The 53,943-nt window shown below is 68.7% G+C and carries 65 protein-coding genes (2 of these 65 running past the window's edge); 35 read left to right on the top strand and 30 right to left on the bottom strand.

Annotated elements, in window-relative coordinates; translation table 11 throughout:
• The 4 genes from trpD to Rhe02_RS11170 form a co-directional block, all read left to right on the top strand.
• Positions 1–104: the final stretch of an anthranilate phosphoribosyltransferase gene (gene trpD / locus Rhe02_RS11185; RefSeq protein ID WP_203908073.1), read on the top strand. The gene continues 886 nt to the left of window position 1, outside the view; the window shows 104 of its 990 coding nt (coding positions 887–990); its start codon lies beyond the left edge, outside the window; it ends in the stop codon at positions 102–104.
• A 158-nt stretch (positions 105–262) separates the two neighbouring features.
• On the top strand, positions 263–1,801 hold the full coding sequence (locus Rhe02_RS11180) for an alkaline phosphatase D family protein (protein WP_203908072.1): 1,539 nt from the start codon (positions 263–265) through the stop codon (positions 1,799–1,801).
• A gap of 10 nt (positions 1,802–1,811) precedes the next feature.
• The gene (locus Rhe02_RS11175) at positions 1,812–3,032 is read left to right on the top strand and encodes a hypothetical protein (RefSeq protein WP_239123663.1); all 1,221 of its coding nucleotides are present in this window, start codon (positions 1,812–1,814) and stop codon (positions 3,030–3,032) included.
• Positions 3,033–3,154: 122 nt separating this feature from the next.
• Complete coding sequence (locus Rhe02_RS11170) at positions 3,155–4,441, top strand: esterase/lipase family protein (RefSeq protein ID WP_203908071.1); 1,287 nt, start codon at positions 3,155–3,157, stop codon at positions 4,439–4,441.
• On the opposite strand, the gene Rhe02_RS11165 is transcribed toward Rhe02_RS11170, so the two are convergent.
• A complete protein-coding gene (locus tag Rhe02_RS11165) occupies positions 4,438–5,595 on the bottom strand; it encodes a hypothetical protein (RefSeq protein WP_203908070.1) in 1,158 nt (385 codons plus the stop codon). The two genes, Rhe02_RS11170 and Rhe02_RS11165, sit on opposite strands and share 4 nt — an antisense overlap.
• Complete coding sequence (locus tag Rhe02_RS11160) at positions 5,592–6,113, bottom strand: SigE family RNA polymerase sigma factor (protein ID WP_308441990.1); 522 nt, start codon at positions 6,111–6,113, stop codon at positions 5,592–5,594. Before Rhe02_RS11160 ends, Rhe02_RS11165 begins: the two co-directional genes overlap by 4 nt.
• A 110-nt stretch (positions 6,114–6,223) precedes the next feature.
• Here Rhe02_RS11160 and Rhe02_RS49780 point away from each other — a divergent pair, with 110 nt between their 5' ends.
• Together Rhe02_RS49780 and Rhe02_RS11155 are read left to right on the top strand one after the other, a co-directional pair.
• Positions 6,224–6,691 (top strand): hypothetical protein, encoded by a 468-nt coding sequence (locus Rhe02_RS49780; protein WP_239123662.1) that lies wholly within the window; start codon positions 6,224–6,226, stop codon positions 6,689–6,691.
• Positions 6,692–6,759: 68 nt separating this feature from the next.
• A complete protein-coding gene (locus Rhe02_RS11155; protein WP_239123661.1) occupies positions 6,760–7,821 on the top strand; it encodes a cation diffusion facilitator family transporter in 1,062 nt (353 codons plus the stop codon).
• On the opposite strand, the gene Rhe02_RS11150 is transcribed toward Rhe02_RS11155, so the two are convergent.
• Both Rhe02_RS11150 and Rhe02_RS11145 read right to left on the bottom strand, forming a co-directional pair.
• Entirely contained in the window at positions 7,812–8,126 is a 315-nt protein-coding gene (locus tag Rhe02_RS11150; RefSeq protein ID WP_203908068.1) for a hypothetical protein, read from the bottom strand. The genes Rhe02_RS11155 and Rhe02_RS11150 overlap by 10 nt on opposite strands.
• Positions 8,127–8,135: 9 nt before the next feature.
• Positions 8,136–8,948 carry an alpha/beta hydrolase gene (locus Rhe02_RS11145; RefSeq protein WP_239123660.1) on the bottom strand — a complete coding sequence of 271 codons (813 nt, stop codon included), beginning with the start codon at positions 8,946–8,948 and terminating at the stop codon, positions 8,136–8,138.
• 60 nt (positions 8,949–9,008) lie between these two features.
• Between Rhe02_RS11145 and Rhe02_RS11140 the strand changes: the two genes are divergently transcribed.
• Positions 9,009–10,226 (top strand): outer membrane protein assembly factor BamB family protein, encoded by a 1,218-nt coding sequence (locus Rhe02_RS11140; protein WP_203908067.1) that lies wholly within the window; start codon positions 9,009–9,011, stop codon positions 10,224–10,226.
• A 37-nt stretch (positions 10,227–10,263) separates the two neighbouring features.
• Here the strand turns inward: Rhe02_RS11140 and Rhe02_RS11135 are convergent, their stop codons facing one another.
• Genes Rhe02_RS11135 through Rhe02_RS11120 form a run of 4 tightly spaced genes read right to left on the bottom strand, consistent with a single transcriptional unit; the run spans position 10,264 to position 14,157 of the window.
• Entirely contained in the window at positions 10,264–11,508 is a 1,245-nt protein-coding gene (locus Rhe02_RS11135; protein ID WP_275412607.1) for an adenylosuccinate synthetase, read from the bottom strand.
• Positions 11,505–12,479, bottom strand: coding sequence for a hypothetical protein (locus tag Rhe02_RS11130; protein WP_203908066.1), 975 nt, complete (start codon positions 12,477–12,479; stop codon positions 11,505–11,507). Before Rhe02_RS11130 ends, Rhe02_RS11135 begins: the two co-directional genes overlap by 4 nt.
• Before the next feature lie 8 nt (positions 12,480–12,487).
• Positions 12,488–13,429: a protein kinase family protein gene (locus Rhe02_RS11125; RefSeq protein ID WP_203908065.1), complete on the bottom strand. Its 942-nt coding sequence runs from the start codon at positions 13,427–13,429 to the stop codon at positions 12,488–12,490.
• Positions 13,426–14,157, bottom strand: a complete 732-nt coding sequence (locus Rhe02_RS11120) for an NUDIX hydrolase (RefSeq protein ID WP_203908064.1) — start codon at positions 14,155–14,157, stop codon at positions 13,426–13,428. The genes Rhe02_RS11125 and Rhe02_RS11120 overlap by 4 nt, the downstream gene beginning before the upstream one ends.
• A 77-nt stretch (positions 14,158–14,234) precedes the next feature.
• On the opposite strand from Rhe02_RS11120, the gene yaaA reads away from it, so the two are divergent.
• The 3 genes from yaaA (at position 14,235) to Rhe02_RS11105 (ending at position 16,013) form a co-directional block, all read left to right on the top strand.
• Positions 14,235–15,002 carry a peroxide stress protein YaaA gene (gene yaaA / locus Rhe02_RS11115; RefSeq protein WP_203908063.1) on the top strand — a complete coding sequence of 256 codons (768 nt, stop codon included), beginning with the start codon at positions 14,235–14,237 and terminating at the stop codon, positions 15,000–15,002.
• 115 nt (positions 15,003–15,117) lie between these two features.
• Positions 15,118–15,318 (top strand): cold-shock protein, encoded by a 201-nt coding sequence (locus Rhe02_RS11110; protein ID WP_203908062.1) that lies wholly within the window; start codon positions 15,118–15,120, stop codon positions 15,316–15,318.
• 8 nt (positions 15,319–15,326) lie between these two features.
• Positions 15,327–16,013 (top strand): carbonic anhydrase, encoded by a 687-nt coding sequence (locus Rhe02_RS11105; protein ID WP_203908061.1) that lies wholly within the window; start codon positions 15,327–15,329, stop codon positions 16,011–16,013.
• Here the strand turns inward: Rhe02_RS11105 and Rhe02_RS11100 are convergent.
• Positions 16,010–16,507, bottom strand: coding sequence for a GNAT family N-acetyltransferase (locus Rhe02_RS11100; protein ID WP_373320620.1), 498 nt, complete (start codon positions 16,505–16,507; stop codon positions 16,010–16,012). The genes Rhe02_RS11105 and Rhe02_RS11100 overlap by 4 nt on opposite strands.
• 30 nt (positions 16,508–16,537) lie before the next feature.
• A complete protein-coding gene (locus tag Rhe02_RS11095; protein ID WP_203908060.1) occupies positions 16,538–17,629 on the bottom strand; it encodes a LysR family transcriptional regulator in 1,092 nt (363 codons plus the stop codon).
• A gap of 29 nt (positions 17,630–17,658) precedes the next feature.
• Here Rhe02_RS11095 and Rhe02_RS11090 point away from each other — a divergent pair, with 29 nt between their 5' ends.
• The 5 genes from Rhe02_RS11090 to Rhe02_RS11070 all read left to right on the top strand — a co-directional run bounded on the left by Rhe02_RS11090 (position 17,659) and on the right by Rhe02_RS11070 (position 22,276).
• Positions 17,659–18,351, top strand: coding sequence for a succinate dehydrogenase cytochrome b subunit (locus Rhe02_RS11090; protein WP_203908059.1), 693 nt, complete (start codon positions 17,659–17,661; stop codon positions 18,349–18,351).
• On the top strand, positions 18,352–18,495 hold the full coding sequence (locus Rhe02_RS11085) for a hypothetical protein (protein ID WP_203908058.1): 144 nt from the start codon (positions 18,352–18,354) through the stop codon (positions 18,493–18,495).
• A 2-nt stretch (positions 18,496–18,497) separates the two neighbouring features.
• A complete protein-coding gene (locus tag Rhe02_RS11080) occupies positions 18,498–20,420 on the top strand; it encodes a fumarate reductase/succinate dehydrogenase flavoprotein subunit (RefSeq protein ID WP_203908057.1) in 1,923 nt (640 codons plus the stop codon).
• Positions 20,421–21,167, top strand: a complete 747-nt coding sequence (locus tag Rhe02_RS11075; RefSeq protein WP_203908056.1) for a succinate dehydrogenase/fumarate reductase iron-sulfur subunit — start codon at positions 20,421–20,423, stop codon at positions 21,165–21,167.
• 68 nt (positions 21,168–21,235) lie between these two features.
• On the top strand, positions 21,236–22,276 hold the full coding sequence (locus Rhe02_RS11070) for a helix-turn-helix domain-containing protein (RefSeq protein WP_203908055.1): 1,041 nt from the start codon (positions 21,236–21,238) through the stop codon (positions 22,274–22,276).
• A gap of 27 nt (positions 22,277–22,303) precedes the next feature.
• On the opposite strand, the gene Rhe02_RS11065 is transcribed toward Rhe02_RS11070, so the two are convergent.
• Positions 22,304–23,155: a phosphotransferase gene (locus Rhe02_RS11065; RefSeq protein ID WP_203908054.1), complete on the bottom strand. Its 852-nt coding sequence runs from the start codon at positions 23,153–23,155 to the stop codon at positions 22,304–22,306.
• 68 nt (positions 23,156–23,223) lie between these two features.
• On the opposite strand from Rhe02_RS11065, the gene Rhe02_RS11060 reads away from it, so the two are divergent.
• Positions 23,224–24,120 (top strand): hypothetical protein, encoded by an 897-nt coding sequence (locus tag Rhe02_RS11060; RefSeq protein WP_203908053.1) that lies wholly within the window; start codon positions 23,224–23,226, stop codon positions 24,118–24,120.
• Here the strand turns inward: Rhe02_RS11060 and Rhe02_RS11055 are convergent.
• A complete protein-coding gene (locus tag Rhe02_RS11055; protein WP_203908052.1) occupies positions 24,102–24,710 on the bottom strand; it encodes an alpha/beta fold hydrolase in 609 nt (202 codons plus the stop codon). The two genes, Rhe02_RS11060 and Rhe02_RS11055, sit on opposite strands and share 19 nt — an antisense overlap.
• Before the next feature lie 23 nt (positions 24,711–24,733).
• Between Rhe02_RS11055 and Rhe02_RS11050 the strand changes: the two genes are divergently transcribed.
• Entirely contained in the window at positions 24,734–25,138 is a 405-nt protein-coding gene (locus tag Rhe02_RS11050; protein ID WP_203908051.1) for an HIT family protein, read from the top strand.
• A 22-nt stretch (positions 25,139–25,160) separates the two neighbouring features.
• Positions 25,161–26,717 (top strand): acyl-CoA dehydrogenase family protein, encoded by a 1,557-nt coding sequence (locus tag Rhe02_RS11045; protein ID WP_203908050.1) that lies wholly within the window; start codon positions 25,161–25,163, stop codon positions 26,715–26,717.
• 4 nt (positions 26,718–26,721) lie between these two features.
• Here the strand turns inward: Rhe02_RS11045 and Rhe02_RS11040 are convergent, their stop codons facing one another.
• A complete protein-coding gene (locus Rhe02_RS11040; protein WP_203908049.1) occupies positions 26,722–27,381 on the bottom strand; it encodes an O-methyltransferase in 660 nt (219 codons plus the stop codon).
• Between the two features lie 2 nt (positions 27,382–27,383).
• On the bottom strand, positions 27,384–28,274 hold the full coding sequence (locus tag Rhe02_RS11035; protein WP_203908048.1) for a DUF2785 domain-containing protein: 891 nt from the start codon (positions 28,272–28,274) through the stop codon (positions 27,384–27,386).
• 129 nt (positions 28,275–28,403) lie between these two features.
• Between Rhe02_RS11035 and Rhe02_RS11030 the strand changes: the two genes are divergently transcribed.
• The 5 genes from Rhe02_RS11030 (at position 28,404) to Rhe02_RS11010 (ending at position 31,543) form a co-directional block, all read left to right on the top strand.
• Positions 28,404–28,823, top strand: a complete 420-nt coding sequence (locus Rhe02_RS11030) for a helix-turn-helix transcriptional regulator (RefSeq protein WP_203908047.1) — start codon at positions 28,404–28,406, stop codon at positions 28,821–28,823.
• A 10-nt stretch (positions 28,824–28,833) separates the two neighbouring features.
• Complete coding sequence (locus Rhe02_RS11025; RefSeq protein WP_203908046.1) at positions 28,834–29,244, top strand: VOC family protein; 411 nt, start codon at positions 28,834–28,836, stop codon at positions 29,242–29,244.
• 40 nt (positions 29,245–29,284) lie between these two features.
• Positions 29,285–29,830: a hypothetical protein gene (locus Rhe02_RS11020; protein ID WP_203908045.1), complete on the top strand. Its 546-nt coding sequence runs from the start codon at positions 29,285–29,287 to the stop codon at positions 29,828–29,830.
• A 151-nt stretch (positions 29,831–29,981) separates the two neighbouring features.
• Positions 29,982–30,317, top strand: coding sequence for a YciI family protein (locus Rhe02_RS11015; RefSeq protein ID WP_203908044.1), 336 nt, complete (start codon positions 29,982–29,984; stop codon positions 30,315–30,317).
• Entirely contained in the window at positions 30,314–31,543 is a 1,230-nt protein-coding gene (locus tag Rhe02_RS11010; RefSeq protein ID WP_203908043.1) for an RNA polymerase sigma factor, read from the top strand. The genes Rhe02_RS11015 and Rhe02_RS11010 overlap by 4 nt, the downstream gene beginning before the upstream one ends.
• On the opposite strand, the gene Rhe02_RS11005 is transcribed toward Rhe02_RS11010, so the two are convergent.
• The 5 genes from Rhe02_RS11005 to Rhe02_RS10985 are packed head-to-tail and all read right to left on the bottom strand — an operon-like array spanning position 31,500 to position 36,086.
• Positions 31,500–32,120 carry a hypothetical protein gene (locus Rhe02_RS11005; RefSeq protein ID WP_203908042.1) on the bottom strand — a complete coding sequence of 207 codons (621 nt, stop codon included), beginning with the start codon at positions 32,118–32,120 and terminating at the stop codon, positions 31,500–31,502. The genes Rhe02_RS11010 and Rhe02_RS11005 overlap by 44 nt on opposite strands.
• A gap of 15 nt (positions 32,121–32,135) precedes the next feature.
• The gene (locus tag Rhe02_RS11000; protein WP_203908140.1) at positions 32,136–32,771 is read right to left on the bottom strand and encodes a LuxR C-terminal-related transcriptional regulator; all 636 of its coding nucleotides are present in this window, start codon (positions 32,769–32,771) and stop codon (positions 32,136–32,138) included.
• Positions 32,768–34,000 carry a sensor histidine kinase gene (locus Rhe02_RS10995; RefSeq protein ID WP_239123658.1) on the bottom strand — a complete coding sequence of 411 codons (1,233 nt, stop codon included), beginning with the start codon at positions 33,998–34,000 and terminating at the stop codon, positions 32,768–32,770. The genes Rhe02_RS11000 and Rhe02_RS10995 overlap by 4 nt, the downstream gene beginning before the upstream one ends.
• Positions 34,001–34,014: 14 nt before the next feature.
• Positions 34,015–35,337 (bottom strand): FtsX-like permease family protein, encoded by a 1,323-nt coding sequence (locus Rhe02_RS10990; RefSeq protein WP_203908040.1) that lies wholly within the window; start codon positions 35,335–35,337, stop codon positions 34,015–34,017.
• Positions 35,334–36,086: an ABC transporter ATP-binding protein gene (locus Rhe02_RS10985; protein ID WP_203908039.1), complete on the bottom strand. Its 753-nt coding sequence runs from the start codon at positions 36,084–36,086 to the stop codon at positions 35,334–35,336. The genes Rhe02_RS10990 and Rhe02_RS10985 overlap by 4 nt, the downstream gene beginning before the upstream one ends.
• 108 nt (positions 36,087–36,194) lie before the next feature.
• Here Rhe02_RS10985 and Rhe02_RS10980 point away from each other — a divergent pair, with 108 nt between their 5' ends.
• A complete protein-coding gene (locus Rhe02_RS10980; protein ID WP_203908038.1) occupies positions 36,195–36,749 on the top strand; it encodes a histidine phosphatase family protein in 555 nt (184 codons plus the stop codon).
• 10 nt (positions 36,750–36,759) lie between these two features.
• Positions 36,760–37,368, top strand: a complete 609-nt coding sequence (locus tag Rhe02_RS10975) for a hypothetical protein (RefSeq protein WP_203908037.1) — start codon at positions 36,760–36,762, stop codon at positions 37,366–37,368.
• A gap of 9 nt (positions 37,369–37,377) precedes the next feature.
• Here the strand turns inward: Rhe02_RS10975 and Rhe02_RS10970 are convergent, their stop codons facing one another.
• From Rhe02_RS10970 to Rhe02_RS10960, 3 genes are read right to left on the bottom strand one after another with little or no spacing between them, the layout of a single operon-like run.
• Positions 37,378–37,698, bottom strand: a complete 321-nt coding sequence (locus Rhe02_RS10970; protein ID WP_203908036.1) for a DUF1048 domain-containing protein — start codon at positions 37,696–37,698, stop codon at positions 37,378–37,380.
• Position 37,699: 1 nt separating this feature from the next.
• Positions 37,700–38,056, bottom strand: coding sequence for a DUF1048 domain-containing protein (locus tag Rhe02_RS10965; RefSeq protein ID WP_203908035.1), 357 nt, complete (start codon positions 38,054–38,056; stop codon positions 37,700–37,702).
• On the bottom strand, positions 38,053–38,379 hold the full coding sequence (locus tag Rhe02_RS10960) for a PadR family transcriptional regulator (protein ID WP_203908034.1): 327 nt from the start codon (positions 38,377–38,379) through the stop codon (positions 38,053–38,055). Before Rhe02_RS10960 ends, Rhe02_RS10965 begins: the two co-directional genes overlap by 4 nt.
• Positions 38,380–38,988: 609 nt before the next feature.
• Here Rhe02_RS10960 and Rhe02_RS10955 point away from each other — a divergent pair.
• Positions 38,989–40,008, top strand: a complete 1,020-nt coding sequence (locus tag Rhe02_RS10955) for a site-specific integrase (protein ID WP_203908033.1) — start codon at positions 38,989–38,991, stop codon at positions 40,006–40,008.
• A gap of 149 nt (positions 40,009–40,157) precedes the next feature.
• Positions 40,158–40,904 (top strand): SAM-dependent methyltransferase, encoded by a 747-nt coding sequence (locus Rhe02_RS10950; protein ID WP_203908032.1) that lies wholly within the window; start codon positions 40,158–40,160, stop codon positions 40,902–40,904.
• Between the two features lie 16 nt (positions 40,905–40,920).
• On the opposite strand, the gene Rhe02_RS10945 is transcribed toward Rhe02_RS10950, so the two are convergent.
• A complete protein-coding gene (locus tag Rhe02_RS10945; RefSeq protein ID WP_203908031.1) occupies positions 40,921–41,787 on the bottom strand; it encodes a GNAT family N-acetyltransferase in 867 nt (288 codons plus the stop codon).
• A gap of 29 nt (positions 41,788–41,816) precedes the next feature.
• On the opposite strand from Rhe02_RS10945, the gene Rhe02_RS10940 reads away from it, so the two are divergent.
• Positions 41,817–42,119 (top strand): GNAT family N-acetyltransferase, encoded by a 303-nt coding sequence (locus tag Rhe02_RS10940; RefSeq protein WP_203908030.1) that lies wholly within the window; start codon positions 41,817–41,819, stop codon positions 42,117–42,119.
• A complete protein-coding gene (locus Rhe02_RS10935; RefSeq protein WP_203908029.1) occupies positions 42,116–42,559 on the top strand; it encodes a protein-tyrosine phosphatase family protein in 444 nt (147 codons plus the stop codon). Before Rhe02_RS10940 ends, Rhe02_RS10935 begins: the two co-directional genes overlap by 4 nt.
• Here Rhe02_RS10935 and Rhe02_RS10930 read toward each other — a convergent pair.
• From Rhe02_RS10930 to Rhe02_RS10915, 4 genes are read right to left on the bottom strand one after another with little or no spacing between them, the layout of a single operon-like run.
• Positions 42,544–43,665, bottom strand: coding sequence for an ATP-grasp domain-containing protein (locus Rhe02_RS10930; protein WP_239123656.1), 1,122 nt, complete (start codon positions 43,663–43,665; stop codon positions 42,544–42,546). The genes Rhe02_RS10935 and Rhe02_RS10930 overlap by 16 nt on opposite strands.
• Before the next feature lie 22 nt (positions 43,666–43,687).
• The gene (locus tag Rhe02_RS10925; protein WP_203908028.1) at positions 43,688–44,242 is read right to left on the bottom strand and encodes a DUF5701 family protein; all 555 of its coding nucleotides are present in this window, start codon (positions 44,240–44,242) and stop codon (positions 43,688–43,690) included.
• Positions 44,235–45,014 (bottom strand): ABC transporter permease, encoded by a 780-nt coding sequence (locus Rhe02_RS10920; protein ID WP_203908027.1) that lies wholly within the window; start codon positions 45,012–45,014, stop codon positions 44,235–44,237. The genes Rhe02_RS10925 and Rhe02_RS10920 overlap by 8 nt, the downstream gene beginning before the upstream one ends.
• Positions 45,011–45,961 (bottom strand): ATP-binding cassette domain-containing protein, encoded by a 951-nt coding sequence (locus Rhe02_RS10915; RefSeq protein WP_239123655.1) that lies wholly within the window; start codon positions 45,959–45,961, stop codon positions 45,011–45,013. The genes Rhe02_RS10920 and Rhe02_RS10915 overlap by 4 nt, the downstream gene beginning before the upstream one ends.
• A 100-nt stretch (positions 45,962–46,061) precedes the next feature.
• Between Rhe02_RS10915 and Rhe02_RS10910 the strand changes: the two genes are divergently transcribed.
• Both Rhe02_RS10910 and Rhe02_RS10905 read left to right on the top strand, forming a co-directional pair.
• Positions 46,062–47,795 (top strand): ABC transporter ATP-binding protein, encoded by a 1,734-nt coding sequence (locus Rhe02_RS10910; RefSeq protein WP_239123653.1) that lies wholly within the window; start codon positions 46,062–46,064, stop codon positions 47,793–47,795.
• Between the two features lie 36 nt (positions 47,796–47,831).
• On the top strand, positions 47,832–48,515 hold the full coding sequence (locus tag Rhe02_RS10905) for a YqeB family protein (RefSeq protein WP_239123652.1): 684 nt from the start codon (positions 47,832–47,834) through the stop codon (positions 48,513–48,515).
• Here the strand turns inward: Rhe02_RS10905 and Rhe02_RS10900 are convergent.
• The gene (locus tag Rhe02_RS10900; RefSeq protein ID WP_203908024.1) at positions 48,505–49,128 is read right to left on the bottom strand and encodes an MBL fold metallo-hydrolase; all 624 of its coding nucleotides are present in this window, start codon (positions 49,126–49,128) and stop codon (positions 48,505–48,507) included. The two genes, Rhe02_RS10905 and Rhe02_RS10900, sit on opposite strands and share 11 nt — an antisense overlap.
• Before the next feature lie 4 nt (positions 49,129–49,132).
• Complete coding sequence (locus Rhe02_RS10895) at positions 49,133–49,903, bottom strand: alpha/beta fold hydrolase (protein ID WP_203908023.1); 771 nt, start codon at positions 49,901–49,903, stop codon at positions 49,133–49,135.
• 36 nt (positions 49,904–49,939) lie between these two features.
• On the opposite strand from Rhe02_RS10895, the gene Rhe02_RS10890 reads away from it, so the two are divergent.
• Positions 49,940–51,040 carry a winged helix DNA-binding domain-containing protein gene (locus tag Rhe02_RS10890; RefSeq protein ID WP_203908022.1) on the top strand — a complete coding sequence of 367 codons (1,101 nt, stop codon included), beginning with the start codon at positions 49,940–49,942 and terminating at the stop codon, positions 51,038–51,040.
• Between the two features lie 7 nt (positions 51,041–51,047).
• On the opposite strand, the gene Rhe02_RS10885 is transcribed toward Rhe02_RS10890, so the two are convergent.
• Positions 51,048–51,977, bottom strand: a complete 930-nt coding sequence (locus Rhe02_RS10885) for an endonuclease/exonuclease/phosphatase family protein (RefSeq protein WP_203908021.1) — start codon at positions 51,975–51,977, stop codon at positions 51,048–51,050.
• Positions 51,978–52,031: 54 nt separating this feature from the next.
• On the opposite strand from Rhe02_RS10885, the gene Rhe02_RS10880 reads away from it, so the two are divergent.
• The 3 genes in view from Rhe02_RS10880 to Rhe02_RS10870 are tightly spaced (at most 34 nt apart) and all read left to right on the top strand, a layout consistent with a single transcriptional unit that may run on beyond the window.
• Positions 52,032–52,472, top strand: a complete 441-nt coding sequence (locus tag Rhe02_RS10880; RefSeq protein WP_203908020.1) for a YdeI/OmpD-associated family protein — start codon at positions 52,032–52,034, stop codon at positions 52,470–52,472.
• 34 nt (positions 52,473–52,506) lie between these two features.
• Complete coding sequence (locus Rhe02_RS10875) at positions 52,507–53,556, top strand: aldo/keto reductase (RefSeq protein WP_203908019.1); 1,050 nt, start codon at positions 52,507–52,509, stop codon at positions 53,554–53,556.
• A 24-nt stretch (positions 53,557–53,580) separates the two neighbouring features.
• A protein-coding gene (locus Rhe02_RS10870) for a pyridoxamine 5'-phosphate oxidase family protein (protein ID WP_203908018.1) crosses the window boundary here: on the top strand, positions 53,581–53,943 show its 5' portion. 90 nt of this gene lie beyond the right edge of the window; only the first 363 of its 453 coding nucleotides appear in the window; it begins with the start codon at positions 53,581–53,583; its stop codon lies beyond the right edge, outside the window.

The raw sequence follows: 53,943 nt of genomic DNA, 5'->3' as shown, positions 1-53,943 counted from the left end.
ATCTGCGCACCGCGTGGCAGGCCGCACAGGCGTTGCTGGACAAGGGAATCCGCGACTGGTTCACCACCACGGTGGCTGCCCATCAGCGGATCGCGGGCGCTTGACTTCCCGCCCCTGGCCCTAAATTGCCCGCCGGTGTATCCGGCGGGCATTTCTTTTCGCTGATGATGAGGCAGGTGTAGAAAAGCTGCAGTGACGATGGTAACTTGAGCGTCGCTCGCTACACCATTGCTGTTCATCTATCACCGGAAAGGTGTGTGCCATGAGCAGGTTTAGTCGCCGTATCTTCGTCCTGGGCGGGCTCAGCGCCGCTTCGCTGGCCGGCACCGCAGGCGCATTGTCAGCCGCGCCAAGCATTCTGGCGGTCATACCCTACCCCTTCAAGCTTGGCATCGCCTCCGGTGAACCCACCTCCGACGGGGTGGTGCTGTGGACCCGGCTGGCGCCGTCTCCGCTGAACGCCGACGGTCTTGGCGGCATGCCGGCCAGCAACATCGCCGTGGACTGGCAAGTGTCCACAAACGACAGATTCACCACCCTGGCCGCGTCGGGGACGGTCACCGCGCTGCCCGGCGACGCCCACGCCGTGCACGTCGAGGTGGCCGGGTTGGCCCCCGACGCCGACTACTTCTACCGCTTCCGGGCTCAGGGCCACATCTCCCCGGTCGGGCGCACCCGCACCGCCCCGGCCGTGGGCACCTTCGGCCGCGACCTGCTGATGGCGTTCTGCTCGTGCTCGCACTACGAGAACGGCTACTTCACCGCCTACCGCCGCCTGGCCGAGGACAACCCAGGGCTGGTGCTGCATCTGGGCGACTACATCTACGAGGGCGCCACCGGCACAGGTGTGCGCACCCACGCGGGCGCGGAAATCGTCAGCCTTGCCGATTACCGGCGGCGCTACGCCCAGTACAAGACCGACCCCGATCTGCAAGCCGCACACGCCGCCGCGCCGTGGCTTGTCGTACCCGACGACCATGAGGTCGAGAACAACTACGCCGGAACGTCGCGCAGCGGCAACACCCCCGCGCTGACCGCCGCGCAGTGGACGGCAAGGCGCACCGCCGCCTACCGCGCCTACTGGGAGAACATGCCGCTACGCGCGGCGCAGAAGTACAGCGGCAATTCCATTCCGCTGTACCGGCGGGTGCGCTGGGGCAACCTGGCCACCTTCCACATGCTCGACACCCGCCAGTACCGCAACGACCAGGCCTGCGACGACGGGTGGAAGGTGTGCTCGGACGCCGACCTGGCCTCACGATCGCTGCCGGGCAACGCCCAGGAGACGTGGCTGCTCGACGGACTGGGCCAGCACCTGGGCACCTGGGACATCCTGGGCCAGCAGGTCTTCTTCGCCCGCCGCTTCGACGCCGCCGGAGCCTCCAGCATGGACGCGTGGGACGGCTACCGCGCCGCCCGCGCCCGCATCCAATCCGGCTGGGTCGCCCGCAGCGTGCGCAACCCGGTGGTGCTCACCGGCGACGTGCACCGCTCGTGGGGCAACGACCTCAAGGCCGACTACGCCAACGCCGGCTCGGCCACCATCGGCTCGGAGCTGGTCACCACGTCCATCACCAGCGGCGGCAACGGTTCCGGCGCGACCGCCATCCCGGATGTGGCGACCAACCCGCACCTGAAGTTCTACTCCGACCATCGCGGCTACGTGCGCACCACGATCAGCCAGACCCAGATCCGCGCCGACTTCCGGGCCGTGACCAACGTGACCGAACACGGCGCGCCCGCCAGCACCCTGCGTTCCTTCGTCATCCAAGAGGGCCTGCCCGGCCTTCAGGCAGTTTAGGGGGTACCAGATGAAAGCCCTTCTGTCCGTGATGCTCGGCGGCGCGCTGTTCTTCTCCGCCGCCGCCTCAGGCCCGGTCATCGCGGCCGCGCAATGGCAGGCCGGCAACTCCGACTCCACCGGCGACCAGGACAACGTCGCCATCGCCGCCAACCGCAACGGCCACGTCGCCATCGTCTGGGAAGACGACCGCGACACCGCCACCCCCGGCGACAACGCGCACAGCGACATCTGGGTGCGCCTGTTCAAGGACGGCACCTCGGTCTACGAGAAGAAGCTGTCCGCAGGCGGCACCGCCGGAGTCAACTGGCGGCACCTGCAGCCAGATGTGGGCCTGGACGACAACGGCAACGCCGTCATCGTGTGGGCCGACGACCCCGACGGCAACGGCTTCTACAACATCCCGATCCGCGTGCTCGGCCCCACCGGCACCCAGCTGTATTCGGCCACCGCCAACACCAGCGCCGACGGCCAGCAGATCGACCCGTCCGTCGGCGTCGACCCCGACGGGTCGGCAGGCGCCATCTCCTACACCGTGGCCTGGACCGACCAGCAGGGCACCGCCGCCACGACGGTGAAAGCGGCCGCGTTCAAAAACGCCACCCGCACCTACGAAAAGCAGATCCACGCCACCGGCGGCACCCACAAACGCCCCGACGTCGCCGTCAACGCCGCAAGCGAAGCCACCATCGTCTGGGACGAAGACGGCGACGCCAACGCCTCCTTCAACGTGGGCCTGATCAAACTCAACGCGGCCGGAACGGTCACCCTGACCCAGCGGGCCGCCAACGTCGGCACCGGCGGGCAGCAGCAGAACCCGTCGGTCGCCGCGAACTTCAACGGCGACTTCGCCGTCGCCTGGGAAAGCGACGCGACCGCCATGTGGCGCGGCTTCACCCGAACAGGAACACCGCTTCACGGCGACATCGCGCTCACCACCACGGCCGGCGCCACCAACCCGTCCATAGGCCTGGACGACCAGGGCAACGTCACCGCCGTATGGACCCAGAGCGGCGCCGACACCTGGACCCACGGCTTCGGCCCCGACGGCTCCGACACCGCACGCCTTGCCGCGCAACAACTCAGCCAGGTCCCCGCCGGACTGCAGACCGGCATCGCCGTGGCGGTGTCGCCCTGGGGCGAAGTGTGCGCCGCCTACACCGACGACAACGACGGCAACGGATTCGACCAGATCATCATCGGGTTCGGCCTGGCCAACACCAACTGGTGAGGTTGAACCGATCCGGATCGGCCGTGGCTGCCCGCCACGGCCGATCCGGCTGGCAACAAGTCGGCAAGGCGCATCCCTGAGTCTGCTTTGGACTATCCAAACGTGACTCAGAAAGGATCTGCATGCCGCGATTCAGGACACGTTCACGGCTGCGGCTGGCGGCCCTGCTGGCTGTGCTGACGCTGTCGTCAGCGCTGGCCGCAGCCCCGGCCCAAGCCGCCTACGGCTGCGGCAACGCCATCGGCGAACAGCACTCCGACTTCCAAGGCTGGAGCTGGAACACCGTCTGGTACTGCGGCAACGCCGGCGGAACACCCATGTACGCCGCGGCCAACAGCAGCACCCATGTGGCCTGGATGGACTCCACGACAAGCTGGTTCGTGTGCTGGCGCGCAGGCGCCGCACACGCGGGCGGCAACAACATCTGGTACTACTCCCAAGGCGACCGGGCCGTCAGCGGCTACGCCTCCCGCAACAAATGGGGCTTCATCCCCGCCGTCAACGTCTGGACCACCCGCGACCCCCACCCCGAACTGCCGCAATGCCCCGCCGACCCGCCCGGCGCACCGGCGCGCACCAACAGCCTCACCAAACCCGTGTACTTCATCCACGGCTACGACCTGGGCATCCCCGCCGCGATCTGGGACTACTGGGGCAACATGATCAACGACTTCACCTCCGACGGATACCCGGCCTACCTGAGCTCCAGCAACGCGATCACCTTCTGCTACTACAGCAGGCTCACCGGATGCACCGTCAACGTCGGCGGCACCCAGCAACGCAACATCAAGGAAGTCGCCAAACTGCTCGCCTGGGACATCTACAACCGGCACTCCCGCTACGGCCGGTCGGTCGACCTGGTGGCCCACTCCATGGGCGGCCTCGTCGCCAAAGCCGCCATCACCGGTGTGAACAAAGGCGAAGCAGGCTTCCCCGCCTACCTGTACGTCGAAGACGGCGTCACCATCTCCACCCCCAACGCCGGCGTCAGCTCATTCGCGGCCTTGGGCTGCATCACCGTGTCCACCCCGCAATGCGACGACATGCGGGCCAGCTCCACCTTCATGAGCTGGGTGAGCACCGCCCCCGCCTCACGCATCCACACCGACTGGACGTTCATCGGCTCCGACGACGACCTCGTCATTCTTTCCCCCACCGCGGTCCCGGCCGACATGCTGGTCGGACACAAAGTGCAGTACGACTCCGGCCAGCTCATCCCCACTATGTACGCCCACATGGAAATCCTGGCCCGGGTCTCCGGCCCCTACAACTACATCTGGTGCGACCTGAACATAGAACGCGCCACCGACCCCTACTGCAAGAACAAGAGCCTGTTCACCCACACCATCGGCGGCAACGACCCGTCGCGGATGGTGCGGCTGTCCATCTACTACAAGGACCTCTACTAACGCGACGCCGTGGTGCTTGCTGACGCGCAGCGCCACATCACCGGTACGGCGACGACCTCGTCCCCAGTGGGGTCGCCGCCGTACCATCCGGCCAGCGTGAGACCGTCGTCGCTCAGGAAAGTCATCGCAGCCTGCTCGGTCGGCACCCCCGCCGGGACGGGCAGCTGAAGCGCCTCGTTCTCGGCGACCAGCATCACCTTCTTGTACGAATGGATGCCGGCCATCCAGCCTTGCGCATTGATCCGGGTGAGGCCGGCCTGGCTGATCGGATCCATCCGCCTGGTACGCAGATTCCAGCGGGCAGGCCCGGATCTGCTCGTGCCCAGCACCCAGCCGTTGCTGATGGCGGCCAAGTCCACCGCATCGGGCAGCGAGTCGAGAGTGCCGTCAGGTCGCCACAGCGCCGGCGACATGCGAGGAGTGTCCACCCGCCCGGTGATGTAGCCGTCGTCGTCGATGTCGTAGGCGGCGCCGACGTAGACGGCCGCGGCGGGGGCGTTGGTCTGCAGCAGCTGCGGCTCGGCGGTCAGGCTGCGCCACACGGCCGGTTTGCCTTTGACATTGCCGACGATCACGCCATGGCTGTTGATGGCATACGCCTGCGCCGCCTCGCCCTTGAGCGTGGTGTATTGGCCATCGTGCAAAACCCAGGCCACCGACACCTCCTTGCCTTGGGGCCCGTCGAGGCTGTTGCCCACCGCCGTGCCCGAAGAGTTGATGTCGGTCACACCGAACTCGGTGCCAGGTGGCGACAGCAGCTGGATCTTCCCGTCGGCCCAGATCACCGAGCGGGTGCGCTCACGGCTCACATCAAGCGATCCCACCAGCAACCGCCCGGTCGGATCGCCGCCCACCACCATCCCCTGGGTGTAACCGTCGGCCAGCGGCAACACCTGCGGCACACAGGCTTCGGGCAGCACCCGCGCCGGGCTGGCCGTCACCGACGGGGTGGCCTGCGGCCCCGGGCCGGGGCGGGAGTCGGCCCGCGCGGTCAGCCCGGCCACCACCACGGCGGCCACCGACACCACCGCGACCGGCGCCGCGGCCAGACGCGCCCGGCGACGCCGCCTGGCACCGCGCAACGCCCCCTCGGTCACGTCGTAGAACTTCGCCTCATCGGCCAAGTCGTGGAAAAGCTCGCTCAACCCCGTCATCGCAACGCCTTCTCTTCCATCAGCTGAGCCAGTTCCGGGGCGACGACACGCAGCCGGCCCAAGGCATAGCTGGTCTGGCTCTTGACCGTGCCGACCGAGCACCCCAGCGCCTGCGCCGTATCGGCTTCGGACAGATCCTCGAAGAAGCGCAACACCAGCACCGCCCGCTGCTTGCGGGTCAGCTTGTCCAGCGCCTGGCGAAGCACCAACCGGCGCACCACATCGGCGGCCTCGTCGGTGTGCGCGGCCCGGTCGGCCAGCGGCAAGATGCTCACCTCCGGCCGGCGCGCACGACTGCGCCAGGCCGAAACATGCTCGTGGTAAAGCACCTTGCGCAGATACGCCTCGGGATAGCCCTCGGCCGCCAGCCGCTTCCACCGGCCCGCCAGTTTGATCAGCGCGCTCTGCAGCAGATCCTCAGCGCCGTGGTGGTCCCCGGTAAGCAGGTAGGCGACCCGCGACAGCGGCCCTAACCGCGCTCGCACGAACTCCCGGAAGCCGTCATCGTCGTCCAACACGCCACCCCAAACGCCACCGCCGCCGCCCAGGTTGGAACCTTCCCACAGCCAAACTCGCGGAAGAGGTTTCGCAGAGATTGCGCATAGGCCGGCCTCCTACCGTCGCGTCCATGAATGCCACTCCTTTGAAGCAGCCAGACACTGCGCGGGCAAGCCGGTTCTGGCACCGATTTCTGCGCGGCCTGCTGGTGGCCGCCATGCTGACCGGGGGCAGCACGGTCGCCCTGGCGGCGCCGGCTTCCGCGGCCTGGGGCGGATGCGACAACGCCAACGGCACCGTGAGCGCCTGCGTCAACTTCGGCGACAACGGCAACAGCGTGCGGGCGGACTTCTACTTCAAGAAGGTCCCGGACTCGTCCTACTACACCTACTACGTCTGGATCTTCGTCGACGGCTACGGCCAGCTGATGGCCTCCAACCAGCGGCTCACCTACACCGGCCGCTACTGCTGCTGGACGCGGCCGACCGACAGCCTGCCCAACCGGATCTACCGGGTCTTCGTCCAAGTGGCGATCTACACCTCGTCGGGTGTCTACCACACCGGCTCGATCAGCCCCACCATCACCTACTCGAACTGACCGGCCACGGACGCGGGAGATCATCGCCGACGGCGCGGCGATCTCCCGCACTCCGTAGGATTCGATGGGTGAACACCTCGGCCTGGCACCGGTTCAAACACCGCGTGCAACACCTGCTGACGCCGCACTCCCACGACACCGCCGACAAGGTGGACAGCCAGCTGTCGGCCTCCGCCGAAGGCATCCGGGCACTGTGGATCTCGCTGGCCGTCCTTTTCGCCACAGCCGTGCTGCAAGCCGTGGTGGTGTTCTTCTCCGGATCGGTGGCGCTGCTGGGCGACACCCTGCACAACTTCGCCGACGCGCTGACCGCCATCCCGCTGGGCATCGCCTTCCTCGTCGGGCGGCGCGCCGCCAACCGCCGCTACACCTACGGCTACGGACGCGCCGAAGACCTCGCCGGGATCGTCATCGTGGTGTTCATCGCCGTGTCCGCGGCGGTCGCCGGATACGAGGCCGTCCAAAGGCTGCTGCACCCGCACCAGGTCTCGCACCTGTGGGCGGTCGCCGCCGCCGGCGTCATCGGCTTTGCGGGCAACGAGCTTGTCGCCCGGTACCGGATAAACGTAGGAAAACGCATCGGCTCGGCCGCCCTGGTCGCCGACGGCCTGCACGCCAGAACAGACGGATTCACCTCACTGGCCGTGCTGCTGGGCGCGGGCGGGCTCGCGCTGGGCTGGCAATGGGCCGACCCCGTCGTCGGGCTGCTGATCACCGTAGCGATCCTGTTCGTGCTCAAGGACGCGGCCCGCCAGATCTACCGGCGCCTCATGGACGCCGTCGACCCGTCCATAGTGGACAAAGTCGAACAGACCCTGGCCGCCACCCCCGGAGTGCTCGCCGTCGGCGAAGTGCGGCTGCGCTGGATCGGCCACCAGCTGCGCGCCGAATGCGAAATCTCGGTCGCCGACGACACCACCGTGGTGCAGGCCCACACAATCGCCCACACCTGCGAACACGACCTCATCCACGCCGTGCCCCGGCTCACCGCCGCCATCGTGCACGCCGAGCCTTTCAGCCGCGACGGCAAAGACCACCACCACCTCATCCGCCACCACCGCCGCGCCGAACACCGCCACAGCGAGCCCGGCAAGGCCGACCATCAGCACGGCGGGCACCGTCACACGTAAATCTGGATCACCGGCGACTGCTTGGTGGTGTGCACCGCGACCTTGGCCCGCAAGCTGGCCTCCTCATCGGCCGCGCCCGGGTCGGCGAACTCCAGAAACTCACAGCCCACCTCGCCGCACTGGGCATACATGAACCGCTCCATCTCCTCCTCGCCCGGCGCGCTGTTGACCTGGTACACCTCCACCATGTGATCGGTCAGCGCATCGGGCGGCCGGCCCATACGGCGGGCCCGCCACGCAAAAGCTGCGGCGAGCACCGCAACGACGGCGGCCATCGCCACCAGGACCGTCAACGCCTCAGGCATGACGGCGGACTACTTGAGCACGTCATCGAGGAAATCGATGCACGACTCGATCAGGCCCCCGATGTCTTGGTGTCCGGTGAAACAGTGCCCGGCATCCTGCGCGGCGATCAGATCGGCGCGCAAACCCAGCTCCCGCATCGCCTCGGTCAACAGCACCGCGTGCTCGAACGGCACCGTCTCATCGTCGGTGCCGTGCACGCTGAGCAGCGGCGGGGCCAGCTCATGCAGGTTGTACAGCGGGCTGGCCCACCGGGCGAACTCGCTGCGGGAACTCAGCGGCCCACCGAGCAGGATGGCAATGTTGCTACCGGGATCGTCGGTGCCGGGCAGCAACAGGTGCGCCGGCCCGTACCAGTTGACCATCGCCTGAATGGCGAGCTCACCCTCACCGGCCAAAGCGGCCATCATCGCCAGGTGCGACCCGGCCGACTCACCCAGCGTCGCGAAGCGGGCCGGGTCCAGGCGCAGCGGGCCGGAAAAGTGGCGCAGCCAGCGAATCGCCGACTGGACATCGACCAGCTGCGAAGGATAGCTGGCCTCGACCGCCAGCCGATAGTCGACATCGGCCACCGCATAGCCACGCCCGACCATGCGCTCGTGAAAACCGAACGGCGCCACCGACTCCGGCAGCATCACCCGGCTGCCCGACATCCACCCTCCGCCGTGGATCCACAGCACCACCGGGAACGGGCCGTCGCCGGGCGGCACGTGAAGGTCCAGGTGAAGCGGCCGATAGCCGGCCGGCTCGGAGACGTAACAGTTGGCATAGGACAGTGTGGGCCGCGGCAACGGCGGCGGGACATATTCCACGTAAGCCATCATGCCAGCCCCCACCGACGCCGGTGGGGGTTGGATTGGCCCCGCCCGGGGTACCAGCTGCGCATGTGGCGACTCGAACGCATCGTGCTGGCGGCTGTCACCGGGCTGGCCGTCGCAGCGTGCAACACCCCCAACTCACCCGGTACAGCCCCCACCCCCACGGCAAGCACCCCCCAGCCCACGGCGAGCCCGGCCAAACCGGCCGTACCCGACCCGGCGCTGGCCTTCGACCGTGACGGCGTGGCCCTGGGCGAACCGGCCGACGGCCAGTTCGCCGTCTACGGCGACACCGCCTACTACCTGCGCGACGACCCGTCGGCCACCGACATCCCCAGCCTGGTGGCCGCCGACCTCAACGCCGGGCGGCCACGCTGGTCCAAGCCGATCGCGACCGACTCCATGACCGACCGGTGGGGCCCACTGCGCGTGGCCGTACTCGACGGCAAACCCCGCCTGTTCATCAGCTACCTGGCCCGCCTCAAAGGCACGGGCACCCAAGGCGACCGTGAGCTGCTGCGGGTCATCGCCCTGGAAGCCGCCGACGGCACCCGCCTGTGGACCGTCGACCTCGACGACGACAAGATGCCCGCCGGCGCGGCCACCCGCTTCAGCATCTTCTCCCCACCCAGCATCGTGGCCGCCACCAACGACCACGTCGTGCTGGCCATCGACAACAGCGCCATCGTGCTGGACGCCAAGACCGGCGCCCAGAGGTGGGGCGCGGCCGACTTCCGCCCGGCCGCCCTCGACGGCACGACCGTGGTCGGCACCGCCACCAGCACCGCCGGGCGCAAGGTTTCCGGACGCGCCGCAGCCGACGGCAAAGAGGCGTGGAGCAACGCCGACCCGTTCGACCGCATCGACCCCCTCGGCGCCGGCCTGGTCACCGTCGCCGGTTCGACCTCGACCCGGCTGCTGGAAACCAAGACCGGCACGGTCAAAGCCACCATGCCGAACAGCCACACCTGCGTGCACGACACCGAGGCGCTCATCGTGTGCTGGAACTACACCCAGCACGTGACCGCGATCGACGCCACCAACGGCAAAGCCCTGTGGGAGCTGCCCGACAAATCCGCCGACCGGATCATGCCGACGGTGGTGTCGGTACGCCGAGGAATGATCTACGCCACGGCGGGCGGCAACGGCCCGGTGATCCTCGACGCGCGCACCGGCAAGGACAAGGTGACCAGCGTCGCGATCGCCCCCACCATGGTCATCCCCGGCTACGGACTGGTGCTGTCCGCCCGCGGCGGCCTGTTCGCCCACCGCGCCACCGGATAAACCGCGCCACCGGATAGCGGCAACGCGGAAACCCGGCCTACCTGAACGCGACCTTGTCCAGGTAGGCCGGCCCGTAGCTTTCCACCATCACCGGCGCCCCTAGCGCCTCGCCCACATCGGCGAAGTCGCCGTAAACCGGCACCGCCTGCGCCAGCCGCCCGGTCAGCTTCTCCTGATAGGCCAGATCACCGAACTCACCCGGCGTCAGCGGCCCGAAATCGCGGTAGGACAAGCACATTTTCAGACGCCGCCGCCTGGCCACATCCATGTGGGTGACCGCCAGCGCGTCGACACCGCCACACACCTCGATCGCGTAACGGTGGGCCACCGCGTCGAAATAGCCGACCCGGAAAGCGCCCTGCCACGCCCCGTGCCCGTTGTGCGGGTCGGGCAGCGCCGCGGTCAGCGCGGCGTCATAGGTGACCAGCGGACCGGCCCCGTGCCGGGTGGTATAGCTGCGCACCACCCCCAGCCGCAGCGCATCGCCGGCCTGGCCCGCCTCGGCCAGCAGCGCCAGCGCATTGTCGAAAGTCGTCGTCGACCACGTCGTGAACGGATGCCAGCCGCGCCACTCGTCGAGCAGAACCCCTTGCGCCCCTTCGAAAACACACCGTCCTTTCAGGACATCGCGGCTGGAGTCCACCAGCGTCACGGCGCGGCCGAAGGCCAGGAACGCCTCGGCCACATCGGGCAGCGGCGGAACATCGAGCGGGCCCAGCTCCGCGGCGAGCCGATCGCGGACCGCGGCGAGCTTGCGGCGCAACACGGCCGGGGAGCGGGCGTCCCCGGCGCGCGGCGCATCGTCGGGAAAGGACAGGGCGAAAGCGGCCGTCTCACCCACCCCCATGCCGCAGGAGCCGTGCCGATCCGCCCCGCGGCGCACCTCCCGCACGCGGTTGGCCGCCCGGTGCCACGGTGTGCTCAGCAACGCCGAGCGGTCCACGCTCAGCAGCGCGAAGGGGTCTGGCACACCGAGGCGCCGCAGGTGATCGGCCTCGCCGGGTAGCGCCAGCGGATCGACCACCATGTAACGGGAAAGGTGGGTGGGCACCCCGTGCAGGGTGCCCGACCCGAACTGGGCGAAGGTGTGGTGACGCCCTGGCACACCCACACGGGAGGACGTCACCACGTTGTGGGCCGCCTGCGCGCCCCCGTTGAACCGCACGACCGCCGTGACCCGCTGGCCGCGTTCGGCCCGGTCCGCGCAGAGCCAATCCACCATGGTGCCCTTGCCCGCGTCGCCGTAGCCCAGGTCCACGACGAGAGTGTGCCTAAAGCTCACAGCCGTACCAAGCCGTCCCAAGGCTGTGCGTCGTCAAGGTCGGCCGGAGCCGCCGCCCTGACCACCGCCTCGCCGCCAGAACCCAGCCGCGCCAGCGCTTTGCCGACCGCCACCCCGGCCGCCGAACCGACCTCGGCCAGATCCTCCAGACCCTCGGCCAGGTCGATGGCCTCCTCGCCCAGGCCCACCGTCAGCGCGATCGTCTCGCAGACCGCGTCCAGGTCGTCCAGGGCAATGACGTTCTGCCCCAACAGCTTGCGCCAGAACCCGAGGATCTGCGAGTCGCCGCCGTGACCGGCCGCCGCCGGCAGGATGAAGTACACGTCGAACTTGCGCTGCAGCTCGGTCAGGATCGCCTTGAGCGACAACGGTTCGGTCATCGTGTCGCCGATCACCCCGTGCACCTCGGCCGGCTTGACCCGGCCGTAGGCCATCTCGTCACCGATGATGAACAGATAGCCGCGCCGGCCCCGCTTCTGCAGGCAGTCCAGCGTGGTGTGCCGGGCCATGAAATACATGGCCAGCTCGTAGGACTCGGTGCGCTGCCCGCCACCGCCGCCTTCGAGCAGGATGCGGCCCAGATCGTCGTCCATCCGGTTGTCCGACTCGAACTGGCCCACCTGCAGCGGCGCGTTGTCACACGTGGCGTCGCCGATCGCGCCGAACATGATCTGCGGGTCGGTGCAGTAGTCCCTGCGCAGCAACAGACCGAACAGCTCGGGCAGTTTGGTCTGAAGCTTGCGCGGCACGTGACCCATCGACCCGGTCACGTCGAAGAGCACCGCGATCGGCGTCGAGCGCGGGTGCTCGTCGCTGTCGCGGCTCTCCCGAGCGGCGACCCCGTAAGGGTTGAGCGCGTCGTGCACATAAAGCGCGCCCGAATCGCTGTAGGCGAAAGCGCTTGCGCCGCTTGCCCTGCGGTAACGGGCGGTGGCGTCATAGACGTCGGTGGACCATTTTCCGCTTCCCATGTTCTCTCCTAGAGGGTGAAGGGCCGGAAGGTTCGCTTGCCGTAAAGCTGGTGCAGCAGATCGTCGAGCTCGGCCAGCAGACGCCAGGCGTCCTGCGGGCGTGCCTTGGCGTAGGGGATCGTGCAGCCCTTGACGAAGCGGCGCAGGGCGCCCGGCGTGTGCGCGCCCATCAGCCAGCTCATGCACTTTGCCGCCAGATATATGTCGGTACCAGGCCCAGCCACCCGCCGCTGCGCCACCTCCGGCGGATACAGGTCCAGCCGCCCACCCACCATGGCCGGGATCGGCTCGTCGCCGCGCGTCGAATAGCACCAGTCGACCAGGGCCAGCCCGTGCTCGCCGGGATGGATGAGCACATGTTCGGGAACCACCGCGCCGTGCACGACACCAGCCCGGTGCGCGTAGCCCAGCGCCACCAGCAGCCGCCGCCACATCCACGCCGCGTCGCGGGCCGGCACCCCCTGCGGGTAGCAGCGGGCGACCAGGGCCAGGCTGACAAAGCCGGGCAGGTGCTGCAGCACGTTGACGACCCGCTGCACCCCGGTGTCCGGGTCGCGCTGGCGGAAACTGTTGAGCAGCAACGGTGCGTAGGCCCGATGGCGGTCCTCGCCGTGACGCTCCAAAGCCGACAGTGCCTGCGCCTCGCGCTGCATCAGATCGTTGTCACGCGCCCGGCGGGGCATCTTGCGCAGCGCCGCCCCGCCGTCGGCGGAGTAGAGGTGGGCGATGTCGCCCTCGTAAAGTTTGCGTTCCCCGCGCCGGTACTGCTCCCACAGCAACGCAAGCCTGGCGAACGCCTCCCGCGCCAGCCGGAGCTGCCCGGCCGGGGCGGTGTCGGGATGCAGCAGCTTGGCCATCGTGCGGTACCGGTGCCCGGCATCGGTGCCGCCGAACAGATCCTGCGCGCTGCGTGCCGCGTTGACCTGCTCCACCGCGTGCAGAAACGTCACCGCACCTCCTCCTCGCGGGCCGGGCGAAGCAACGCCGGGTGCAGGATGCGGGCGTCGCCGGCGCGATAAAGCCGAGCCCTGGGCCCGCCGCGCTGGCTGCTGCGTTCGGTGGTGGCGCCGGTGCTCTCCACGAAACCGGGCACCGACAGCACCTTGCGATGGAAGTTGCCCGCGTGCAGGTCCTCGCCCCACACCGCCGCGTAGACGCTGCGCAGCTCGGAAATGGTGAACTCGTCGCCGACGAAGGCCGTGGCCAAAGGCGTGTACTCCAGCTTGGAGCGGGCCCGTTCCAGCCCGGCGGCCAGGATCCGGTCGTGGTCGAAGGCCAGCGGACCGGCGGCGTCGACGTCGGCCCACAGGGCCGTGGCCGCGTCGCCGCCGGCGACCGGATCGGCCAGGCTGGGCCCGAAGGCCAGATAGGCCACCGACACCACCCGCATCCGCGGGTCGCGTCCGGGATCGCCGAAACTGGCCAGCTGCTCCAGATGCACCCGGGGCAGCAACCCGGTCTCCTCGGCCAGCTCCCGGCGGGCCGCGTTGTCGAGGTCGTCGTCGCGCACGAAGCCGCCGGGCAGGGCGCGCCTTCCGGCGAAGGGCGGCTCGCCGCGCTCCACGAGCAGGACCTTGAGCCGGCCCTCGCGAATGGTCAGGGTGACCACATCGACGGTGACGGCCAGCGGCTCAAACGCGCGCGGATCGTAGTTTTCCAGGAATTCCCGCTCGTTCACACGCCAGTCCTTCTCATTGGTAGAACAACTCGGATTGAGAATAACTGAGGCTGTCAAGGGCTGTTTAAACTGACCCGGTGTTCATCCTGTTGCCGCCGTCGGAAGGCAAGACCGCGCCCCGGCGCGGCAAGCCGCTCGACCTCGCGTCGCTGACGCTGCCCGCGCTGGCCCCGGCCCGGCAGCGGGTCCTGGACAGCCTGGTCGCGCTGTGTTCGTCCAAAGACGACACTGCCGCCCGCACCGCGCTAGGGCTCAGCGCGGGCCAGGCCGACGAGGTGAAACGCAACACCGGCCTGCACACGGCCCCCACCGCCACCGCGGCGCAGATCTACACCGGCGTGCTCTACGAGGCCCTCGACCTGGCCACGCTCAGCCCGGCCGCCCGCAAACTGATGCGGCGCAGCCTGCTGGTCTTCTCCGGACTGTGGGGCGTGGTCGGCATCGACGACCGGATCCCCGCCTACCGCTGCGCGGCCGGGGTGAGCCTGCCCGGCGTGGGCGGCGTCGGGACGTTCTGGCGCAAGGCCCTGCCCGCCGCGCTGGCCGGCCTGACCGGCAAACGCCTGGTCATCGACCTGCGCTCCGGCCCGTACGCGGCGATGTGGCAGCCGGCCGGGCCGCACGCCGCCATCCGCGTGCTGCACGAACGGGTCGTCGGCGGGGCCGTCACCCGTACCGTGGTCAGCCACTTCAACAAGGCCACCAAGGGCCGCCTGGTACGCGACCTGGCCACCTCCGGGATCGTGCCGCGCAACCTCGACGAGCTGATGGGCGCGTTGCGTGAGCTGAAGTACACCGCGCAACGCGACGGCAACCGCGTCGACATAGTTGTATCCGAGCTTTAGCGGACACGCTGATCGCCCCAATGTCGCCGCGGGCAGGCATGTGGACCTAGGCTTGGAGGAAGCTGGCGGCCCGCACGGTGCGGGCTGGCGAGCGAGCTTTTGAGGAGAAAACACCATGGCACAGGGCACCGTGAAGTGGTTCAACGCCGAAAAGGGTTTCGGCTTCATCGCGCAGGACAATGGTCCTGACGTGTTTGTCCACTTCTCTGCCATCCAATCCAGCGGCTACCGGTCCCTGGAGGAGAACCAGCGGGTTGAGTTCGAGGTCACCCAGGGGCCCAAGGGTCCCCAGGCCGACGCGGTCCGCCCCATCTGATTATTTCGATGGTCGCCCGCAGGAAACTGCTGGGGGCGTCTATAGCCGCTGCCGGAACAGGTTTGATCGCCGTTCCGGCGGCGGCGTACGAGCTAGACAATCCACCCGAGCCTCGTCTGGCGCTCACCCGGCTCATGTCCGGAAACAAACGATGGGTTCGCGGTGAACCACTTCACCGCGATCCTGCCGCCGACCGGCGACGTCGAGTCGCCGGCGGCCAGCACCCTTTCGCTGTGGTGTTCAGCTGCATCGACTCCCGGGTGCCGCCCGAGTACGTCTTCGATCAGGACCTCGGCGATCTTTTCGTGGTACGCACCGCAGGTCAGGCCCTCGACCCGCTGATCACCGGCTGCGTCGAGTACGGCCCCGCGCACGGCACCCCGCTGGTGTTCGTGCTCGGGCACACCGGCTGCGGGGCGGTACGGGCCACCATCGAATACCTGGAGGACGGGCTGCGCCCGCCAGGACAACTCGACCGGGTCGTGGCCGCGATCACGCCCGCTTACCAGATGGCGAAAAACTCGTTCCACCAAAGTCTTTCCCGCGACGAGAGGATCGACGCCACGGTGGCGGCCCAGGTGCAGCTGACCGTGACCGCGCTGCGCGCCGACCCGGTCATCGCCGGATCGGGCGCCATGGTCACCGGCGGCCGCTACAGCCTGACCACCGGAGTGGTGGGCCAGGTCCAGGCCTAGGTGATCACCGGGCTGCGCCGTTCCACCATGATGTCGTCGCGCCACGTGCCGTGATGGTTGGCGACCCGCTCGCGGACGCCGACCACCCGGAAGCCGCATTTCTCGTGCAGCGCCAGGCTTGCCGTGTTCTCCGGGAACACTCCTGATTGCAAAGTCCACACCCCGGCCTCCTCGGTGGAGGCGATCAGCGCCAGCAGCAGCGCCTTGCCGATGCCTTGACCGCGTGCATGCGCGGCGATGTAGACGCTGTGCTCGAGCACCCCGGCGTAGACCGGCCTGGGGGAGACCTGCCGCACCGCCACCCAGCCCAGGATGGCGCCGTCGTCGCCCACCGCCACCAGGCGATGCTGCGGCAGCCGCGACTTGTCGAAGGAGTTCCAGTCGGGGGCGGTGGTGTCGAAGCTGGCGTTGCCGGTGTCCAGTCCGGCTTGGTAGATGGCCAGCACCTCGTGGGCGTCGGCCACCGTCATCTCTCTGATCAACACGGCTTTCAGACTATGGCGGCCATGTTTCGGCCGCGTTGCCTAGACGGTCTGCACCCCGGCCGGCAGGGTGTCCCACGCCATGGCCTCGGTCAGATACGCGTGCAGCACACCGCGCACCGCCCGCGCGGCATGCGTCGGGGTGACGTCGCGGCGATGGGCCAGCGCGATGGTGCGCTGGATCCCTGGCGCGGCAAGGGCTGTGGCGTACAAGCCGGGCCGGGACGCGAGCACCATCGACGGCACCAGAGCCACCCCGAGCCCAGCCTGGACGAAGCTGAGCACCGCATCCATCTCGCCGCCCTCGATGGCGAAAGTGGGCTCGAACCCGTTGCGCCGGCATGCTTCCAGGGTCGCATCGCGCAGGTTATACCCCGCCCGGAACATCACCATCGGCTCATCCCGCAACGCCACCAACGGCACCGCCCCACCCACCGCGCCACCGCCACGGGAAGCCAGCCCCACCCGCGCGGCACCGCCAGCGCGCCCAGCCAGCCCGGCGGCAGGGGAATCAGGCCCAGCCCGCGCGACCCGCGTGGCATCAGCAGGGCGCTCTGCAGGGGCGGCAGGCCCAACCAGCGCGGCGGGGGAGGCGGGCCAGGTCAGCGGCTGCGACGAGGCGATGACCAGGCTTTCGCGCAGGATCGGCTCGGTGATCAGGGCCGGGTCGGTGCCGGTGTCGGGCAGCACGATCAGGGCCAGGTCGAGCTGGCCGCGGCTGAGCTTGCCGACCAGGTCGTCGGAGCCGCCCTCCTCCACGTGCAGGCGAACCCCCGGATAGGTCTCCTGATAGCGGCGCAGCACCGGGGCGACCAAGCTCGTGCACAGGCTCGGGGTCGCGCCCAGGCGCAGCCGCCCGCGGCTGACCCCGACCAGCTCCTCCACCTCCAGGCGGGCGGTCTCCAGGTCGGCGATGATGCGCCGGGCCCGCGGCAGCAAAGCCTCGCCGGCCGCGGTCAGCGTGACGTTGCCGCGCACCCGCGTGAACAGGGTCGCGCCCAGCTCGGCCTCAAGGACATGGATCTGTTTGCTCAGTGAGGGTTGGCTCACACCGGTCAGCTCGGCGGCCTGAGTGAAATGCCTGGTCTCGGCGACCGCCAGGAAGTATCGGAGCTGCTGCAGCTGCACCGGCATAGCCTACGCCTATCGGAACTGCAATCACGATGCATTGGACGCCATCGCGTTCTCATGTTTTGCTCGCAGGTGTGGAGCTGACCAGGTCATCTGTGGGTAAAAAGATCATCATGGCGGTGACCGGGGCCTTGCTGGTCGGATTCCTGCTCGCGCACATGGCCGGCAATCTCAAGATCTTCTTCGGGTCGGCGGCTTTCGACTCCTATGCCCACTGGCTGCGCGAGATCGGCGAGCCGGTGCTGCCCTTCGGCGGTTACCTGTGGGTGCAGCGGGTGGTGCTGCTGGCCGCGATAGCCGGGCACCTCTGGGCGGCGACCGCGCTGACCGTCGCCGCCCGCCGCGCCCGGCCCGTTCGCTACGCGCACCGCCCGCCGGTGCAGGGCAGCTATGCCGCGCGCACCATGCGCTGGGGCGGGGTGATCATCGCGCTGTTCGTCGTCTACCACGTGCTCGACCTGACCACCCGCGACCTCAACCCGGTCGCTGAGGACGGCAGCGCCTACGCCGCGGTGGCGCAGGACTTCGCGCCCGGCCGCTGGTACGTCACCGCCTTCTACACCCTGGCCGTGATCACACTCGGATTCCATCTGCGCCACGGCATCTGGAGCGCCTTGCAGACCCTCGGACTGAAGTCCTCCCGCCCAGCCGCGCTCGCGGTCAGTCTGTTGGTCTGCGCGGGCTTCCTCGCTGTCCCATATGCGGCCACCTTCGGGGTGATCTGAGTGATCACCGGCCTGTTCATCCTTGCCGCCATCATCGGGATCGGTGCGGTCTTCGCCCTGTTCGCCGCCCTCATCGGGGTGGCCGTGGCCGGCGGCGCCCTCGCGAAGCTGCGCGACATGCTCACGCGCCACCGAAAGGAGTGACGATGCCTGATCGTCTTTTCACCGAGGGCGACGAGATCGCCGACACCAAGACGCCCTCGGGGCCGATCGAAACCCGCTGGGACACCAGACGTTTCAGCGCCAAGCTGGTCAACCCGGCCAACAAGCGCAAGCTCACCGTGATCGTGGTGGGCACCGGCCTGGCCGGAGGGTCGGCGGCGGCCACCCTCGGCGAGCTCGGCTACCGCGTGAAGTCCTACTGCTACCAGGACTCGCCGCGGCGCGCCCATTCCATCGCGGCGCAGGGCGGCATCAACGCGGCCAAGAACTACCGCAACGACGGCGACTCGATCCACCGGCTGTTCTACGACACGGTCAAGGGCGGCGACTTTCGCAGCCGCGAATCCAACGTGCACCGGCTGGCCCAGATCTCGGTGCAGATCATCGACCAGTGCGTGGCGCAGGGCGTGCCGTTCGCCCGCGAATACGGAGGCCTGCTCGACACCCGCTCCTTCGGCGGCGCCCAGGTCTCGCGCACCTTCTACGCCCGTGGCCAGACCGGCCAGCAACTCCTGCTGGGCGCCTACCAAGCTTTAGAGCGACAGATTTCGGCGGGTACGGTGCAAATGCACACCAGACACGAGATGCTCGACCTGATCGTGGCCGACGGCAGGGCACGCGGCATCGTGGTGCGCGACCTGGTCACCGGCGAGGTGTCGGCGGAGTTCGCCGACGCGGTCGTGCTGGCCACCGGCGGCTACGGCAACGTCTTCTTCCTGTCCACCAATGCCAAGGGCTGCAACGTGACCGCGTCGTGGCGGGCGCACCGCCGCGGGGCCCTGTTCGCCAACCCGTGCTACACGCAGATCCACCCGACCTGCATCCCGGTCTCCGGCGAGCACCAGTCGAAACTCACGCTGATGTCGGAGTCGCTGCGCAACGACGGCCGGGTCTGGGTGCCGGTGTCCAAAGACGACAATCGCGCCCCGCAAGACATCCCGGAGGGCGAACGCGACTACTACCTGGAGCGTCTGTATCCGGCGTTCGGCAACCTGGTACCCAGAGACATCGCAAGCCGGGCGGCGAAGAACGTCTGTGACGAGGGCAGGGGAGTAGGCCCGGGCGGGCTCGGGGTCTATCTGGACTTCGCCGACGCCATCGCCCGGCTGGGACGCGACGCGGTGGATGCCAAGTACGGCAACCTGTTCCAGATGTACGAGCGGATCACCGGCGAGGACCCGTTCACCACCCCGATGCGCATCTACCCGGCCGTGCACTACACGATGGGCGGGCTGTGGGTCGACTACGACCTGCAGGCCACCATCCCCGGCCTGTTCGTCATCGGCGAGGCCAACTTCTCCGACCACGGCGCGAACCGCCTCGGCGCGTCGGCGCTCATGCAGGGGCTGGCCGACGGCTATTTCGTGCTGCCCAACACCATCGGCGACTACCTGGCGGCCGGCCCGTTCCCGCCCGTGACCGACCACGGCGTCGCCGGCGAGGTCCGCGCACGCCTGGCCAAACTGCTTGCCGTGCAAGGCGACCGGACAGTCGACTCGTTCCACCGCGAGCTGGGCCAGATCATGTGGGACTACTGCGGCATGGAACGCACCGACACCGGGCTGCGCAAGGCGATCACGCTCATCGGCGACCTGCGTGAAGAGTTCTGGCGGAGGGTGAATGTTCCCGGCTCCGGCGACGATCTCAATCAGTCGCTGGAGCGCGCCGGGCGGGTGGTGGACTTCTTCGAGCTGGCCGAGCTGATGTGCATCGACGCCCTGCACCGCACCGAATCGTGCGGCGGGCACTTCCGCGCCGAGTCGCAGACCGCCGACGGCGAGGCCCAGCGCGACGACGAACACTTCAGCTACGTCGCCGCGTGGGAGCACACCGGCGGCAAACCCGTGCTGCACAAGGAACATCTGACCTTCGACTACGTCCAGCCGTCCACCCGGAGCTACAAGTAAATGAAACTGAACCTGAGGATCTGGCGGCAGGCGTCGCCCGGCGAGCGCGGCAAGATGGTCGGCTACACGCTGCACGACGTGTCGCCGGACATGTCGTTCCTGGAAATGCTCGACGTGCTCAACGAACAGCTCACCGTGCAGGGCGAGGAGCCGGTCGCCTTCGACCACGACTGCCGCGAAGGCATCTGCGGCATGTGCTCTCTGGTCATCAACGGTGTACCGCACGGGCCACAGAAGGCCACCACCACCTGCCAGCTGCATATGCGCCACTTCAAGGACGGCCAGGTCATCGACATCGAGCCGTGGCGGGCCCGCGCCTTCCCCGTGGTCAAGGATCTCGTCGTCGACCGCAGCGCCTTCGACCGGGTCATCGCGGCCGGCGGGTTCATCTCCGCACCCACCGGGTCGGCCCCCGACGCTCACGCGATGCCGGTGCCCAAAGCCGACGCCGACAACGCCTTCGAGGCGGCCACCTGCATAGGCTGCGGGGCGTGCGTCGCGGCCTGCCCCAACGGTTCGGGCATGCTGTTCACCGCGGCGAAGATCACCCACCTGGGCCTGCTTCCGCAGGGCCAGCCCGAACGGGACTCACGGGTGCTCGACATGCTGCACGCGCACGACGAAGCCGGGTTCGGCGGCTGCACCAACACCGGCGAGTGCACGTCGGTGTGCCCCAAGGGAATCCCGTTGACCACGATTGCCCAGCTCAACAGGGACTACCGCCGGGCGGGCCGCAGATCGAAGTGACCCGGGATGCCGCGGCGCGGCGCGGGGCCTATATTCGCCTGGGTGCGCAGCACACAGGGGAGGAAGACATGGCAACATCCAATCAGGACGACCTTGATCCGTCCCGTGCCCGGACGCCGGAAGAGTTCATGCAGCTGCTGCGCCAGGCCCGGGCGGCATCGGGTCTGAGCATTGTGGAGATCGCAGAGCGCGCCAGGCAGCGCGGCTACGACCTCGACCCGGTAACACTGGCCCGCGACCTGGACCTGCTGCCGACCCTGCCGCCATGGCAGACGGTCACCGGGGTGCTGACCGCCTGCGGGCTGGGCGGCATGGCCATCGACCGGTGGATGCGCGTCTACCACGACCTGGCCGCCCCGGCGCAGCCGGTCGCCGCGCCGCCGGCCGAGACCGCCGTGCAGGAGCCGCTCGACGTCGAGCCGGTCATCGTGCCGCCGCTGGTGCTCGCCACGGCCCCGGCGACGCCCTCACGGCTGGGCCCCAAACACTTCGCCATCGCCGCTTCAGTGCTGGCCGCTCTGATCGTGGTACCGCTGATGCTGTTCAACCTGTTCGGCAGCGAGCCCGACACCGTGGCGGGGGACCAGACCGTCCCGGCGCCGCGCACCAGCCAAGCCGAGCCGCAGCCGTCCGCCACCGACGAGCCCGTGGTGCTGCCCTCGCCCACCGAGCCGGCCGCGCCGACCACCCCGGCCCCGGTGACCACCACGGCCAAGCCGCCCGTCCGCACCAGCGCGCCCCCTGCCCCGCTGCCGCCCCCACCGCCTCCGCCGCCGGCCGATCCGGGCGTGCTGCGCAGCGGTGTGGTGGCGCTGATCGGCAACCAGGGCTTCGACCTGGACACCGGGCAGACCGAGGGGGAGCCCGACTTCTACCGGTTCAACAGCGACACCCTGGCCCGCAGCAACGGCAGCCAGCTCGCCGACGTCCCCGGCACGCCGACCAAGCAGTCCTGCGACGCACTGTCCAACCGCGACTGGGACAACTGGGTCGACAATCTGGCGGTCGGCGAATGGTTGTGCGTGCACACCTCCGAGCGGCGCCTGGCCCGCCTGAACATCACCGCCGTCGGCAACACCCTCAAGGTCGCCTACACCGTCTGGAGCTGACCCCGGCCGCGCCGAGCCGCCGCCGGCTCAGCGCGGCGTGTTGACGAGCAGCTCGGCGAGCCAGCCGGTGACCGGGTCGCCGAAGTCGTGCGGCTGTGTCGCGTTGACCAGCGACCGCTGCCACGACAGCGCCCGGCTCACCTTGGCCACCTGCACGGCCAGCTCGGCCTCGCGCAGCAGCTGCTCAGGCGAAGCCAGATCTGACCAGACCCGAAGATAGGCGTCGCGCAGCGGCGCCAGGCTGGGGTCGCCGTCCTCAACACCGAGCTTGTCGGCGGCGACCCGCAACGACACCAGCAACACCCCGAACGGGTGCTGCACGCTGGCATCACCCCAGTCGAAGAACCTGCCCGAGCTGAAAACGTTGCCGTCGTGCAGGTCGTCGTGCTGGATCGACGCCGGGATCACGCTGGCGGCCAGCTCTTCGCAATGCCGTTGCAGCACGGGCAGCGCGCCCTCGGGCATCGGCAGCGTCGCGGCCAGCTCCGCCAGCTTCGCCGGCCGATGATCGGGAACCCCGAGCGCGAGCATCTGGTCGGCACGCCCGGCGAGGTCGCGTTGCAGCTGGGCGAAAAGGGTCAGCATGGCGGGCCAGTCGACCTCGCCGGTCTCGCGCAGGGTCGGCCCGCCGTCGGGCAGCAGCGACCAGCCCCGCTGCTCGTGCACGGCCACCGGCTGCAGCACGGCGTCGGGCGCCCACTGCCACAGCGCCTGCATCAGGCCCGCCTCGTACAGGGTCTGGCCGCGGTTCTCCTTGAACCAGAACAGCCCCGACTCGGTGGGCACCTTGGCCACCAAGGACCACGGCCGGTCCTTGGTCACCTCGACAGGTCCTGTCAACGGGGCAGGCACCACGGAAGAGATCCAGTTTTCGTACACGGCGCAAATGGTAGAGGCGACAGCCCTGCGGATGCCTTCGGGTTTTCGCGGGCCTAGTATTCGCGTTCGTGGCGGCCAAGCACAGGCAGCAAGACCCGACCGGCGCCAGCACTCCGGAGCAGTTCGTTGAGCTGCTGCGCCACGTGCGGGCCGATTCCGGGCTGTCGTTCTGGGAGATCCAGGGGCGCGCCCACGACCGCGGCTACGACCTGGAACCCGCGGCGGTGGTCCAGGCGCTGGGCCAGCCGACGTTGCCGAGCTGGCAGATCGTCGTCGGCCTGCTGGCCGCATGCCACTACGACAGCATGCAGATCGACGCGTGGATGCGGATCTACCACGAGCTCAACGCCGCGCAACGGCAAGCCGAGCCGGCCATCGAGCCGCCGCCACCGCGCCGCGGCCCGGCCGCCGCGTCGCGCTGGACCTACCGCCACGGCCTTCTCATCGCGGCCGCGGCCGCTGTCGTCACCCTCGCCCTGCTCGTAGTCAGCAGATGGGACACCACACCGGTGGCCGGGCCTGCCTCGCCTTCGACAGCGCCCGCCTCGGGCACCGAGGCACCATCAGCGAAGACCTCGCCGGCTCAGCAGGCGGTCGCGGCCACACAGCCGCCGCCCACCACCGCGCCAGCACCATCGGCTGCCCTGCGCACCGCAACAGCCACCCTGGCCAGCGGGCAGGGGGTGGACCTGGACACCGGTCAGGCCAGCGGCGATCTCGACATCGTGGCCGACAGCGGTACCAGTCTCAAGGCAGCCGACCACGGCAAACGGCTTGAACGCATGTCCGGCATGCCCAGCCAGCAGGCGTGCCAGTCGCTGAGCACCGCACGGCTCGACCGCGACATCACCGGTCTGGCCCCCGGTCAGTGGCTGTGCGTGCACACCTCCGGGGGGCGCTGGGCCCGCCTGAACATCACCGGAACGGGTGAGGCCATCACCGTGTCCTATCTGGTGTGGACCTGATCGCCGACGAAGCGTTCCATCGCCTGCACCACCCGTTTGAGCACCTCCACCGAATGCACCGGATCCACTTTGATCTCCAGCGCGTGGTCGAGGCTCTCGAACTCCAGGTAGGCGATCGCCGGGCAGTCGCGCTCCAGATTTCGGGCTTCCTGCGCCACCCATGACCGGTCGCCGGTGCTGCCGATCAGCAGCGTGGGCGCGCTGGCCCGGCGCAGGTCGGCGACGTTTTCCTCCCGGTTGAGCGCCGGGGTCAGCCAGATCGCGGGCAGCTGCCGCTGCGCCGCCACCCGCGCCCCGAAGGTGCCCAGCGACTTACCCACCAGGATCACCTTCGACGCCGATTCCGCCTGCAGGGCCGCGAGCAGCTGTTCGTCCACCCAGTCGCGTTGCGCGGCCCGCTCCGGCGGCACCACCTGCGGCCACCACACCTCCTGCGTCGTCCATCCCAGGCTGACCAGCACGCTTCGCGCGAAATGGAGCAGCGGGCGGTCCGGTGCATAGCCGACACCGGGCAGCAGCAGCCCGACCCGATCGGGATCGCCCTCAACCCGGGTCGGGCCGGCTGGGGCAGGCAACGTTTGCAAGGACATTCAACGATGGTATGAACCTTTGAATGGAATGTCTCTTCTGCGCTATTGCCGCAGGCAAGCAACCCGCGTTCATGGTTCACTCCGACGATGCGGTGGTGGCGTTCCTGGACACCCGCCCCGTCTTCAAAGGACACGTGCTGGTCATTCCGCGCCCGCACATCGAAACGCTGATCGACCTGCCCGAGGTCGGCCCGTTCTTCGAACGCGTCCAGGCCGCGGCGCGGGCGGTCGAGGAAGGGCTGCAGGCCGACGGCACGTTCGTGGCGATGAACAACCGGATCAGCCAGAGCGTGCCGCACCTGCACGCGCATGTGGTGCCCCGGCGCAAGAAGGACGGCCTCAAAGGATTTTTCTGGCCGCGTACCAAATACGCCGACGACGCCGATGCCCAGTCCTTTGCCGACACGGTTCGCGACGCCTGGAAGTGAGTGAGTAAGTAAGCTGCGGCTCATGGGACGTTTCGTGCAGACGCTGCCGCCACCGGCCGACCCCTACGGTGGCGACCGGCTGCTGCGCTCGTGGCTGGAAAGGCACCTGGGCGAACAGGGCCACGCGGCCGCCCGGCCCAGGCTCGAGGCGCTGGCCGCCGACGTGACCGGGCCGCTGCTGCAGGCACACCGCGACGCCGAAGCCCACCCGCCTGAGCTGGTGCGCTACGACCCGTGGGGCAAGCGCATCAACCACATCCAGACCTCGGCCGGGTGGCAGACGCTGCGCGAGGCCGCAGCCCGCCACGGGCTGGTCGCCGAGCCGTATAGGCCGGGCGGGTCACGGGTGCTGCAGCACGCGCTGCTTCACCTCTACGGCCCCGAGTCGGCGGTCTTCTCCTGCCCGGTGGCCATGTCCGACGGCGCCGCGGCGCTGATCAGCGGCCTGGGGGAGCCCAACGCCTGGCTGGATCGGCTGACCTCCACCGACCCGGCGCAGGCCGCCACCAGCGGGCAGTGGATGACCGAGTCCACCGGCGGTTCCGACCTTTCCGGTACCGGCACCGTGGCCCGCCGCGACGCGGATGGCTGGCGCGTGACGGGGGAGAAGTGGTTCTGCTCGGCGATCGACTCCCCGATCGCCATCGCGCTGGCCCGCCCCGAGGGGGCCGATAGCGGAACCCGTTTCCTGGCACCGTTTCTCATCGAACGCGATCAGCCCGGGATCACCGTGCACCGGCTCAAGGACAAGCTCGGCACGCGGGCCCTGCCCACCGCCGAGGTCGGCCTGGCCGACGTGACCGCCATGGCGCTGGGCGACCCGGCCCACGGCGGGCTGGCCCGGATGATGACCCTGGTGGTGGTGACCCGTCTGCACAACGCGGCCGCCGCGTCCAGCGGCATGCGCCGCGGGCTGGACTACGCGCTGGCCTTCGCCGCCGCCCGCAACGTCGCCGGGGGAAGGCTTGCCGTCTCGCCGCTGCACCGGGCCACCCTGGCCACCTTGGCCGTGGACACCGCCGGCGCGTTCGTGCTCACCGGCCACGCCTTCTCGCTGATGCAGCAGGCGCAGGAGGCCGAGCTGCGCCTGGTCGCCCCGCTGGCCAAACTCGCCACCGGCAAACTCGCCGTCGCCAACGCCAGCGAATACGTCGAATGCTTCGGCGGCGCCGGATACGTCGAGGACACCGGCATCCCGCGGCTGCTGCGCGACGCGCAGGTCCTGCCGATCTGGGAAGGCACCACCAACGTGCTCGCCCTCGACGTGGTGCGCGCCGTCGTCGCCGGGCACGCCGAAGCGGTGCTGTCCAGATTGGACACCCACCCGTCGCTGGCGCAAACCACGGCCTCGCTGCGCGACGAAATAGCGTTGGTGCGCAAAGACCCGGCCTCCACCGCGGTCGTCGCCGGCGCTCGCGGCCTGGCCCTGCGCCTGGCCAACGCGCTGACCGCCGCGCTGCTGCTCGAGCACGCCGATTGGGGCACCGAGGTGGCCGCCGACCTGTGGCGGCGTCGCTGGCTGGGCCACGAAGACATCGCCGCGGCCGCCGCCGACAACTTCACCGACCTGTGCGGCTAGCTAGCTAGTTGACCCGTGCGATCAGGAAACCGTCGTGACCCTTCGCGCCCACGGTCTGCACCGCTGTGGCCGTGACCCGGGTTTCCGCGCTGACCACGTCGTAGAGCTGCCTTGTCCCCACCACATCTGACGAATCACGGGAAGGATCGGCAATCGCGCCGCCCCGCACCGCGTTGTCGACCACGATCACCGACCCCGGTTTGGTCAGCCGCAGCGCCCACTGGAAATAGTTCGCGTTGTTCTGCTTGTCGGCATCGATGAACACCAGGTCGAAGGGTGCCTCGCCGGCCAGGTCGGGCAGCAGGTCAAGGGCAGCGCCCACGCGCACCTGCACCCGGTCGGCCACGCCCGCGTGGGCGATGTTGGCCTCGGCCACCTCGGCATGCTCGGGGCTGTACTCCAGGGTCACCACCAGACCGTCGGCGGGCAGCGCCCGCGCCAGCCAGATCGTGCTGTAACCACCCAGCGTGCCGATCTCCAGCACCCGCTTCGCGCCGATCATCTTGGCATAGAGGTGAAGCAGCTTGCCCTGATTGGGCGCCACGGCGATGGCTGGTAGCCCCGCCATCTCGCTGGCCTTAGCCACCTCGTGTAACGCCGCGTCCTCGCCGACGAGACGCTCGCCGATGTAGTCGTCCACCGCATTCCAGAGCTCTTCCGCCATGATCACACCCTATCGGCGAACCAATAGGAGTAGTACCGCAGCACCTCTTTGAGCACGGAAAGCATCGCGTCGCGGTCGGCGACCGGGCGGGTGAAATGTGAGCTGTCGGCGTGCCACGGCATTGCCTGCACACCCAGGTGCAGCTGCAGGTACACCGCGCGCAGCCAATTCAGCGAGTTGAGCCGGGCGTAGGCGGCCGGGTCGAGGTCGGTGCGCTGCTCGGCGCGGCCCAGGTGACTCAGCGGGCTGATCGCTTCGCGGAAGTCCGCGGCCGAGATGTCGCCGCGGTGCAGCAACGCCATCGTCGCGTAGGCGAGCCTGTCCTCCTCGCCGAGCAGGAAAGCCGTCCCATCGCTCATGCGCAGCCGCACCACGATGCTGCCCAGCAACACCTTGGCCTGCTCGGGCTGCAGATGCCGGCTGCGGGCCACCGCCATGAACAGGTCAGCGCCATGCGCCACCGCGTGGGCGACGCCGCGCTGCGGATCGGTCACCCCGCGCAGGTCGTTCTCCAGCTCCCACCACATCAGGAAGGCGCCCAGCCACCGCTGCACCACCTCGGCGCCGACCAGCGACGCGGTGTTGTCCCTTTCGATGGCCAAACCCAGGCACAGCGCGCCGAAGCTGCGGCCGAACACCGAGTCGTTGTCCCGGTCACCCAGCCCCCGGAACAGCGCCGCGCACATGCGGTCGCCGAAGTCTTCCAGGTCGTGGTCGAGGTAACCGGCCAGGATCCACTCGCCCAGAATCTCGAAGGCGAGTGTGTCGCGCTGATGCGCGTCGGAGGAGCGCAGCAGATGCTCCAGCTCCTCGATCAGCAAATCCTTCGAGTGCCCGGCCGGCAGACTCATATCGTCTGCCTTGACCTTCTCCCAGAAGCCCACGTCGAACATGAAGACGAACCTACAATCCCTGCCCCGGGCGCGCTACGTCAGACCAGGGCTTCTGGCACCAGCCCAGGGCTTCAAAACGGACTTATCATCCTATGAAGGTCTGTCTCGGGGGAGCCTTATGCTGGTTCGGTGAGGCCCGACGAGCTCAAGCACCTGCGACGTGCCCGCGACCTGATCGACCGTGACTACGCGCGCCCGCTGGACGTGCCGGCCCTGGCCCAGGCCGCGTTCATGTCTCCGGCCCATTTCTCCCGGCAGTTTCGCGCCGCATACGGCGAGACGCCGTACAGCTATCTGATGACCCGGCGCATCGAGCGTGCCAAGGCGCTGCTGCGCATCGGCCACCTGAGCGTCACCGATGTGTGCATGGCCGTCGGGTGTACCTCGCTGGGCTCGTTCAGCTCCCGCTTCACCGAGCTGGTCGGCGAGACCCCCAGCGCCTACCGGGCGCGTAACCACACCGAAATGGCGGTCGTTCCGGGCTGCTGGGCCAAACACGTCACCCGGCCGAGCAGGAACAGAGAAGCACAGGCCAGCCCCGCCTCGTAACGTTTGGGTCATGGATTTCACCGTCGCATACACGTTTCTGGAAGTCGACGATCACGAGGCCGCGCTGGCCTTCTACCGAGATGCGCTGGGCCTGGAAGTACGCCAGGACGTGGCCATGGAAGGCGCCCGCTGGCTGACCGTCGGGCCCGCCTCCCAGCCGGACCTGGGCGTGGTGCTGCAGACCGCCGGTGTGGCCCGCCCGGCCGAGGACGCGCAGGCCCTGCGTGAGCTGCTGGCCAAGGGATCGCTGTCGGGCCTGGTGCTGGAGACCGACGACGTCGACGCGGCGTTCGAGCGGGTGCGGGCCAGCGGGGCCGAGGTGTTGCAGGAACCCATCGACCAGCCGTTCGGCGTCCGCGACTGCGCGTTCCGCGACCCGGCGGGCAACCAGGTGCGGATCAACCAGCGCGCCAAGGGATAGGGGCCACCGGCCTTCGCTTCGCGCGGTTACCTTGGTGTCCATGTTGTTGGCCGTCATCATCGGCTGCGAGATCGGATTCTGGGTAGTTCTGGGCGCCGGACTGGCCAGCAGATATCTGCTCAGGTGGCGCCCTTTCAGCACCGTTCTGCTGCTCTGCGTACCGCTGATCGACCTCGTGCTGCTCATCGCGACCGTCGCCCATCTGCGCTCGGGCGCCACCGCGGACTGGAGCCACGGCCTGGCCGCCGCCTACCTGGGTTTCTCGGTGGCGTTCGGGCACAGCATGATGCGCTGGGCCGATCAGCGTTTCGCGCACCGCTTCGCAGGTGGCCCGCCGCCGTGGACCCCGCCCAAGTACGGCCGCGAACGCACCCGCTATGAGTGGCGCGAGTGGGGCAAAGGCGTGCTCGGCTGGGCGGTCGCCTGCCTGCTGTTGCTCGCCGGGATCTGGTACGTGGCGGACCCGGCCCGCACCGAACAGCTCTGGGCCTGGATAGGGCGGCTCACCACAGTGATCGTGATCTGGCTGGTCGCCTTCCCCGTCAGCCACACCATCTGGCCGGCCAAACCCAAGCCCTCGTCCTAAGGCCACTCGGCGGCCCGCGGGTGATCACCGCCGATAGCATCAAGGCGTGCGAAATTCCTCGAAGAAAAATGTCGGATCGGGGCAGCGGCGTTCGTATCAGGGCTGAGCGGCGGCCCGAAGGGGCGGCCACGACCACAGGAGATGACCGACGATGGCGCAGCAGTATCTGATTTCCGTGCTCAACGATTCGACCGACTCCGACGACGGAAACGAGATGGCCGCGATCGGCGAGTTCAATGCCAAGCTCAAGGCCGAAGGCCATTGGGTGTTCGCCAACGGCCTCACCGCGCCGAGCACCGCCACCGTCATCGACGGCCGGCACGGGGAACCGGTGTTCACCGACGGGCCGTTTCTGGAGTCCAAGGAGTACGTCATCGGCCTGTGGATCATCGAGGCCGAAGACCTCGACGTGGCGTTGCGGCTGGCCGCCCAGGGTTCGAAGGCCTGCAACCGCCGGCTCGAGCTGCGCCCGTTCCACGGCGCGTGACCGACTTCGGTGAGGTGCTCACACGGGTCCACCGCGAGGAGTGGGCCCGGGTAGTGGCGACCCTGGCCAGGCGCTTCGGCGACCTCGACGTCGCCGAGGAGATGGCGGCGGAGGCCTTCGCGACCGCCGTGCAGCGGTGGCCGCTGGACGGCGTCCCGCCGAGCCCCCGCGCCTGGCTGATCACCACCGCCAACCGCAAAGGCATCGACCGGCTTCGGCGTGAGGTCAAGCGCGAGGACAAGCACAAGGAGGCGCTGATGCTGGCCGACACCCCCGAGCCGGTCGGCGCCATCGACGACGACCGGCTGCGCCTCGTCTTCACCTGCTGCCATCCGGCTCTGGCGATGGAGGTGCGGGTGGCGTTGACCTTGCGGATGGTCGGCGGGCTCACCGTGGCCGAGATCGCCCGCGCGTTCCTGGTCCAGGAGACCGCCATGAGCCGGCGGATCACCCGGGCGAAGGAGAAGATCAGGGCGGCGAGGATCCCGTATCGAGTGCCCTCACATGAGGACCTGCCGGCACGGGTCACCGGAGTACTGGCCGTCCTCTATCTGATCTTCAACGAGGGCTATCTGGCCTCCGATCCCGGCAAGGAGGCGGTCCGCGCCGACCTGACCGCCGAGGCGATCCGGCTGACCCGGCTGGTCGGTGACCTGTTGCCCGGCGATGGTGAGGTCGCCGGGCTGCTGGCGCTGATGCTGCTGACCGAGGCCCGCCGGCCCGCCCGGGTGTCGGCCGGCGGTGAGCTGGTCTCGCTGGGCGAGCAGGACCGTGGCGTATGGGACCGTGACCTGATCGCCGAAGGCCATGCCCTGGTCCGGGCACGGCTGGCCGCCGGGCAGGCGCCGGGGCGCTATCAGATCCTGGCCGCGATCAACGCCGTGCACACCGACGCCCGCGACATCCGCGACACCGACTGGTCGCAGGTCGTCGCGCTCTACGACCAGCTGGTCGGCCTCGATCCTTCCCCGATCGTGTGGCTCAACCGGGCGATCGCACTGGCCGAGCTCGACGGCCCGCAGGTCGCGCTGGCACAGGTGGACCCGCTGCCGTTGGACGGCTACCACGCCTTCCACGCCACCCGCGCCGATCTGCTGCGCCGGCTGGGCCGAAGCCAAGAGGCGCGAGCCGCCTACGACCGGGCCATTGCCCTGGCCAGCAACTCCGCCGAGACGGCCTACCTCACCCGCCGCCGCGACCAGCTGCCCGCTCCAGATTTTCCATGACGGACAGGAATCGCTGGGCTCTTTGCTGCCGCTTGTGTTTCCAGTCAGGGCCAGCCTCGCCGCGCTGCAGGTCGCTGAGGAAGGCGTACTCCCCGGAAACCAGATCGCGCGGCCCGTCGGTGGCCGCGATCCACGCCTGGGCGAACTCACGAAACGTTGGTGCGCGGCCACTTGTCCAGTACTCCATGATCAGGACCCGGGCCAGAGCGCCGTTGTGGAACCGGCCACCGGTCAAGTCGGCCAGCAACTGCATGACCGGCTCATAAGTTTTGTTGTACCAGCGGTAGTAGAGCCGATCGGAAGGGCGCAGCACGCCGGGCGGGGCGTCGCGGCGCACGATGCCGGCGCTCAGCCGGGTCGCGTCGAGCACTTCACCGGTCAGCAGGAAATGGCGAACCCGATGCAGGATCACGGGTTTGCGATCGGTGTCCGCGGTTGCCCTCGCACCGGCGATGATCCGGTAAGGGATCGTGTGGCGCTCGCAAAACGACCGGATCTGGCGCAGGTTGAGGTAGTTCAAGTCGTCGAGCAGCTCCGCGCGCTGCTCGGGTTCCAGCTGCGCCAGCAGGCCCGCCACCGCTCCATTGTGCCGTCAGCCGGCGTTGAGCCAGGCCAGGACCGCCAGGACGCGGCGGTTGTCGTCGGGGGCGGGCGGGAGGTCGAGTTTGGTGAAGATGTTGTTGATGTGCTTGTCCACCGCCTTCTCGGTGACGTAGAGGCGGATGGCGATGGCCGCGTTGGACCGGCCTTCGGCCATGAGCGTGAGCACTTCCCGCTCCCGGTCGGTGAGGCGGTCCAGCGGGCGGGCGCTGAGCAGCCCGGCCACCACCTCCGGATCGAGCACCGTGCCACCCGAGGCGACCTGGCGCACGGCCGCCACGAACCCGTCGACGTCAACGACCCTGTCCTTGAGCAGATAGCCCACCGATCCGGTCCCCGAGGCCAGCAACTCACGCGCGTAAAGCGGCTCCACATACTGGCTCAGCACCAGCACGGGCAGGCCAGGCCGAGACGAGCGTGCCCTCACGACCGCTTCGAGCCCCTCGGTGGTGAAGGTCGGCGGCAGCCGCACGTCCACGATCGCGATGTCCAGATCTTTGCGCGCCAACGCTTCGGCGAGCGTGTCCGCGGCGCCGACAGCGGCGACCACGGCGATGCCGCCTGCCTCGAGGATCCTGACCAGACCGACGCGCAGCAGCATCTGGTCCTCGGCCACCAGGGCCCTCAGATCGCCCGGCACCGCACCTCCATGCGCACCTCGGTGCCCCCGGCTGGCGGGCTCGTCACGATCAGGGTGCCGTCGAAGGCGGCCAGCCGCCGGGCCACGCCCAGCAGGCCGCTGCCGGCCGGGTCGGCGCCGCCGCGCCCATCGTCTCCCACCGTCAGCCGCAGCGTCTGGCCGTCATGGTCGCCGACAACCCACGCCCGCGACGCCCGCGCGTGTTTGGCCACGTTGGCCAGACACTCGGCCACCGCGAAGTAGATCGCCGACTCGACCGGCGCGGCGAGCCGGGGCAGCCGCAACGCGACAGTGACAGGCATGGGGATGGGGATGGCCAGGGCCTCGATGCCCGAGACCAGCCCACGGTCGGCGAGCACCGGCGGGTGGATTCCCCTTACCAGCGTGCGCAGGTCCTCCAGGGCGCTGATCGTGGTGTCACGCGCCTCCCGCAGCAACGCGACCGCCGAATCGGGATCGGAGTGGACCAGCTTCTCGGCCAGCCCCACGTTCATGCCCGCGGCGGCGATCCTCGCCTGCGCGCCGTCGTGCAGGTCGCGTTCGATGCGGCGCAGCTCGGCCTCGTTGTGATCGACCGTCGCCGACCGCGACCTGACCACCTGATTCACCCTGGCCTGCAGCTTCTGGCTGGGGGATTGGCCGAGGATGCCCCGGTCGGCGCGCAGCCGGCCACGCACTATCGGCACGGTGACAAACCACCACACCACCAACAGCGGTCCCAAAAGTGCGGCGGCGATGGCGAACCAGAGCCAATTGCCCCAGGTGAGCGCGAGGACGATGTGGACCGACGGCCCGATCAGGCACACCACCGGCACCAGCGACATGATCAGGCCACCGGTGCCGGAGAACCAGCAGAAGGCGAAGTCGCGCCACCGTGCCGGATCGCGAATCCAGACGAAGGCGGCCGTGATCGGGTTCTTGCCGGTGGTGTCCGCATACCCAGCGACCACCGGCTGGCCCAGCAGCCGGCCCGCGACGCTGCGATGCGCCTGGGCCAGCAGGGCCGCCAAGGGGACGACCAGCCACAGCATCAGGAACCCGGTCAGCGAAAGCAGTGCCGGAAACGCCCCGGTCATCAGCAGCGCCAGCACCAGAGCCGCGATCCCCGCCACCGCGAGGCCGGCCGACACCGCGGTGAGCCGCAGCCGTTCGCGCACACCGCCGACGCCGATTGGCACCGCGAGCAGCGGCGCCAATCGGGTCTGCGACGGTTCCATGACGCAACAGTCTCTCACCGGGCCGGCCGGCGCTGTGCGCCCCAAGCCGAACCGACCGCGAGCACCGCCGCCAACCCCGCGATCAGCGGCGCCAGCCACAGCTGGCCGTTGGGGATCAGCCCCTCATGGCGCACGATCGAATACGGCACAGCCGTCGCCGTCGACCCCAGCAGGCCCAGCAGGATCCCGATAGCCGCGACCATCGCGGCTTCCATCACGATGCTGGTGCGCAGCTGATCCGAGGTGGCGCCCAGCCGCCAGAGCCGGTCGAGCTCGGGACGCCGCTGAGACACGACGGCCACCCCGGCGTTGACCACCATGATGGCGGCGAACAGGCACACCATTCCCAGTACCACAGAATTGATCGTGGTAATGGTGTCGCCGACGCCCTCCGGATCCCCGGCAGCCGTAAGCGTGCGCGAGTCGATGCCGACCATCAGCAGCGTGCCGACCGCACCGGAAATCAACACGATCACCGGGGCGAGCATGCCGGCGAGCAGGTAGGCCCGCCGGGTCGTGTTCAGCGCGGCCAGATGGCCACTGCCAGAGCCACCCAGCAGCGGGCGCAGCGGACGGGCCAGCAGCCGCAACAGCAGCGGGGCGAGTGTGGCCAGCCCGACCCCGACCACGATCGAGGCCGACCCCGACGTCTGCATAGCGGCGTAGGCATCGTCGGACTTTCCGGTGACGGTGATGGTGATGACCGCCGACACCAGACCGGACGTGACCAGCCCAACCCCGATCGCGACCCGCCACCAGCGCAGCCCACGCGCCGGCACCTCCGCCTGGCGCAACGAGAACGCCGCCGGGCCGCGGGTGGCGCGCCGCGACGAGATCCCCGCCGCGACCGTGCTGACCAGCGCCACGATCCCCGCCGCCGCCAACAGTGAGGCCGGCCCGCCCGCATACGTCGACGATGAGGTGATCAGGTTGCCCCGCTGCAGGGCGTCGAACAGGGCAGGCCCACCGATCGAGGCGATCGCCGCGCCGGCCGCCGCCGCGACGACAGTCACCACGGCCGCCTCGTACACGATCATCGCCCGCACCTGCCGGGGCAGCGCGCCGATGGTCCGCAACAGACTGGCCTCGCGTATTCGCTGGTCAGCGATGATCCCGACCGTCGACGCGACCGAGAACAGGACGATCAGCGCGTCCCAGCCGCCGACCACACCGCCCATGATGATCAGCAGCTCCTGGTCTTCGCCGGAAGCGCCGCCAGCCGACTCGAGCAGCGTCGCGAACGAAGCCATCATGGCCGTGCCCAGCAGAGCTGCCACAAACGTCGCCGCGACGGCAGGCAGCCGGTGGCGCAGCGAGCGAAGCGCGAGCGCCGTCATCGGGCCACCCCGGTCAGCTGGTCGAGATGAGCCAGCTGCGCGGCTACGGCATCAGCGGTGGGAGCGGTCATCCGGCCACTCACCCTGCCGTCCACCAGAAACACCACCATGTCTGCGTACGAGGCGGCCACCGGGTCATGGGTGACCATCACCGTCGTCTGGCGCAGCTCGTCGACGGCCGAGCGCAGCAGCGCCAACACGTCACGTGCGGTCGCACTGTCCAACGCCCCCGTCGGCTCGTCGGCCAGCAGCACCGCAGGTTGGCCGATCAGCGCCCGCGCGATGGCGACGCGCTGCTGCTGACCTCCTGAAAGCGCACTCGGCAGGTGCCCGGCCCGGCTCTGCAAACCCACCCGCTCAAGCGCCAGCCGCATCGCCTCCGCACCCACCCTCCGCCCGGCCAGACGCGCCGGCAGCGCCACGTTCTCCGCCGCGGACAGGTAGGGGATAAGGCTGAAGTCCTGGAACACGAAGCCGATCCGGTCCCGGCGCATCCGGGTACGCCGAGCCTCGTCCCAGCTCGTGACATCGGTGCCCTCCAACAGAACACGCCCGGACGTCGGCCGTTCCAGCCCCGCCACGCAGGACAGCAAAGTGGACTTGCCCGAACCCGACGGGCCCATGATGGCGGTGAAGGTGCCACGCGCGAAACTGAGATCGACGCCGACAAGAGCGTCCACGGCCCCGGCCCCGGACCCGTGTCGCTTGGTAAGTCCCTCAACCGCGAGGGCATGTGTGTGATCAGCCATGCCAGCAACGCTAGAGATCGGTTCGACCACGATCGATAGTGCTGATCCGAGCTGGAGCGGTGGGGTTAACCCCACCACCTCCGCATCTTGTGGATAGGGTCGGCGTCCATGGGGATAGAGCTCGTGTTCGAGACCCACTCATGGAGCGAGGACAACGACCTCGGCCTGGCGACCGGCTGGCTGCCGGGCAAGCTGTCCGAACGCGGCCGCGAGCTCGCCGCACAACTGGGGGAGCGCCGCCGCGACAACGGGATCACCGCCGTCTTCACCTCCGACCTCTACCGCGCGGTCGAAACCGCGACCATCGCCTTCGACGGTTCCGAGGTGCCGATCCTGCACGACTGGCGACTGCGCGAATGCGACTACGGCCGCCTCAACGGCATGCCCGCAGCGCAGTTGCACCAACACAAACAGGCTCACCTTGACCACCCTTATCCCGGCGGCGAAAGCTGGCGGCAGGCCATCGCCCGAGTCAACGGATTCCTCGACGACCTACCCTCCCGCTGGTCGGGCCAACGCATCCTCGTCATCGGACACGTCGCCACCGCATGGGCGATCGAGGAACGCGTCAACGGCGTGCCGCTCGAGCATCAGATCACCCACCCGTTCGCATGGCGCGAAGGCTGGGAGTACAGGCTCCAAAACAGAACTTCGGAAGGGTAGGGTGCCTGCGATGGGACACGTGTTCGTCCGCCTCAGCGGCTTCGGCATGCGGCTGTTGCCTTACTGGCCCTACGAGTTCGAGCGCGACGGCGAAACGCCCGACAGGGTGCGGGTGACCCACTGGGCCGACGCCAGCCGGCTCACCGCGACCGTGGACAGCCAGCACCGCGAGTCGGCCGAAGGCATCGTCGACGTCAGCCCCGGGCCAGAGCACCAATATTGGCGCGCCGAGACCGGCATCTACGGATTCACCTGGCCGGACGGTTTCGTCATCGGCGTATCGGTAGACGCCAACGACCCCACGCCCTTCTACCTTTTCGGCCCGGACGAAGCGCGGATATATCCACAAGGCCCTTTCCCGACCGAGAAGATGCTTGATGCGGCCGGCTGGACAGGACCTGGCCAGAAACTCGCCGCGCAGTATCACCTCGACGACATCGAAGTTTTTGAGCTGGACTTCGAATACGCCGACAGTCCATGGTGGCAAACACATTGGGCTTTCCCAGTCGGCGCCGGTCAGTCGCTGGTCATCTCAGGCCAATGCCCCGCCGCCCACCACGATCTGGTCCGAAACGCCATCCGCCACATCGTGGAGACCCTCAGCGACACCCAACCATGATCCTCCTTCCTAGGACGAAAGCGGGGGCGAGCCGAGGGACTCCTGATAGATGTCGGCGTAGGTGCGCGAGTCCTTGATCAGATCGTCGCAGAAGGCGGCGACGTCGTTGCCGATGAGTTGCAGAACTCCCTTGCCGGACGCCGCGCCCTCCTCGAAGAAGTCGACGATCCCAGTGAGCAGGCGCCCGTCGGACAGGTCGATCGGGCCGACCTTGAACAGGTACCTCTGCATCTCTCTGTAGACGATTTGGTAGTCCGGCGGGAGCGCCTTGACCCGAGCCACATGCGCCCGCCACTGCCTCTTGCCTTCGATGATGTCCTGGATGCCCACGTCAGCCTCCTAGCCGGCCCAATTTTTTGGCAACGTTCCTGTTCAGTTGCTCGCGCCACCGGTCGCGATAGGTTCGGGCGCCCTCGCCGCCGGCCAGCGCCGTGCAAAAGCCTGGGATGTCGTCGCCGAGCACCTCGTGGACGCTTTGCCCGTCGGCCGATGTTTCTTCGAGCAGGCCCAGGGCGGCGTCGAGGATCGGCATCAGGTTGCGGCCGGTGAAGCTGCCGTAGGGCATGAGGTGGCCTTTGATCTGTGCCCAGGCCGCCTGATAGTCGGCCGGCAGTGTCGCCGCCCGGGTTTCGAACGCCTTCCATTCCCTGGTGAGATCGCTGCCTGTGATGGTCTCCCAGAAGCTCATCTCCCGCCCTCCTTGAGCTTGTTTATGCGTGATGAGACGTACTGCCACTTCGCCCAGAAGGTGGCGAGTTCCTCGCGTCCGGTGGCGCTGAGCGCGTAGAACTTGCGTGGCGGGCCCACCGCGGAGGGGCGTTTCGTCACTTGGACGAGCCCGTTTTTCTCCAGTCGCAGCAAGATGGTGTACACCGTCCCCTCGATGACATCGGCGAAGCCGAGCTCGTTGAGCCGGCGCGTGATGGCGTAGCCGTAGGTCTCCTCGGTGCCGATGATTTCGAGCACGCAGCCCTCGAGTGTGCCCTTCAGCATTTCCGTCAGGTCGTCCACCGCGGCCCCTCTCGGTCCTCCGGTACTCCGTATTACTGAGTACCGCTATAACGTATCACCGAGTAGCGGTATTCGGTAGTACCGAGTAGCAGACTCCAGCTAAAAGTGCTGGTCAGAGTGCATGAACCCGCTCAGATCGCCGCTGAGCCCCGAAACGCGGCCGCCCTAGGTGATCGTATGCACCGGATGAAGCGCCATACCGATGATGTGGCGTCCTCGCCCAGGTCAGAAGCTGCCGGCGGCCCGATCGTTGGTCGCCGCGTTGCTCCTATGCCAAGGGCGGTTGTTGATCAAGTGATCGGCCGGGAGAGCTTGGAGGTGATCTAGCGCCGTCGGGCGCGGCCAAGCACGAGCGTGGCGTTGCCGCGCGGGAGCTGCGGCGCGCAACCACGCACGGACCGGCGCAAAGGGAAAGCATCTGGAGATCTTTTACTTGCTCTCCCCTAATTACTAATTACTAATATCGGTAATCTATTAATAGGGAAAATAATGGTGTGTTGGTCTCTCCAAAATGGCTAGTGCTTGATAAGGTGTATTATCATGCACCAGATTGAGGCTTGGGGAGAGGACTTTTCACCTCTCCAAAACCGGCAAATTTCGGCTGAGGACATGCGCAGAGACCCGCGGGTGCTGCGTTTTCTTGCGCAGGCGCGTTCCGAGTCGACGCAGCGGATGTACCGCATGTTCATCCAGCTTTATCTCGACTTCTGCACCGAGACGGGTCGCCAGCATCTGCCGGCGACCTCGGCCACGGTGGAGGCGTTCGCGGCGTGGCTTGCCGAACGCCCGGTTACCAAGGGGCGCAACAAAGGCCAGGTGGGGATGTCCCCCGCCTCCATCAAGCTGGCGCTGGCGGCGGTGCGCGCGTTGCATCACGCGCACGACCTCGACGCGCCGTCGAATCGGCTGGCCAACGTGGTGGTGGAGGGGCATGCCCGGGAAAGGGCCAACGATCCGCGGCTGCACGACGGGCAGCAGGCGCCGGCGATCCGGCTGCCGACCCTTTCCGAGCTGGTGGGCGCGTGTGACCCGCAGACCAACGCGGGCATCCGCGACCGGGCGATTCTGACTCTCGGGCTGGCCATGATGGCGCGGCGCTCGGAGCTGTCCATTATCGACATCGAGCATCTGCGCGACGTGGAGGCGGGGCAGGAGGTGTTGCTGCGCAAGTCCAAAACCGATCAGCTGGGCCAGGGCCGGCTGGTGAAGGTGCCCTGGTTCCCGGCGATGCCGCAGCTGTGCCCGGTGACCCATGTGCGGTTGTGGCGTCAGCGGCTGTTCTCGCTGGGCATCACCGGCGGGCCGTTGTTCCGGGCGGTCGATCGGCACGACAACGTGCACGGGGTGGACGGCTGGGCGGGCAAGGCGGGGCAGAGCCTGCGCATGGACCCGCAGACGGTGGAGCGGGTCATCGCGCGGGCGGCGCTGAAGGCGGCTTTGCCCAACGCTTCGTCGTACAAGGGGCATTCGCTGCGGGCCGGCGGGGCGACCGTGGCCCGCGAATATGGTGCCGACGTGCTGTTCATCGCCAGGCAGGGGCGCTGGGGTGAGAAGAGCCCGGTGGTGTTCCGCTACATCCGCGACGTCGACGAGTGGGAGCACAACCCGATGCGGCTCATCGGTTCCTGAATAAACGGTTTGACCACCGCCCGAGCCGACGGCTAGCTTGGCGATCTTCACGTCTATCTAGATGGGGTGCATTTAATGCCGCTGCCAATTGCGTCATCTCGTCTTGACCTTTTGACTGCCCATTCACTCAGACGTGAGGAAAAACAGAAGTGGATCTTCCACGTATCTATGTCATTCGCGAAAGCGACCACCTGATACACAACGCCTTCACCGAAGACAAGTTCGCCACCCTGGGCCGTGCCGTCCGGCTTCAGCCCGGCACGACCATGCTCGACCTGGCCAGCGGCAGCGGCGAGATGCTGTGCATGTGGTCGCGTGACCACGGCATCAGCGGCACAGGCGTCGACATCAGCACCCATTTCGTCGCCTCGGCGCAAGAGCGGGCCGCCGAGCTCGGTGTTGCCGACCGGGTGACCTTCGTGCACGGCGACGCCAGCGGCTATGTCGCTGCCACACCGGTCGACGTGGCGGCGTGCATCGGGGCCACCTGGATAGGCAACGGTGTCACCGGTACCATCGACCTGCTCGAACGCAGCCTGCGTCCGGGTGGTCTGCTGCTGGTCGGCGAGCCCTACTGGCGGATGGATCCGCCCGATCAGGCCACCATCGAAGCCTGCCACGTCTCGTCCAAAGAGGACTATTACCACCTGCCCGGCCTGGTCGCCCTCTTCGGCGAGCTTGGCTGGGACCTGGTCGAGATGGTGCTGGCCAACGAGGACAGCTGGGACCGTTATGTGGCGGCGCAGTGGTTCACCGTAAGGGCGTGGCTGGACGCCAACCCCGATGACGAGCTGGCCGGCCAGCTCCGGGAAGAGCTCACCAATCGCCCGCTGAGCTATGTGCGGTACCTGCGGCCCTACCTGGGCTGGGGTGTGTTCGCGCTCAAACGGCGCTGATAAACAGCGGCTCGCCTTACAGTGCCTTGCTGTAGTGCGAGCCGCTTCGCGTCACGCTCATCCCGGCCCGCTGGTAGAAACCGAGCGCGCCGGTGTCGGAGTGGGTCCACACCTCGCAACCGCGCCGGCCGTGCCGGTAAACGTCGGAGAAAGCTTGGCGCAGCAGGAAAGCGCCGACATCACGGCCGCGGTAGTCGCTGTGCACGGCCAGCTCCGCGATGTGGCCCTGCGAGGTGTCGGGCAGATCCAGGCTCAGCTGGACGCCGACGAGCCGTTCGCCGTCGAAGGCGAGGCAGGAAAGGTGCGGGGCGAAGGTGGCCCTCTGCACAATGTGCTGGGCCCATTCGGCGTAGTCGCGGCGACGGCTGCGGAAGGCGGCGAAACTGTCCTCGACCAGCTCGTGGACGGCAGGCCCGTCACCGTCGCGGTAGGCGCGCACGCTCAGCCCGGCCGGCGGATCCGGTACGGCCGGCTCATCGGGCAGCGCGAGGTGCAGCAGCCACGAGGTGGCCTTGAGCTGGTAGCCGTGCGCGGTGAGCAGCTGAGCGGCGGCCGGATCGGCGTCGTCGACGTTTTGGCCCAGCCGGTCGCTTCCGGCGGCGCGGGCGTTGGCCTCGGTGAAGGCGAGCAGGCGCGAGCCCAGGCCACGGCCGCGGTGAGCCGCGTGCACGTGGGCTTCCGCGCGCCGGCCAAGGTGCACCCAGGCCCAGCCGACCAGCTCGCCGTCGGGCGTATGCGTCAGCAGCGTGTCGCGGGCGAGGTCGATGGCGGGGCGGGCAAGATCGGAGGAGACGGTGTCGAGGCTGACGAAGGGCTTGCCGATAAGGCGGTGGATCGCGGCGGCATCGGCGAGAGTGGCTGGGCGCGTGGAAAGGTCCGGCACCCGGGTCACCCTAGTGGTTGGATGGACAGATGGCGTACACCATTACTGACGCTCCCGAGCGGGAGCGGTTCGAGGCGCACGCAGAGTCCGGTGAGATGGCCGGCGTGGTGACCTACCAGCTGAGCGGCAACATCATCGTCTACACCCATACCGAGGTCGATGCCGAATTCGAGGGCCAGGGCGTGGCCTCGGCGCTGGCGCGCGCGGTGATGGAAGACGCGAAAGCCAACGGCCGCACGGTGGTGCCGATGTGCCCGTTCATTTCCGACTGGCTGCTCAAACACCACGAGTACGACAGCATGGTGGCCCGCACGACCCGCCGCGTGAAATGACGCTCACCGCGGCCATCGAGCTGCCCGACGGCTGCTGGGTACGCGGGCGAGGCCTACGCGACCCGCTGCCGCCCGGCCCGCAGCCCGAGTTCGGCCTCTATCTCGGCTCCAAGTCGTGGCGGCGCAAGCACGAGTCCGGCCTGATCTGGCCACACCACTGGATCGACTGGCCCGACTTCCAGCTGCCGCGCAACGACGCCGACGCGAGGCACAAAATCGGTCTCCTGCACGAGCATGCGCGCCGCGGCGAACGGGTCGAGGTCGCCTGCGGCGCGGGCATCGGCCGCACCGGAACGGTCATCGCCTGCCTGGCCATCCTGGCCGGCGTCCCCGCCGACGAGGCGGTGACCTGGACCCGCACCCACCATCACCCCCAAGCCTGCGAAACCGGCGGCCAGCGCCGCTGGGTGTCCCGCTTCGCCGCTCAGGCCGGCTCGTAGTCCATCAGGATCGCGCCGATGTGGGCCGAATGCTGGGCTTCGCCGCCCGGCCATTCGTGCCCGTGGCCGCAACGCCACAGCGGCGCGTCCTCAGCCACGAGGCAACCTGCCAGCAACAACTCGCCGCCCTCAGCTGCGGCGTGCGCTTCTGGTGTCGGCAACCCGTAGAGCAGCGGCACACCCACCGCATCGCAATTTGGGCAGCGCGGTGGGAGGTCGATGGTGCTCGGCGCGGCGAGCATGGTGAACAGCGGTGTCATGTCTGTGTTCGGCGGGATGTCGCTGACCTGGCCGTCGCCCACCTCGACGACACGCCAGACGCCGTCGTCGCGCTGGGCGAGGTCAGTGGTGACGAAGGGGCAGCTCAACGCCGCCACCAATGGGGCGATGAAAGTGAGGTCGGGCTCGACGATTGTCGCAGGAGTGTCGGGATGGGCGGTCACCATCGCGGCGGCACCGTCCACCCACCACACCCGGGCTTCGGCCGTGCGCCCGTCGTGCTGCCGGTAACTCTCGAAGCGGCGCAGGACGATGCCGCCGGCCAGGGATTCCTGCTGAAGCTCGACCATCCGCGCCACGACGGCGGTCGCGTGGACCAGGTCGGTGGTGTCCGGGATGAAGCAGGCCTCGTGCCATTCGTGTTTGCGTGACTTGACGTAGTCCTTGACCACGGCGGGGCCAGGCCCCACGGTGCCGGCCATGGGGGCGACGAACTCTGGACTGGGCACCTCGCCGGGAGTCCATGCCGTCCAATCGCTTTCCGGCGTCACTTCATGAAATGTGGGGTACCAGCCCGGCAACTCGTGCGCGAGCCGGTAGCGCCTCGGGGCCACGCGCAGGGTTGCCCCGCGCCCGTGCAGCGCCTGGGCCAGGTCGGCGTAGGCGGGACCGGGAATCATCCAGCCGCGGTACCACCAAGGGCCGCTGTCGCGAGGCACCCGGCGCACAGCAGCGCCGGCTTCCCCGCGCAGCAGCGCGTCGTGGTCGATAAGCGCAACCTGCCCGCCCATCTCGCGGACCGCCGCCGCCTGCCCCGCGAAGTGCTCATCCACGCGGGCCGGGGACAGCGGGTCGGCGCAGAACAGCATCAGCAGCGGGTCGGCCATGGTGGCCAATGGTAGGGCGGCCTCAGCCGAGGCGGGAAGCGGCGGAGGCGGTGCCGAGCCAGGTGTGCGGGTTGCCGGCCCAGCACCAGCCGAGTTTCGGGGCGCCTTCGCTGATCCAGAGGGCGGGCACGCGGCGGTCGCCGCAGCGGGAGCCGGCCAGCATGAAGCATTTGTTCTTCTCCAGCATCTCCGGATGGTGGGTGATGAGCGCGAGTCCTTCCTCGATGGTCAGCGGGCTGCGGCCGCGGGCGGTGATGGCGGCGACGGCGTCTTCGGGGCGCACATTGCGGTATTCCTCTCCCCTGTCGACGTCGAAAACGAGATAGGCCTTCGCTTTTGGCACCTCGACGACGGGGACGAAGTTCTTCGGCTCGCCGGGCTTGAAGTTGCGGTCGATGCGGCCGGGTTTGGATTTTCCGGCCAGGGTGGTGTGCGCGACGGCCTGCGCGGGATCGGCGGGGATGACCAGGATGAAGTTGCCGCTGGCCTTGTCGCGCAAGGGTCGCAGGACGGTGGCCGGTGGTATTTCGTAACCGGCTGAAGAAAGGTTTTGAAGTTGACGGTCGAATTCAGGCACTGAGCCTCCGGTAGCGGGCGACGGCCAGCGGGAAGAAGATCGCGGTCAGCAGCACGGGCCAGGCGATGGCGAGCAGGATCGGATGGTCCATGCCGCCCACGCCGGGGTTGCCGAAAAGCTCGCGGATCGCGGTGACCGTGGCCGACAGCGGGTTCCACTCGGCGATGGTGCCCAGCCAGGCGGGCATGGTGTCGGGGTCGGCGAAGGTGTTAGTGATCATGGTGAGCGGGAAGAGCATGGTCTGCACGGTGGCGCTGGCTTCGGGGCCCTGGATGACCAGTCCTAAGTAGACGCCGATCCACACCATCGCGAAGCGCAGCAACAGCAGCAGGCCGACGGCGAGCAGGGCGTTGCCCAGGCCGTTGTGGGCGCTCCAGCCGACGAGCAGGCCGAAGCCGAGCATGACCGCGAGCAGGACGGCCGAGTAGAGCATGTCGGCGATGGCGCGGCCCAGCACCACGGCCGAGGAGGCCATCGGCATCGAGCGGAACCGGTCGGTGACACCCTTTTCCCGGTCGGTGGCGACGGCGACCATGGTCTCCCCTATGCCGAAGGCCATCACCATGACGAACATGCCGGGCAGCATGAACTCCATGTAGTTGCCGCTGTCCCCGGGCACCTGCATGGCGCCGCCGAACAGGTAGCCGAACAGGACGGTCAGCATGATCGGGAAGAGCAGGCCGAAGATGATGGCGTAGGGCTGGCGCATCCAGTGCCAGATGCTGCGCCGCGTGATGGTGAGGGCGTCGGTCAAAGCCCAGCTCAGGGTCATAACAAGGCCTCCGCTTGGGTCAGGTGCAGGAAAACCTCGTCGAGGGTGGGGCGGCGCACGCCGATGTCCTCCACGCCGATGCCGGCTTCGGACAGGGCGGTGGCCGCCTGCATCAGCGCGGTGATGCGCTCGGTGACCGGGGCGCTGACCCGGCGGGTGTCGGGGTCGGTGGACGGCTCGGCGCCGGTGATGCGGTGCACCATCGCGGCGGCGGCGCTCAGCTGGGCGCTGTCGTGTACGACGATCTGCAGCTGGTCGCCGCCCAGCTGTGCCTTGAGGCCGTCGGGGGTGTCCTGCGCGATGACCCGGCCCCGGTCGAGCAGGGAGATGTGTTGCGCCAGCTGGTCGGCCTCCTCCAGGTATTGGGTGGTGAGCAGGACGGTGGTGCCGCTGTGGGCCAGCGAGCGGATCGCCTCCCACACCTCGGTGCGCCCGCGCGGGTCCAGGCCGGTGGTGGGTTCGTCGAGGAACAGCACGCTGGGGGCGAGGATGAGGCTGGCGGCCAGGTCGAGGCGGCGGCGCATGCCTCCGGAGTAGTTCTTCACGGCTTTGCTGCCGGTGTCGGCGAGGCGGAACTGCTCCAGAAGCTCGTCGGCGCGTTGCGCGGCGGCCTTGGGCGACAGGTGGAACAGGCGGCCGAACATGAGCAGGTTCTGCCGTCCGGAGAGGATTTCGTCGACGGCCGCGTATTGGCCGGACAGCCCGATGTGGCGGCGCACCGCGGCCGGGTCGCGGCGCACGTCGAAACCGGCCACCTGGGCCTGGCCGCTGTCGAAGCGCAGCAAGGTGGTCAGGATCCGCACCAGCGTGGTCTTTCCCGCGCCGTTGGGCCCGAGCAGGCCGTGCACGGTGCCCGCGGGCACTGTCAGATCGAGGCCATCAAGGGCTTTGGAATCGCCGTAGCGTTTGTGCAGCGCTTCGGCGCGAATTGCAGGTTCTGAAGGCAAGAGGGGCTCCATCCCAAGAATTCCTTACAGTGTACTCGATAAGTGGGGTGACGCAACTTACCTTGTCCCGCAGGGTGCCTGGGCCGTCTGATGAGCAATCGTGACCGAGACCGTCCGACCGGGCCGCATGATCTTGCGGATGCTCGCTCCGAGCCGTTGGCGCATCGCCGCGACACTGCTCGCCTTCGCTGTCAAACACAGCCCGGTATGGCTGCTGCCCATCCTCACCGCCAACATCATCGACGTTGTGGTGCAGCGCAAGCCGATCCACCTGCTGTGGGTCAACGCGGCGGTGCTCGCGCTGGTGTTCCTGCAGAACATTCCGGTGCACGTGCTGTGGATGCGGCTGAGCAGCCGCATCGTGCGCCGCATCGGCGTCGATCTGCGCTCGCGCCTGGTCGAGCGCCTGCAGCAGCTGTCCATCGGCTTTCACGTACGGGCCGGTTCCAGCCGCCTGCAGAACAAGATCGTAAGGGACGTGGAGAACGTCGAGCTGATGCTGCAACAGGTCGCCGAGGCGGGCGCGGCCGCGCTGATCACCCTGATCAGCGCGCTGGCCATGACCGCGCTGCGGGTACCGCAGTTCGTGCTGCTCTTCCTGCTCGTCGTACCGTGCGCGGCGGTGCTGGTCTCGGTGATCCGCGCCAAGTCCGGCGCCCGCAACGAGCAGTTCCGCCGCCGCGTCGAGCAGCTCTCGGCGCGGGTCGGCGAGATGACCCATCTGATGCCCATCACCCGCGCCCACGGCCTGGAGCAGACCGCGCTGCGCCGGGTCAGCGGAACCGTACAGGAGGTCGGCGAGGCCGGGCTGCGCCTGGACATCGTCAACGCCCGGCTCGGCGCGATGTCGTGGGTGACCTACCAGATGCTGGGCGGGGCGTGCCTGGTCGCCGCCGCGTGGGCGGCCTACACCGGCGCGATTACGGTCACCGCCGGAGACATCGTGCTGCTCAGCGCCTACTTCGCGTTGCTGACCTCCTCGGTGGTGATGCTGTTCGGGCTCGCCCCGATCATCACCAAGGGCCTGGAGTCGGTGCGTTCCATCGCCGAGGTGCTGCACGCGCCTGACGTGGAGCGCAACGAGGGCAAGCTGAGCATCGATCGGGTCGTCGGTGCCTTCGAGCTGCGCGACGTCGGCTACCGCTTCGACGGGTCGAAAGACGCGCTGCGCGAGGTGAACCTGAGCGTGCGGCCGGGCGAAACCATCGCCATCGTCGGCCCGTCGGGCGCGGGCAAGTCCACGTTGCTCAACCTGCTGCTGGGCTTCGTGCGGCCGACCTCGGGTCAGGTCCTGCTCGACGGCGTGGACATGGAGCTGATCGACCTGCGCAGCTACCGCAGGTTCGTGTCGGTGGTGCCGCAGGAGTCGCTGCTGTTCGACGGAACCGTATGGGAGAACGTCACCTACGGCATGGCCGGCATCGACACGGCGAGGGTCACCGCGGCGCTGCGCGACGCCAACGCGCTGGAGTTCGTCCAGGCGATGCCGCAGGGCTGGGAAACCCCGATCGGGGAACGCGGCGCGCGGCTGTCCGGCGGGCAACGCCAGCGGCTGGCCATCGCCCGCGCGCTGGTACGCGACCCGAAGGTGCTCCTGCTCGACGAGGCGACGTCCGCTTTGGACAGTCAATCCGAGGCGCAGGTGCAGCAGGCATTGGCCAGGCTGATGCGGGGACGCACGACGTTCGTGGTGGCGCACCGCCTGTCCACCATCCGCGACGCCGACCGGCTCGTGGTGCTCGACGGTGGCCGGGTCTCAGAACTCGGCTCGCACGAAGAGCTGCTAGCCCGCGACGGGCTCTACGCCAGGATGCGGCTGGCCCAATCGGCGTGACGGCCGGGCTGGCGCGCGCTGCGTAGGATGGCCCGCGTGCGCGAAGAGACCACGGTGAGCTATAGCCGCGCGGAATGGGCGCTGATCTGGCTGGGCTTCCCGCTGATCGGCGCAGGCGCCGGGTGGGGCCTACAAGCGGCCGCCGGATGGGTGGCCGGTCTGGCCTGGGCGCCCTTTCAAGGCCCGTTCAAGCTGGTCGCCTCCATCGACCAGCCGTGGGCCACCATCGGCGCGCTGGCGCTGGGGGCGATCGCCGGAGTCGTGGTGGCTCTGTTGGCCGCGGCCGACGTGCTGCAGGTGCGGGTCGGCGGCGACACGGTCGCGGTCAGCCGTGGCGGCAAGCCCGCGCGCGAATTCCCGCGCGCCAGCGTGACCGGGGTGTTCCAGGACGCCAAACACCTTGTGCTGCTTGGCGAAGGCACCGCCGAGCTGCTGCGCGAGAAACACGACCTGACCGAGGCTCGGCTACGCCAAGCCTTTACGGCGCACGGCTGGCCGTGGCTGCCCGATGGCGACCCGTGGGCCGGTCAGTACCGGCGCTTCGTCGACGACGACCCGGACCTGCCACCAGCGGCCAATGCGCTGCTGAAGGCCCGGGCCGTCGCAGTGTCCAAAGACGACGGTCACGACCTGGCCGAGCTGCGCCAGGAACTGACCAAGCTCGGCGTGGTGGTGCGAGACGAGAAGAAGCGCCAATATTGGCGGCTGGTCACAGACTGACGGACTCCCCCGGGCTCAGCATCGAGAAGCCGGTCTGGCCCTTCATCTCCATCCACCGGCCGAAGTTGCCCAGCCCCAGCTCGGAGAGCATCGCCTCGTGAATGCCGATCGCCCGGGCAGGCTTGACGGCGCGAGCGAAATCCAGCGACCCGCGCAGGCTCATCCAGGGCCCGGATGCCGGCACTAAAAGCGTTTCAACCTCTTCGTCGGGTACGAAATAAGAGTCGCCGGGATGGTAAACGTTGCCCTCCACGATGAAGCCGACGTTGGGGCACCCGGGCAGCCCCTCATAGATTTCCGCGTGCAGCCCGCCGACCACCTTGACCGCGAAACCGGCCGCGGTGAAGGTGTCGCCCGCCGCGACCGCTTGCGCGTCAACCTCTTGCAGCTCCGCGGCCAGCGCGGCATGGGTGTAGACCTTGAGCGCGGGGTTTGCCTTCTTGGCGCGCTTGAGCGCCTCCACATCGACGTGGTCGGCGTGTTCGTGGGTCACCAGCACGTCGTCGACACCGGCGAAGGCCTCCGGCTCGGCCCACGTGCCGGGGTCGATCAGCAGGACACGATCGTTGTCTTCCAGCCTGACACAGGCATGGGTGTATTTGATCAATCGCACGGCTTTACTCTAGCTCGGCGAGGAAGTCCTTTATGGCCGTGCCGGTCTCGACGGGGCGCTCAAGCATGAGCTGGTGCCCGCTTTCCACCGCCACCACGCGCACTCCCGCCTTGCGGCACGCTTGCGTGTAGTCGCCGCTGACCACGCCGGCGTTGGTACCGAAAAGCAGCAACGAAGGAAGGCCGGGTGGGGGCAGCACGGCCGGGCGGGCCATCTCCGAGTAGGCCACCACCACCGCAGCCTGCTGGCAGCGCCACCGGAACCGGCCGTCGTGGCTGTGCACCAGGTGTTCGTCCACTTCGGCCCGGGCCTGGGCCACCGCGGCGGCAGTGGACGGCCAGCCCTGCTCGCGCCACTGGCGCGCCTCATCGGCGTCGGCGAAAGACTTGTCCACCATGGCGTTGGTCGCGCCACGCTCCGACGCCGCCGGATCCAGGCCGATCGCCGGGTCCATCAGGATCAGCCCCCGCACCCGTTGCGGCGCTTGGTTTGCCAGGTGCGCGGCGACCAGCCCGCCGTAGGAGAACCCGAGCACATCGGCCCGGCCCAGATCGAGCTCGTCCATCGTGGTGAGCACGTCTTGCACCTGCTGCGCCAGGCTCCACGGCGGCAGGTGCGGGGAATGGCCGTGACCGCGCAGATCCAGCGCGTGCACGGCGAAGCCGGGAAGATATTCCTCGGCCAAGGCGCGGAAGCGGCCCCCGTGCGCGTAGATGCCGTGCAACGCGACCAGCGGCCGCCCGCTGCCGAAGATCTGGGCGTGAAGGGTCGTCATAACTGCCGATCCTAGAGCCCGTTGTAGGTTGGCCGGGTGATTGATCTGCTGAGCACCCGCGCGCTCAACCGGGCCACCCTCGAGCGGCAGCTGCTGCTCAGCCGCGCCGGGCTGTCCATCGCGCAGGTGCTCACCCGGGTGGTGGGGATGCAGGCGCAGAACCCGAACCCGCCCTACTACGGGCTGTGGGCGCGCATCGAGGGTTTCACCGCCGACCAGCTCGCCGCCCAGGTCACCGCGCGCCAGGTGGTCCGGTTGTCGCTGATGCGCGGCACGATCCACCTGGTCACCGCCGACGACTGCCTGCTGCTGCGCCCGCTGCTGCAACCCGTGCACGAGCGCGGGATGCTGGCCGCCTACGGCAAACAGCTCGACGGCCTCGATCCGGCGCAGGTCAACACGGCCGGCCGCCGGCTGCTGGAGGACCAGCCGATGACCTTCGCGGTGCTCGGCGAGGCGCTGAGCCGTACCTTCCCCGGACGCGACCCGCACGCGCTGGCGATGGTGGTGCGCACCCTGTCCCCGCTGGTACAGGTGCCGCCGCGCGGGCTGTGGGGCTTTTCCGGGCAGGCCGCGCACACCACCGCCGAGTCGTGGCTGGGCCGTCCACTTCGGACGGACGCCGGCCTCGACGAGCTGTTCCTGCGCTACCTGGCCGGTTTCGGCCCGGCCAGCGTCCGCGACGTACAGGCCTGGTCGGGCCTGACCCGGCTGGGCGAGGTCGCCACCCGGCTACGCCCCAAGTTGCGCGTCTTTCGCGACGAGGCCGGGGTGGAACTGTTCGACCTGCCCGACTCGCCGCGGCCCGGTGAGCAAACCGGCGCTGCGGTGCGGTTCGTCGCCGAGTTCGAGAACATGCTGCTGTCCTACGCCGACCGCACCCGCATCATCGCCGAGGAGCACCGCAAGAAGATCTTCACGGTTAACGGGCTGGTGCCCGGCACTTTCCTGCTCGACGGCTTCGCCGCCGGCACGTGGAAGGTGGCCGCCACCCGCAAGGCCGCATCGCTGACGCTGCGCCCTTTCGCCAAGGTGACCAAGAAGGACGCCGCCGCCCTGGAACGCGAAGGCGCCCGGCTGCTGCAGTTCGCCGCCCCCGGCGTGCCCCACGACATCGCCTTCGGCACCCCCTGGTAGGCGGGCGTTAGAGGCGCAGGTCGGCCAGGACGGGCCGGTGGTCGCTGCCGGTTCGGGCCATCACCTGCGCGTCGGTGACGGCGATCCCCTTGGTGAGGATGTGGTCGATGCGGGCCAGCGGGAATCCGGCCGGCCAGGTGAAGCCGAAGCCCCAGCCCGCGGCGGCCTGGGCCGATTGCAGGCCGGCGGTCACCGGGGCGAGGCTGCGATCGTAGGCGGTGCCGTTGAGGTCGCCGAGCAGGATCACCCGCTGCTGCTCCTCGGCCCCCAGGTACATGCCGAGGTCGACGATGGTGCGGTCGCGCTGTTCGGAGCTGAACCCGTCCGAGTCGACCCTTACCGAGGCCAGATGCACCACGTAGACGGCGACCGTGCCGCCCGGGGCCTGTACCTCGGTGCGCAGCGCCCGGGTCCAGCCCAGCCCGATGTCGACCGATGAGGAGTCGCTGAGCGGATGTTTACTCCACAAAGCGACAGTGCCGCGGCTGACCTCGTGCGGGTAGCGCTGGCCCAGCAGCGCGCTGTAACGCGTGTGCGCCTCGCTGCTCAGCTCCTGCAGCGCCACCAGGTCGGCGTCGGCTTCGAGCAGCACGCGCGCGGTTCCCTCGGTGTCGGGATTGGACACTCCGACGTTGTGGGTCACCACCCGCAGATTGGGCTCCCCGCCGCCCTTGCCCGGCAGCCACAGCTGGCCGAACGTGCCCAGCCAGACGACCACCACCAAGGCGGAGGCGATCGTGCCGATCGGGGAACGCCACAGCGCGGCGACGATCAGCAGCAGCACCGCGCCGATGCCCAGCCACGGCAGGAACGTCTCGATGAAGCTGCCGACGTTGCCGGGCGAGTTGGGTATCAGCCGATGCCCGACCATGAGCGCAGCCAGGACGAGGGCCAGGCCGGCTAGCAGCCAGCCCCGGTGATCACGGCGTGCGGTCATCGGCACACGGTACCCCGCGTGCGTTTTCCCATAACATCGCGCGAGGATGAGTCCATGAGGTTTCGCGCCACCGTCGAGCTCGGCGGTAAGACCGCCACCGGGATAGCAGTACCGCCGCAGGTGGTGGAGGCGTTGGGGCAGGGCAAGCGGCCCGCCGTCACGGTCACCGTGGCCGCACACACCTACCGGACCACCGTCGCGGTCATGGGCGGCAGGTTCATGATCCCGCTGAGTGCGGAGAACCGCACCGCGGCCGGGGTCGCCGCCGGCGACGAGGTGGACGTGGACGTCGAGCTGGACACTGCTCCGCGCGTGGTGACGGTGCCGCCGGACTTTCAGGCCGCGCTGGACGCCGACCCGGTCGCGGCCAAGCGGTTCACCTCGATGTCCTACAGCCATCAGCTCCAGCATGTGCTGGCCATCGAACAGGCCAAGACCGAGCAGACCCGGGCCCGGCGCATCGACAAGGCGCTGCAGATGCTGCGCCAGAGTTGACTTCGAGTGCGCTGGAAGGCCTAGCGTCGGGCAAATGCGTTACCGCCACCTGGGTTCGACCGGTATGGAAGTCAGCGTCCATTGCCTGGGCACGATGATGTTCGGCGCCGTCGGCAACCCCGATCACGATGACTGTGTCCGCATCATCCACGCCGCCCTCGACGAGGGCGTCAACTTCATTGACACCGCCGACATGTACTCGGCGGGCGAATCCGAGCAGATCGTGGGCAAGGCGCTGCGCGGGCGCCGCGACGATGTCGTGCTCGCGACCAAGGTGCATTTCCAGATGGGCGAAGGGCGCAACCGCAGCGGCAACTCGCGGCGCTGGATCCTCAAGGCGGTCGACGAAAGCCTGGCCCGGCTGGGGACCGACTGGATAGATCTCTATCAGGTGCACCGGCCGGACCACCACACTGACATCGAGGAGACGCTGTCGGTGCTCACCGACCTCGTCCGAGCCGGGAAGATCCGCGCCTTCGGCTGCTCGACCTTTCCCGCCGAGCAGATCGTGGCGGCCCATCATGTGGCGCAAAGCCGTGCGCTGGGCCGGTTCCGCACCGAACAGCCGCCCTACTCGATTCTGGCCCGCGGCATCGAGGCCTCGGTGTTGCCGGTCTGCCACAGCCTGCGGATGGGGGTGCTGGTGTGGAGCCCGCTGGCGTTCGGGTTCCTGTCCGGCAAGTTCCGCAAGGGCCGGCCGGTCGACATGTCCACCGGACGTCCCGCGCTGCGGCCGGGCCAGTTCGACCCGGAGCTTGCCGAGAACGCCGCCAAACTCGACGCCGTCGAAAAGCTCGTCGAGCTGGCCGAGAGCATCGGCTGCTCGCTGCCGGAGCTGGCGATCGCCTTCGCCGTGGCGCATCCCGCGGTCACCAGCGCCATCATCGGCCCGCGCACCATGGACCAGCTGCAGGCCGCGCTGAAAGGGGCGGCGCTCACGCTCGACGACGCCACCCTGGACCGCATCGACGAGATCGTCGCGCCGGGCACCAACCTCTACCAACCCAACGCCGCCTTCGCCTCGCCGTCGCTGACCGACCTCAGCCTGCGCCGCCGACCGATTTCGGCACGCGCCGCGGCCTGAGCCGCCCCTGGGTAGGGTGGCGTTATGCGCACCGATAGGCCATTCATGCCTGGGTACGGCATCCAGCCCGACGAGGCGGGCCTGCTGCCCTGGCAGTGGGCCCAGCAACGTCTGGAGCAGGCGCACAACTACTGGGTCGCCACGGCCGACCCACACGGCGAGCCGCATCTGGCCGCCGTGTGGGGGGTCTGGGTGCAGGGCGCGTTCTACTTCTCCAGCGGCGCCAATTCGCGCAAGGTGCGCCACCTGAAAAGCCGGCCGCAGTGCTCGGTCGCCCCCGAAGGCGGCGCTGAGGCGATCGTGGTACGCGGCACCGCCGAGCTTGCGGCGCAACCGGAACAGGCGACCGCCGCCTACGAAAGCAAGTACGGCTCGGGGTTTCCCGAC

This window comes from Rhizocola hellebori, assembly GCF_016862955.1.
Taxonomy (GTDB): Bacteria; Actinomycetota; Actinomycetes; order Mycobacteriales; family Micromonosporaceae; genus Rhizocola; species Rhizocola hellebori.
The sequence above is the reverse complement of the archived record's forward strand: the minus strand, read 5'-3'. Positions and strand labels throughout refer to the sequence as shown.

What these genes read in the sequence shown, in the direction of transcription:
- Rhe02_RS10990 (WP_203908040.1), bottom strand. Translation starts at nt 35,337, where the DNA reads ATGACGGCGCTCGCGCTTCGCTCGCTGCGCCACCGGCTGCCTGCCGTC.
- Rhe02_RS11180 (WP_203908072.1), top strand. Translation starts at nt 263, where the DNA reads ATGAGCAGGTTTAGTCGCCGTATCTTCGTCCTGGGCGGGCTCAGCGCC.
- Rhe02_RS11020 (WP_203908045.1), top strand. Translation starts at nt 29,285, where the DNA reads ATGTTGTTGGCCGTCATCATCGGCTGCGAGATCGGATTCTGGGTAGTT.
- Rhe02_RS11050 (WP_203908051.1), top strand. Translation starts at nt 24,734, where the DNA reads ATGGAATGTCTCTTCTGCGCTATTGCCGCAGGCAAGCAACCCGCGTTC.
- Rhe02_RS10955 (WP_203908033.1), top strand. Translation starts at nt 38,989, where the DNA reads ATGCGCAGAGACCCGCGGGTGCTGCGTTTTCTTGCGCAGGCGCGTTCC.
- Rhe02_RS11095 (WP_203908060.1), bottom strand. Translation starts at nt 17,629, where the DNA reads ATGCCGGTGCAGCTGCAGCAGCTCCGATACTTCCTGGCGGTCGCCGAG.
- Rhe02_RS11075 (WP_203908056.1), top strand. Translation starts at nt 20,421, where the DNA reads ATGAAACTGAACCTGAGGATCTGGCGGCAGGCGTCGCCCGGCGAGCGC.
- Rhe02_RS11175 (WP_239123663.1), top strand. Translation starts at nt 1,812, where the DNA reads ATGAAAGCCCTTCTGTCCGTGATGCTCGGCGGCGCGCTGTTCTTCTCC.
- Rhe02_RS10940 (WP_203908030.1), top strand. Translation starts at nt 41,817, where the DNA reads ATGGCGTACACCATTACTGACGCTCCCGAGCGGGAGCGGTTCGAGGCG.
- Rhe02_RS10975 (WP_203908037.1), top strand. Translation starts at nt 36,760, where the DNA reads ATGGGACACGTGTTCGTCCGCCTCAGCGGCTTCGGCATGCGGCTGTTG.
- Rhe02_RS10875 (WP_203908019.1), top strand. Translation starts at nt 52,507, where the DNA reads ATGCGTTACCGCCACCTGGGTTCGACCGGTATGGAAGTCAGCGTCCAT.
- Rhe02_RS11040 (WP_203908049.1), bottom strand. Translation starts at nt 27,381, where the DNA reads ATGGCGGAAGAGCTCTGGAATGCGGTGGACGACTACATCGGCGAGCGT.
- Rhe02_RS11130 (WP_203908066.1), bottom strand. Translation starts at nt 12,479, where the DNA reads ATGGGAAGCGGAAAATGGTCCACCGACGTCTATGACGCCACCGCCCGT.
- Rhe02_RS10985 (WP_203908039.1), bottom strand. Translation starts at nt 36,086, where the DNA reads ATGGCTGATCACACACATGCCCTCGCGGTTGAGGGACTTACCAAGCGA.
- Rhe02_RS10965 (WP_203908035.1), bottom strand. Translation starts at nt 38,056, where the DNA reads ATGAGCTTCTGGGAGACCATCACAGGCAGCGATCTCACCAGGGAATGG.
- Rhe02_RS11080 (WP_203908057.1), top strand. Translation starts at nt 18,498, where the DNA reads ATGCCTGATCGTCTTTTCACCGAGGGCGACGAGATCGCCGACACCAAG.
- Rhe02_RS49780 (WP_239123662.1), top strand. Translation starts at nt 6,224, where the DNA reads ATGAATGCCACTCCTTTGAAGCAGCCAGACACTGCGCGGGCAAGCCGG.
- Rhe02_RS11105 (WP_203908061.1), top strand. Translation starts at nt 15,327, where the DNA reads ATGGTCGCCCGCAGGAAACTGCTGGGGGCGTCTATAGCCGCTGCCGGA.
- Rhe02_RS11140 (WP_203908067.1), top strand. Translation starts at nt 9,009, where the DNA reads ATGTGGCGACTCGAACGCATCGTGCTGGCGGCTGTCACCGGGCTGGCC.
- Rhe02_RS10885 (WP_203908021.1), bottom strand. Translation starts at nt 51,977, where the DNA reads ATGACCGCACGCCGTGATCACCGGGGCTGGCTGCTAGCCGGCCTGGCC.
- Rhe02_RS10930 (WP_239123656.1), bottom strand. Translation starts at nt 43,665, where the DNA reads ATGGCCGACCCGCTGCTGATGCTGTTCTGCGCCGACCCGCTGTCCCCG.
- Rhe02_RS11070 (WP_203908055.1), top strand. Translation starts at nt 21,236, where the DNA reads ATGGCAACATCCAATCAGGACGACCTTGATCCGTCCCGTGCCCGGACG.
- Rhe02_RS11170 (WP_203908071.1), top strand. Translation starts at nt 3,155, where the DNA reads ATGCCGCGATTCAGGACACGTTCACGGCTGCGGCTGGCGGCCCTGCTG.
- Rhe02_RS11015 (WP_203908044.1), top strand. Translation starts at nt 29,982, where the DNA reads ATGGCGCAGCAGTATCTGATTTCCGTGCTCAACGATTCGACCGACTCC.
- Rhe02_RS10880 (WP_203908020.1), top strand. Translation starts at nt 52,032, where the DNA reads ATGAGGTTTCGCGCCACCGTCGAGCTCGGCGGTAAGACCGCCACCGGG.
- Rhe02_RS11045 (WP_203908050.1), top strand. Translation starts at nt 25,161, where the DNA reads ATGGGACGTTTCGTGCAGACGCTGCCGCCACCGGCCGACCCCTACGGT.
- Rhe02_RS11150 (WP_203908068.1), bottom strand. Translation starts at nt 8,126, where the DNA reads ATGCCTGAGGCGTTGACGGTCCTGGTGGCGATGGCCGCCGTCGTTGCG.
- Rhe02_RS11110 (WP_203908062.1), top strand. Translation starts at nt 15,118, where the DNA reads ATGGCACAGGGCACCGTGAAGTGGTTCAACGCCGAAAAGGGTTTCGGC.
- Rhe02_RS11025 (WP_203908046.1), top strand. Translation starts at nt 28,834, where the DNA reads ATGGATTTCACCGTCGCATACACGTTTCTGGAAGTCGACGATCACGAG.
- Rhe02_RS11055 (WP_203908052.1), bottom strand. Translation starts at nt 24,710, where the DNA reads ATGTCCTTGCAAACGTTGCCTGCCCCAGCCGGCCCGACCCGGGTTGAG.
- Rhe02_RS10920 (WP_203908027.1), bottom strand. Translation starts at nt 45,014, where the DNA reads ATGACCCTGAGCTGGGCTTTGACCGACGCCCTCACCATCACGCGGCGC.
- Rhe02_RS10935 (WP_203908029.1), top strand. Translation starts at nt 42,116, where the DNA reads ATGACGCTCACCGCGGCCATCGAGCTGCCCGACGGCTGCTGGGTACGC.
- Rhe02_RS10995 (WP_239123658.1), bottom strand. Translation starts at nt 34,000, where the DNA reads ATGGAACCGTCGCAGACCCGATTGGCGCCGCTGCTCGCGGTGCCAATC.
- Rhe02_RS11090 (WP_203908059.1), top strand. Translation starts at nt 17,659, where the DNA reads ATGCATTGGACGCCATCGCGTTCTCATGTTTTGCTCGCAGGTGTGGAG.
- Rhe02_RS10895 (WP_203908023.1), bottom strand. Translation starts at nt 49,903, where the DNA reads ATGACGACCCTTCACGCCCAGATCTTCGGCAGCGGGCGGCCGCTGGTC.
- Rhe02_RS11035 (WP_203908048.1), bottom strand. Translation starts at nt 28,274, where the DNA reads ATGTTCGACGTGGGCTTCTGGGAGAAGGTCAAGGCAGACGATATGAGT.
- Rhe02_RS11145 (WP_239123660.1), bottom strand. Translation starts at nt 8,948, where the DNA reads ATGATGGCTTACGTGGAATATGTCCCGCCGCCGTTGCCGCGGCCCACA.
- Rhe02_RS10980 (WP_203908038.1), top strand. Translation starts at nt 36,195, where the DNA reads ATGGGGATAGAGCTCGTGTTCGAGACCCACTCATGGAGCGAGGACAAC.
- Rhe02_RS11165 (WP_203908070.1), bottom strand. Translation starts at nt 5,595, where the DNA reads ATGACGGGGTTGAGCGAGCTTTTCCACGACTTGGCCGATGAGGCGAAG.